At 73.8% G+C, this 57,671-nt stretch carries 44 protein-coding genes and 1 pseudogene (2 of these 45 running past the window's edge); 14 read left to right on the top strand and 31 right to left on the bottom strand.

Features of this window, described 5'->3' with window-relative positions:
• Positions 1 to 10,751: the 5' portion of a non-ribosomal peptide synthetase gene (locus HUT16_RS27960; RefSeq protein WP_303392107.1), read on the bottom strand. The gene continues 6,385 nt to the left of window position 1, outside the view; 10,751 of the gene's 17,136 nt are visible here — the first part of the coding sequence; it begins with the start codon at positions 10,749 to 10,751; its stop codon lies off the left edge, out of view.
• Positions 10,752 to 10,925: 174 nt separating this feature from the next.
• On the bottom strand, positions 10,926 to 11,444 hold the full coding sequence (locus HUT16_RS27955; RefSeq protein WP_176190818.1) for a hypothetical protein: 519 nt from the start codon (positions 11,442 to 11,444) through the stop codon (positions 10,926 to 10,928).
• A gap of 213 nt (positions 11,445 to 11,657) precedes the next feature.
• Here HUT16_RS27955 and HUT16_RS27950 point away from each other — a divergent pair, with 213 nt between their 5' ends.
• The 3 genes from HUT16_RS27950 to HUT16_RS27940 are packed head-to-tail and all read left to right on the top strand — an operon-like array spanning position 11,658 to position 12,800.
• Positions 11,658 to 11,996 (top strand): DsrE family protein, encoded by a 339-nt coding sequence (locus HUT16_RS27950; protein ID WP_176190817.1) that lies wholly within the window; start codon positions 11,658 to 11,660, stop codon positions 11,994 to 11,996.
• Entirely contained in the window at positions 11,996 to 12,403 is a 408-nt protein-coding gene (locus HUT16_RS27945) for a hypothetical protein (RefSeq protein ID WP_176190816.1), read from the top strand. Before HUT16_RS27950 ends, HUT16_RS27945 begins: the two co-directional genes overlap by 1 nt.
• A 1-nt stretch (position 12,404) precedes the next feature.
• The gene (locus HUT16_RS27940) at positions 12,405 to 12,800 is read left to right on the top strand and encodes a hypothetical protein (protein WP_176190815.1); all 396 of its coding nucleotides are present in this window, start codon (positions 12,405 to 12,407) and stop codon (positions 12,798 to 12,800) included.
• Positions 12,801 to 12,879: 79 nt separating this feature from the next.
• Here the strand turns inward: HUT16_RS27940 and HUT16_RS27935 are convergent, their stop codons facing one another.
• The 16 genes from HUT16_RS27935 to HUT16_RS27860 all read right to left on the bottom strand — a co-directional run bounded on the left by HUT16_RS27935 (position 12,880) and on the right by HUT16_RS27860 (position 29,054).
• Positions 12,880 to 14,952: an AarF/ABC1/UbiB kinase family protein gene (locus HUT16_RS27935; RefSeq protein WP_254898016.1), complete on the bottom strand. Its 2,073-nt coding sequence runs from the start codon at positions 14,950 to 14,952 to the stop codon at positions 12,880 to 12,882.
• 224 nt (positions 14,953 to 15,176) lie between these two features.
• Positions 15,177 to 15,803 carry a 2-hydroxychromene-2-carboxylate isomerase gene (locus HUT16_RS27930; protein ID WP_176190814.1) on the bottom strand — a complete coding sequence of 209 codons (627 nt, stop codon included), beginning with the start codon at positions 15,801 to 15,803 and terminating at the stop codon, positions 15,177 to 15,179.
• 17 nt (positions 15,804 to 15,820) lie between these two features.
• Positions 15,821 to 16,567, bottom strand: a complete 747-nt coding sequence (gene fabG, locus HUT16_RS27925; protein ID WP_176190813.1) for a 3-oxoacyl-[acyl-carrier-protein] reductase — start codon at positions 16,565 to 16,567, stop codon at positions 15,821 to 15,823.
• Positions 16,560 to 17,075 carry a 3-hydroxyacyl-ACP dehydratase FabZ family protein gene (locus HUT16_RS27920; protein ID WP_176190812.1) on the bottom strand — a complete coding sequence of 172 codons (516 nt, stop codon included), beginning with the start codon at positions 17,073 to 17,075 and terminating at the stop codon, positions 16,560 to 16,562. Before HUT16_RS27920 ends, fabG begins: the two co-directional genes overlap by 8 nt.
• Complete coding sequence (locus HUT16_RS27915; RefSeq protein WP_176190811.1) at positions 17,075 to 17,515, bottom strand: 3-hydroxyacyl-ACP dehydratase FabZ family protein; 441 nt, start codon at positions 17,513 to 17,515, stop codon at positions 17,075 to 17,077. Before HUT16_RS27915 ends, HUT16_RS27920 begins: the two co-directional genes overlap by 1 nt.
• Positions 17,512 to 17,790, bottom strand: a complete 279-nt coding sequence (locus HUT16_RS27910; RefSeq protein ID WP_176190810.1) for an acyl carrier protein — start codon at positions 17,788 to 17,790, stop codon at positions 17,512 to 17,514. The genes HUT16_RS27915 and HUT16_RS27910 overlap by 4 nt, the downstream gene beginning before the upstream one ends.
• Positions 17,791 to 17,845: 55 nt before the next feature.
• Positions 17,846 to 18,955, bottom strand: coding sequence for a beta-ketoacyl synthase N-terminal-like domain-containing protein (locus HUT16_RS27905; RefSeq protein ID WP_176190809.1), 1,110 nt, complete (start codon positions 18,953 to 18,955; stop codon positions 17,846 to 17,848).
• A gap of 50 nt (positions 18,956 to 19,005) precedes the next feature.
• Positions 19,006 to 20,025 carry a thioesterase family protein gene (locus HUT16_RS27900; RefSeq protein WP_176190808.1) on the bottom strand — a complete coding sequence of 340 codons (1,020 nt, stop codon included), beginning with the start codon at positions 20,023 to 20,025 and terminating at the stop codon, positions 19,006 to 19,008.
• Positions 20,026 to 20,068: 43 nt separating this feature from the next.
• Positions 20,069 to 20,941 (bottom strand): alpha/beta fold hydrolase, encoded by an 873-nt coding sequence (locus HUT16_RS27895; RefSeq protein WP_176190807.1) that lies wholly within the window; start codon positions 20,939 to 20,941, stop codon positions 20,069 to 20,071.
• Positions 20,942 to 20,970: 29 nt separating this feature from the next.
• Positions 20,971 to 21,912, bottom strand: a complete 942-nt coding sequence (locus HUT16_RS27890) for a beta-ketoacyl synthase N-terminal-like domain-containing protein (RefSeq protein ID WP_176190806.1) — start codon at positions 21,910 to 21,912, stop codon at positions 20,971 to 20,973.
• Positions 21,909 to 23,048 carry a beta-ketoacyl synthase gene (locus tag HUT16_RS27885; protein ID WP_176190805.1) on the bottom strand — a complete coding sequence of 380 codons (1,140 nt, stop codon included), beginning with the start codon at positions 23,046 to 23,048 and terminating at the stop codon, positions 21,909 to 21,911. Before HUT16_RS27885 ends, HUT16_RS27890 begins: the two co-directional genes overlap by 4 nt.
• Positions 23,045 to 24,286 (bottom strand): beta-ketoacyl synthase, encoded by a 1,242-nt coding sequence (locus HUT16_RS27880; RefSeq protein ID WP_176190804.1) that lies wholly within the window; start codon positions 24,284 to 24,286, stop codon positions 23,045 to 23,047. Before HUT16_RS27880 ends, HUT16_RS27885 begins: the two co-directional genes overlap by 4 nt.
• A 52-nt stretch (positions 24,287 to 24,338) precedes the next feature.
• On the bottom strand, positions 24,339 to 24,587 hold the full coding sequence (locus tag HUT16_RS27875) for an acyl carrier protein (protein WP_176190803.1): 249 nt from the start codon (positions 24,585 to 24,587) through the stop codon (positions 24,339 to 24,341).
• A gap of 205 nt (positions 24,588 to 24,792) precedes the next feature.
• A complete protein-coding gene (locus HUT16_RS27870; RefSeq protein ID WP_176190802.1) occupies positions 24,793 to 25,464 on the bottom strand; it encodes a response regulator transcription factor in 672 nt (223 codons plus the stop codon).
• 70 nt (positions 25,465 to 25,534) lie between these two features.
• Positions 25,535 to 26,770 (bottom strand): sensor histidine kinase, encoded by a 1,236-nt coding sequence (locus tag HUT16_RS27865; RefSeq protein WP_176190801.1) that lies wholly within the window; start codon positions 26,768 to 26,770, stop codon positions 25,535 to 25,537.
• A 67-nt stretch (positions 26,771 to 26,837) separates the two neighbouring features.
• Positions 26,838 to 29,054: an MMPL family transporter gene (locus HUT16_RS27860; protein ID WP_176190800.1), complete on the bottom strand. Its 2,217-nt coding sequence runs from the start codon at positions 29,052 to 29,054 to the stop codon at positions 26,838 to 26,840.
• Between the two features lie 474 nt (positions 29,055 to 29,528).
• On the opposite strand from HUT16_RS27860, the gene HUT16_RS27855 reads away from it, so the two are divergent.
• Together HUT16_RS27855 and HUT16_RS27850 are read left to right on the top strand one after the other, a co-directional pair.
• Positions 29,529 to 30,548 (top strand): hypothetical protein, encoded by a 1,020-nt coding sequence (locus tag HUT16_RS27855; RefSeq protein WP_254898015.1) that lies wholly within the window; start codon positions 29,529 to 29,531, stop codon positions 30,546 to 30,548.
• A gap of 277 nt (positions 30,549 to 30,825) precedes the next feature.
• The gene (locus HUT16_RS27850; RefSeq protein WP_176190799.1) at positions 30,826 to 31,977 is read left to right on the top strand and encodes an endo-1,4-beta-xylanase; all 1,152 of its coding nucleotides are present in this window, start codon (positions 30,826 to 30,828) and stop codon (positions 31,975 to 31,977) included.
• A gap of 138 nt (positions 31,978 to 32,115) precedes the next feature.
• Here HUT16_RS27850 and HUT16_RS27845 read toward each other — a convergent pair whose 3' ends face one another.
• The 4 genes from HUT16_RS27845 to HUT16_RS27830 form a co-directional block, all read right to left on the bottom strand.
• Positions 32,116 to 34,383, bottom strand: coding sequence for a glycoside hydrolase family 3 N-terminal domain-containing protein (locus tag HUT16_RS27845; RefSeq protein WP_254898379.1), 2,268 nt, complete (start codon positions 34,381 to 34,383; stop codon positions 32,116 to 32,118).
• 167 nt (positions 34,384 to 34,550) lie between these two features.
• Positions 34,551 to 35,369, bottom strand: coding sequence for a carbohydrate ABC transporter permease (locus HUT16_RS27840; RefSeq protein WP_176190798.1), 819 nt, complete (start codon positions 35,367 to 35,369; stop codon positions 34,551 to 34,553).
• Entirely contained in the window at positions 35,369 to 36,304 is a 936-nt protein-coding gene (locus HUT16_RS27835) for a carbohydrate ABC transporter permease (protein ID WP_254898014.1), read from the bottom strand. The genes HUT16_RS27840 and HUT16_RS27835 overlap by 1 nt, the downstream gene beginning before the upstream one ends.
• 17 nt (positions 36,305 to 36,321) lie before the next feature.
• Complete coding sequence (locus HUT16_RS27830; RefSeq protein WP_176190797.1) at positions 36,322 to 37,611, bottom strand: ABC transporter substrate-binding protein; 1,290 nt, start codon at positions 37,609 to 37,611, stop codon at positions 36,322 to 36,324.
• Between the two features lie 165 nt (positions 37,612 to 37,776).
• Between HUT16_RS27830 and HUT16_RS27825 the strand changes: the two genes are divergently transcribed.
• From HUT16_RS27825 to HUT16_RS27805, 5 genes are all read left to right on the top strand, one after another.
• Entirely contained in the window at positions 37,777 to 38,802 is a 1,026-nt protein-coding gene (locus HUT16_RS27825; protein ID WP_176190796.1) for a LacI family DNA-binding transcriptional regulator, read from the top strand.
• Positions 38,803 to 38,934: 132 nt separating this feature from the next.
• Complete coding sequence (locus HUT16_RS27820) at positions 38,935 to 40,188, top strand: FAD-binding protein (RefSeq protein ID WP_303392106.1); 1,254 nt, start codon at positions 38,935 to 38,937, stop codon at positions 40,186 to 40,188.
• Between the two features lie 482 nt (positions 40,189 to 40,670).
• On the top strand, positions 40,671 to 41,711 hold the full coding sequence (locus tag HUT16_RS27815; RefSeq protein WP_176190795.1) for a polysaccharide deacetylase family protein: 1,041 nt from the start codon (positions 40,671 to 40,673) through the stop codon (positions 41,709 to 41,711).
• Positions 41,712 to 42,168: 457 nt separating this feature from the next.
• A complete protein-coding gene (locus HUT16_RS27810) occupies positions 42,169 to 43,116 on the top strand; it encodes a glycoside hydrolase family 11 protein (RefSeq protein ID WP_176190794.1) in 948 nt (315 codons plus the stop codon).
• A gap of 89 nt (positions 43,117 to 43,205) precedes the next feature.
• Complete coding sequence (locus HUT16_RS27805; protein WP_176190793.1) at positions 43,206 to 43,664, top strand: hypothetical protein; 459 nt, start codon at positions 43,206 to 43,208, stop codon at positions 43,662 to 43,664.
• A gap of 113 nt (positions 43,665 to 43,777) precedes the next feature.
• Here HUT16_RS27805 and HUT16_RS27800 read toward each other — a convergent pair whose 3' ends face one another.
• Both HUT16_RS27800 and HUT16_RS27795 read right to left on the bottom strand, forming a co-directional pair.
• Positions 43,778 to 45,022: a cellulose-binding domain-containing protein gene (locus HUT16_RS27800; RefSeq protein WP_176190792.1), complete on the bottom strand. Its 1,245-nt coding sequence runs from the start codon at positions 45,020 to 45,022 to the stop codon at positions 43,778 to 43,780.
• Between the two features lie 101 nt (positions 45,023 to 45,123).
• Positions 45,124 to 46,296, bottom strand: coding sequence for a lytic polysaccharide monooxygenase (locus tag HUT16_RS27795; RefSeq protein WP_176190791.1), 1,173 nt, complete (start codon positions 46,294 to 46,296; stop codon positions 45,124 to 45,126).
• Positions 46,297 to 46,578: 282 nt separating this feature from the next.
• On the opposite strand from HUT16_RS27795, the gene HUT16_RS27790 reads away from it, so the two are divergent.
• On the top strand, positions 46,579 to 47,259 hold the full coding sequence (locus HUT16_RS27790) for an HD family hydrolase (RefSeq protein ID WP_176190790.1): 681 nt from the start codon (positions 46,579 to 46,581) through the stop codon (positions 47,257 to 47,259).
• 40 nt (positions 47,260 to 47,299) lie between these two features.
• Here HUT16_RS27790 and HUT16_RS27785 read toward each other — a convergent pair whose 3' ends face one another.
• The 5 genes from HUT16_RS27785 to HUT16_RS27765 form a co-directional block, all read right to left on the bottom strand.
• The gene (locus tag HUT16_RS27785; protein WP_176190789.1) at positions 47,300 to 47,992 is read right to left on the bottom strand and encodes a response regulator transcription factor; all 693 of its coding nucleotides are present in this window, start codon (positions 47,990 to 47,992) and stop codon (positions 47,300 to 47,302) included.
• A gap of 4 nt (positions 47,993 to 47,996) precedes the next feature.
• Positions 47,997 to 49,319, bottom strand: a complete 1,323-nt coding sequence (locus HUT16_RS27780; protein ID WP_368662715.1) for a sensor histidine kinase — start codon at positions 49,317 to 49,319, stop codon at positions 47,997 to 47,999.
• Positions 49,320 to 49,342: 23 nt separating this feature from the next.
• A complete protein-coding gene (locus HUT16_RS27775; RefSeq protein ID WP_176190787.1) occupies positions 49,343 to 50,341 on the bottom strand; it encodes a CPBP family intramembrane glutamic endopeptidase in 999 nt (332 codons plus the stop codon).
• A gap of 212 nt (positions 50,342 to 50,553) precedes the next feature.
• Entirely contained in the window at positions 50,554 to 51,183 is a 630-nt protein-coding gene (locus tag HUT16_RS27770; RefSeq protein ID WP_176190786.1) for a hypothetical protein, read from the bottom strand.
• Positions 51,180 to 52,346 (bottom strand): sigma factor-like helix-turn-helix DNA-binding protein, encoded by a 1,167-nt coding sequence (locus HUT16_RS27765; RefSeq protein ID WP_176190785.1) that lies wholly within the window; start codon positions 52,344 to 52,346, stop codon positions 51,180 to 51,182. The genes HUT16_RS27770 and HUT16_RS27765 overlap by 4 nt, the downstream gene beginning before the upstream one ends.
• 418 nt (positions 52,347 to 52,764) lie before the next feature.
• Between HUT16_RS27765 and HUT16_RS27760 the strand changes: the two genes are divergently transcribed.
• Positions 52,765 to 53,589 carry an SAM-dependent methyltransferase gene (locus tag HUT16_RS27760; protein ID WP_176190784.1) on the top strand — a complete coding sequence of 275 codons (825 nt, stop codon included), beginning with the start codon at positions 52,765 to 52,767 and terminating at the stop codon, positions 53,587 to 53,589.
• A gap of 721 nt (positions 53,590 to 54,310) precedes the next feature.
• The gene (locus HUT16_RS27755) at positions 54,311 to 54,589 is read left to right on the top strand and encodes a MerR family transcriptional regulator (RefSeq protein WP_254898378.1); all 279 of its coding nucleotides are present in this window, start codon (positions 54,311 to 54,313) and stop codon (positions 54,587 to 54,589) included.
• Between the two features lie 794 nt (positions 54,590 to 55,383).
• Here HUT16_RS27755 and HUT16_RS27750 read toward each other — a convergent pair.
• Positions 55,384 to 55,803 (bottom strand): annotated as a pseudogene (locus HUT16_RS27750) (HNH endonuclease); the annotation flags it as partial.
• Between the two features lie 17 nt (positions 55,804 to 55,820).
• Here HUT16_RS27750 and HUT16_RS27745 point away from each other — a divergent pair.
• Complete coding sequence (locus HUT16_RS27745) at positions 55,821 to 56,018, top strand: hypothetical protein (protein ID WP_254898436.1); 198 nt, start codon at positions 55,821 to 55,823, stop codon at positions 56,016 to 56,018.
• A gap of 331 nt (positions 56,019 to 56,349) precedes the next feature.
• On the opposite strand, the gene HUT16_RS27740 is transcribed toward HUT16_RS27745, so the two are convergent.
• Positions 56,350 to 57,671: the final stretch of a ricin-type beta-trefoil lectin domain protein gene (locus tag HUT16_RS27740; RefSeq protein WP_176190782.1), read on the bottom strand. 1,873 nt of this gene lie beyond the right edge of the window; only the last 1,322 of its 3,195 coding nucleotides appear in the window; its start codon lies beyond the right edge, outside the window; its stop codon occupies positions 56,350 to 56,352.

Genomic DNA, 57,671 nt, shown 5'->3' with positions numbered 1-57,671 from the left:
ACACCCACCCGACCCACCAACACCCCAGGCCCCTCCACCAAAGCCCCCAACACCACCCGCAAACGCTCGGCCATCAGTTCGGCGGCCGGCCTGGCGAGGAGGTCGGGGCGGAAGTCGAGGTACAGCTTCAGCCGGGCGCCGGGAAGCACGATCAGCGACGCCGTGTAGTGCGTGCCGTCCACCACCGCGACGTCGGTCACCCGCAGGTCCGTCCCGGGCAGCCGGAGGACCTCGGGGTCGAGCGGGTAGTTCTCGAAGACGAGGAGGGTGTCGAACAGCTCGCCCTGCCCGGCCGCCCGCTGGATGTCGGTCAGGCCGACGTGCTGGTGGTCCATCACCAGCAGCTGGCGGCCCTGCAGCTCCGCCATGACCTGCGACAGCGGCTTCTCCGGGCTCAGGTCCACCCGGACCGGAACGGTGTTGATGAAGAGCCCGATCATCTCCTCGACACCGGCGACCTCCGGCGGACGGCCGGAGACGGTCGTGCCGAAGACCACGTCGTCCCGCCCGGTCAGCCCGCCGAGCAGGATGCCCCAGGCGGTCTGGAGCACGGTGTTCAGCGTCAGCCCGCGCTCACGGGCGGTCCGGGTCAGCCGGTCGGTGAGGTCCTCCGGCAGCTCCAGGACGATCCGGTCGGGGCTCTGCGCCCGCCGGTCGGCGCCGCCGGGTGCCAGCAGGGTCGGCTCCTCCAGCCCGGCCAGCACCTCGCGCCAGGCGGTCTCGGAGGCGGACCGGTCCTGGCGTCCCAGCCAGGCCAGATAGTCCTTGTACTCGGCGGCGGGGGCGAGGTCGCCCTCGGCGCCCCGCGCGGCGTACAGCGCGAAGAGCTCGCGCACCAGGAGCGGCATCGACCAGCCGTCCAGCAGGATGTGGTGGTTCGTCAGCAGGAACCGGTACCGGTCGGCGCCGAGCTTCACGAGCGTGAAGCGGAGCAGGAGCGGGACGGAGACGTCGAAGCGCCGTGCCCGTGCCCCGGCCGTGATGCGGGCCAGTTCGGCCTCCCGGGCCGCCGGGTCGAGCCCGGAGAGGTCGTGCTCCTCCCACTCCGGTTCCGACGCCGCGGGGATCACCTGGACCGGGTGCTCCAGGCCCTCGTGCCGGAAGGCCGCCCGGAGGTTGGGCCGGCGGGCCAGCAGCGCCCGCGCCGCCTCCCTGAGCCCGGCCGACGAGACCTGCCCGGTGAGGTCGAGCCGCAGCTGCACGTTGTAGACGTCGTCGCCCTCGTCGTCGTACAGGGCGTGGAAGAGCAGCCCCTCCTGCAGCGGGGCCAGCGGCAGCACGTCGGCGAGGTCCGGCAGGTCGGCCCGGAGCCGGTCGACCTCGGCCTGGCCGAGGTCGACCAGCGGCAGGGCGGCCGGGGTCAGCGCGGAGGGGTCGGCGTCGGCCGCGAAGGCGATCAGTGCCCGCAGCGCCGAGAACCAGCCCTCGGCGAGCTCGCGGACGTCCGCCTCGGTGAACAGGGCGTCGGGCCACGTCCAGGTGGCGGTGAGCAGCGGCCCCCGGGCGCCGTCCTCGGCGAGCGCGGTGAGCTCCAGCGGGTGGTCGAACGGCATCGCCGGGTCGCCGCTGCCGCCGAGCGCGCCGTCCTGCGCGTCCGCCGCCCAGCCGGAGGGGCCGAAGACCTCGTTCGCGGAGAAGCGGCCCAGGTAGTTGAAGCCGATCTGGGGCTTGCCGAGGCCGGCGAGCACCGGTGCGGTCTGCGGGTTCAGGTGCCGCAGCAGCCCGTAGCCGAGGCCGTTCTGCGGCACCGCCCGCAGCTGGTCCCGCACCTGTGCGAGCGCCCGGCCGAGCGCCGCACCGCCGCCCGACAGCGCGGTGCCGTCGATCGCCCCCGGGTCCACCCGGACCGGGAACCTGCTGGTGAACCAGCCCACCGTGCGCGACAGGTCGGCGCCGGCGACGGCCTCCTCCTCGCGCCCGTGGCCTTCCAGGTCGACCAGGACGCCGCTGTCCTCGCCCAGGCCGCGGCGGCGGCGCCAGGTGCCCACCGCGAGCGCCAGACCGGTCAGCAGGACGTCGTTGATCCGCCCGTGGCACGCCGCCGGCACCTTGGTCAGCAGGGCCGCCGTCTCGTCGGCGTCCAGGCTCAGGCGCAGGCTGCGGGCGGTCGCGGCGGTGTCGCGCGCCGGCTGGAGCGGCCGGCCGGCGAGCGGCACGTCGGCACCCCCGAGCATCCCGGTCCAGACCGGGATCTCCTCGTAGCGGGCCGGGTCCTGGGCCAGCCGGGCCAGCTCCGTCGCCCAGGTGCGGAACGAGGTTCCCACCGGGTCGAGTTCGGGCGTGCGCTCCTGCGCGACCGCGTGCCAGGCCGCGGCGAGGTCGGGCAGCAGGATGCGCCAGGACACGCCGTCGACCACCAGGTGGTGCAGCACGAGCAGCAGTCGGCCGGGCTCGTCCCCGGCGTCGAACCAGACGGCCTGGACGGTGGTCCCGGCCTCGGGCGACAGCCGGCCGCGGGCCGCCCCGGTGTGCTCCGCGATCGTGGTGCGCAGCCGGTCCTCCGGGAGGCCGGCCACGTCCACCCGCCGGATCAACCCGTCGGCCCGCAGCGTGCCCCGGGGCGTGACCTCGAGGCCCCACACGAAGCCCCCCACCCGTGACAGCCGCATGCGCAGCGCGTCGTGGTGGTCCAGGACGGCCTGCAGCGCGTCCGCCAGCCGCTCGGCGCCGAGCCGGGCCGGCACGACCAGCAGCGCGGACTGGCTGTAGCCGTCGATCGGGGCGCCCTGGTCGCGCAGCGCGTGCACCACCGGGGGAAGGGGGACGGTGCCGGTCCCGTCGTCGGCCGCGCCGCTCTCCTGCGAGTCCCGCACGTCGTCCCCCATCGCCGCCAGCGCCTCCACCGTCTTGTGTTCGAATACGTTCCGCGGGGTGAGTGCCAGGCCCGCCCGGCGGGCCCGGGAGACCACCTGGATCGAGACGATGCTGTCCCCGCCCAGGGCGAAGAAGTCGTCGTCGAGGCCCACCCGCGGCAGGCCCAGCACCTCGGCGAAGATCCCGGCGAGGAGCTGCTCGCGCGGTGTCCGCGCCTCCCGGCCGTCCCGGGCCGCCGCTCCCGCGGCGGGGGCCGGCAGGGCACGGCGGTCCAGCTTGCCGTTCCCGGTCAGCGGGAGGGCGTCCAGCAGGACCACGGCCGACGGCACCATGTACGCGGGGAGCGTCCGTCCGGCGTGCTCCCGCAGCTCCGCCGGGTCGGGCCGCCGGTGGGCGGCCGGGACGACGTAGCCGACCAGGCGCTTGCCGCCCGGACCGTCCTCCCGGTCGATCACCGCGACGTGGGCCACGTCCGGGTGGGCGGCCAGCACCGCCTCGATCTCGCCCAGCTCGATCCGGTAGCCGCGCACCTTGACCTGTTCGTCGACCCGGCCCAGGTACTCGAGCCGGCCGTCGCCGCTCCACCGGGCGACGTCACCGGTGCGGTACATCCGGGTGCCCGGGTCGCCGAACGGGTCGGCGACGAACCGCTGCGCCGACAGGTCCGGCCGGTTGAGGTAGCCGCGGGCCAGCTGGGACCCGGCGATGTAGAGCTCGCCGGGCGCTCCGGCCGGCACCGGGTGCAGGCCGCGGTCGAGGACGTAGATCCGGGTGTTCCAGACCGGCCGGCCGATCGGCACCGGTCCGGCGGGGACGTCGTCGGCCGGGCCCACCACGTGGACGACGCAGCCGACGGCGGCCTCGGTCGGGCCGTACTCGTTGACGACGGTGGCCCCGGGGCGGCTGTCGCGCCACTCGGCCAGCACCTCTCCGCGCAGCTGTTCGCCGCCGACGACCAGTTCCCCGGTGGGCGAGAACCGCTCCGGCAGCGTGCTCAGCAGCGCGAGGTGGCTCGGCGTCACCTTGAGGAAGCCGGTGCGCTCCGCGCCCGTCTCCGGCCCGGCCGCCCGGCCGTCCTCCTCCTCCAGCGACGCGATCTCGACGCAGCCGCCGAGCGTGAGCGGCCCGTGGAGCGCGGTCACCGTGAGGTCGAAGGACACCGGCGAGTGCAGCAGCGACCGGTCGGCCAGGCTCGGGTACGCCTCCCGCGCCCACTGCACGTACGCGCTCATGGCCCGGTGGTGGACCACGACGCCCTTGGGGCGGCCGGTCGAACCCGAGGTGTGGATCACGTACGCGGGGTGGAGCGTGGAGAACGGGCTCAGCCGCTCGTCGTCCTCCAGGCCGTGCTCCGCGGCCGCGGCCAGTGCGGCCCGGACACCGGGCTGGTCGAGCAGCAGCCGCGGGGTGGCGTCGTCCGCCGGGAGCCCGGAGGCGGACGCCGTGTCGCTGACCACGAGCACCGGGCGCGCGTCGGAGAGCAGGTAGGAGATCCGGTCGGCGGGGTGGCTCAGCTCGATCGGCACGTAGGCCGCACCGGTCTTGAGCACGGCCAGCGCCGCGACCACCAGGTCCGCACCGCGCGGCAGCGCCAGGGCGACGAACCGTTCGGCACCGGCACCGCGGTCGACCAGTGCGCGGGCGAGCCGGTTGGCCCGCCGGTCCAGTTCGGCGTAGGTCAGCTCGTCCGCGCCGTCCTTGACCGCGACGGCGCCCGGGGTCCGGGCCGCCTGCGCCTCGACGAGGTGGAAGACGGCGACGTCGGGGACCTCGCGCCGGGTGTCGTTCCACTCGGTCAGCAGCCGGTGGCGCTCCTCCGGCAGCAGCGCGTCCAGGTCCGCGACCCGGCGGTCCGGGTCGGCCACCACGGCCTCGACGAGTCGGCGCAGGCGCGCGGCCAGCCGGTCGGTCTCCGCGGGGGACAGCAGCTCGGGGCGGTAGCCGAACCGGAGCCTGAGCCGGGTGCCCGGGATCACCGTCAGGGTGAGCGGGTAGTGCGTGGCGTCCCGCCCGTCCACGTCGGTGACCCGGATCCGGCCGGAGGGCGAGCGCAGCGCGTCGTAGCCCTCGGGGTAGTTCTCGAAGACCGCGAGCGTGTCGAAGAGCTCGCCGGTACCCGCGGCCTTGAATATCTCGGCGAGCCCGAGGTGGTGGTGGTCCATCAGGTCGGACTGCTCGTCCTGCACGCGGGTGAGCAGTTCGAGGACGGTCTCGTGCTCCGCCAGGCGCACCCGCACCGGCACGGTGTTGATGAACAGGCCGGGAGTCGACCAGATGCCGGGCAGCTGTGCCGGGCGGCCGGAGACGGTCGCGCCGAAGACCACGTCGTCGCGGCCGGTGAGCCGGCCGAGCAGGACGGCCCAGAGTCCCTGGACGACGGTGTTGAGGGTGAGCCCGGTCCGCCGGGCGGTGGCGGTCAGGTCCGCGCTCAGCTGCTCCGGGAGCTCGACCATCAGGTGCTCGGGGTCGACCGGGTCGCCGGTGGCCTCCGCGGTGACCAGCAGCGTGGGCTCCTCGACACCCGCCAGGCTCGCCCGCCACGCCTCCTCGGCGGCCGCGCGGTCCTGCTCGCCGAGCCAGGCGAGGTAGTCCCGGTACGGGGTGACGGCGCGCAGGCCGGCGGTGTCGCCGTCCTGGTCGTGGAGGGCCAGCAGGTCCTGCACGAGGGCCGGCATGGACCAGCCGTCCAGGATCAGGTGGTGGTTGGTCAGCAGCAGCAGGTGGCGGTCGGCGGCGAGGCGGACGACCGTGCCGCGCAGGAGCGGTGCCTGCGCCGGGTCGAAGCGCCGCGTCCGGTCGGCGGCCACGATCCGGTCGACCTCGGCCTTCGCCGCGGTCGGGGCGAGGCCGCTGAGGTCGATCTCCTCCCAGGGGAGTTCGACGTCCCCGTGGACGACCTGCACGGGCCGGTCCAGTCCGAGGTGCCGGAAGGAGGCCCGGAGGTTGGGGTGGCGCCGCAGCAGGGCCCGGGCCGCGTTCCGCAGCGCGGCGCGGTCCAGGTCCCCGGACAGCTCGAAGAAGAACTGGACCAGGTAGACGTCGGGGCCCTGCTCGTCGAACAGCGTGTGGAACAGCAGCCCGTCCTGGAGCGGGGAGAGCGGCAGGACGTCCACCAGGTCGGGGCAGTCCTCCTCCAGGAGGTCGACCTCGGCCTGGGTCAGCGGCACCAGCGGCAGGTCGGAGGGGGTGCGGCCGCCGGTGCCGGGCTCGTCGGCGTGGGCGACCAGCGCGCCCAGCAGGGAGAACCAGGCGTCGGCCAGTTCCCGGACCTCGGCTTCGGACAGCAGCCCGGCCGGCCACGACCAGTGGGCCACCAGGTGCGGCCCGTCCGGGCGGTCCTCGGTCAGGGCGTTGAGTTCGAGCGCGTGCGCGCTGGCGAGACCGGCGTCGCCGCCGGCGCCGAGCGCGGCGCTGCCGGCCGCCACGCCCCAGTCCGCCGCCTCGGCCGCGCCCGGGACGGCGAACCGCCCGAGGTAGTTGAATCCCAGCTGGGGCCGGGCCGCAGCGGCCAGTTCGGGGCCGGCCTGCGGGTCGAGGTGGCGGAGCAGGCCGTGGCCGAGGCCGCCCTCCGGTACCGCGCGCAGCTGCTCCTTGACCCGCTTCAGGGCGGCGCCGAGGTCGGCGTCCTCCAGGGGCGCGCCGGGGTCGAGCCGGACGGGGTACAGCGAGGTGAACCAGCCGACGGTGCGCGAGAGGTCCATGCCGTCGGGGGTCCGGTCGCGTCCGTGGCCTTCGAGGTCCAGCAGCACGCCCGAGCCGTCGCCGAGCCCGCGCTCGCCGCGCCACCGGGCGACGGCGACCGCGAAGGCGGTCAGGAGCACGTCGTTGACCTGGGCGTGGAACGCCGCCGGCACCCGGGTGAGCAGGGCCTCGGTCGGCCCGGCCGGCAGGGTCAGGGCGAGCGACGCGACCGTGTCCGCGGTGTCCCGCCGCGGGTCCAGCCGGCGTGCGGTCAGGAGCGGGTCCGGGCCGGCGAGCGTCTCCCGCCAGTAGGCGAGTTGGTCGGCCTTCAGCCGCGGGTCCCCGGCCGTCGCGTGCAGGTGCCGGGCCCAGCTGCGCAGCGAGGTGACCACCGGCGGGAGCTCGGGAGCGCGTCCGGCGGTGACGGCCGTCCACGCGGCCTTCAGGTCCGGCAGGATGATCCGCCAGGAGACGCCGTCGACCACCAGGTGGTGCAGGACGAGCAGCAGACGGCCGGGCTCGTCCCCGGCCTCGAACCAGACGGCGCGCACCATGGCGCCCCGACCGGGAGCGAGCGCCGCCCGGGCCTGCCGGGTCTGCTCGGCGACGGCGTCCGCCAGGGCCCGGTCGTCGAGTCCGGTGGCGTCGACGCGCCGCAGGGCGTCCTCGGCGCGGACGGTGCCGCGCTGCGGGACGGACTGCTCCCACTGCCCGTCCTCGGTGCGGACCAGCCGCGAGCGGAGCCCGTCGTGGTGGTCGAGCACGGCCTGCAGCGCGCCCAGCAGGTCCGTCTCCCGCAGCGCGGCCGGTACCCGCAGCAGCACGGACTGGTGGAAGGCGTCGATCGGTCCGCCGCGTTCCAGGAGCCAGTGGGTGATCGGGAGCAGCGGGACCACGCCGGTACCGGCCTCGGCGTCCTCCGTCGGCCGGTTCTGCACGGCCACCGCGGCCTCGGCCAGCGCTTCGACCGTCTTGCACCGGAAGACGTCCCGGGGCGTGATCAGCAGACCCGCCGCCCGGGCTTGGCCGACCAGTTGGATCGAGACGATGCTGTCCCCGCCGAGGTCGAAGAAGCTCTGGTCGGCGGCGACCGCCTCCAGGCCCAGGACGGCGGCGAAGAGGCCGCACAGCAGGTGCTCGCGCTCGGTGCGCGGGGCCCGCCCGGAGCCGGCGGGGGCGAACTCGGGTTCCGGCAGGGCCTTGCGGTCGAGCTTGCCGTTGGCGGTCAGCGGTATGGCGGGGAGCACCACGACGGTGCTGGGCACCATGTGGTCGGGCAGCGAGTCGGCGAGCGTGCTCCGGACCGCCGCGGGGTCGAGCGCCGCGTCCGGGGCCGGTGCGGCGTACCCGACGAGCCGCTTCTCGCCCCGGCGGTCCTCCCGTACGACGACGGCGGCCTGGGCCACGCCCGGGACGGCGGCGAGGGCCGCCTCGATCTCGCCGAGCTCGATGCGGAAGCCGCGGATCTTGACCTGGTCGTCCGCGCGTCCGAGGTACTCCAGCCGGCCGTCGGCGGCGCGCCGGGCGAGGTCGCCGGTGCGGTACATGCGCTCCCCGGGCGCCCCGAAGGGGTCCGCGACGAAGCGGGTCGAGCTCAGGTCGGGGCGGCCGAGGTAGCCGTGGGCGAGGCCCGCGCCGGAGACGTACATCTCGCCCGGGACCCCCGGCGGCATCGGGCGCAGCGCGTCGTCGAGCACGTGGACCCGGAGGTCCGGGATGGCGACGCCGATGTGGCTGCCGGCCGCGGCGGCGGCGCTGCGGCGGTCCAGGGCGAGGTGGCTGACGTGCACGGTGGTCTCGGTGATGCCGTACATGTTCACCAGCACCGGCGCGTCGTCCGGGTGGCGCTCGTACCAGCCTTCGAGGCGCCCGAGGTCGAGCGCCTCGCCGCCGAACACGACGGTGCGCAGGGCGAGTTCGCGGCCGACCTCGGGATCGTCCCGGTCGGCCTGGACCAGCTGGTAGAAGGCGGAGGGCGTCTGGTTGAGGACGGTCACGCGCTCGGCGCGGAGCAGTTCGAGGAAGTCCCGGGGGGACCGGCTGACGGCGTGCGGGACCACGACGAGGCGGCCCCCGTGGAGCAGCGGGCCCCATATCTCCCAGACCGAGAAGTCGAAGGCGTAGGAGTGGAACATGGTCCACACGTCGTCCGGCCCGAACTCGAACCAGTGGCGGGTCGATTCGAACAGCCGGACCACGTTGCCGTGCGGGACGAGGACGCCCTTCGGGGTCCCGGTGGATCCCGACGTGTAGATCACGTAGGCGGGGGCGTCGGCCCGCAGCGCGGTCGCGGCCCGGGCGCCGGCGAGGTCACGGCCGTCCAGCCGGTCGAGCGCCTCGCGGGTCGCCGGGTCGTCGAGCTCCAGCCGGCGGACCTCGTCGTCGTGCGCGAAGGGCAGGCGTTCGGCGGTCCCGGAGCGGGTGACCACGACCACCGGGCGCGCGTCGGAGACCATGAAGGCGAGCCGGTCGGCCGGGTAGTCCGGGTCGAGCGGGAGGTAGGCGGCGCCGGTCTTGAGCACGGCCAGGACCGCGACGATCATCTCCGCGGACCGGGGCAGTGCCAGGGCGACCAGGCGGCCGGGCCCCGCTCCCCGGTCGAGCAGGTGCAGGGCGAGCCGGTTCGCGCGCTCGTCGAGCTCGGCGTAGGTGAGCCGGGCGTCCTCGGCAACGACGGCCACGGCCTCCGGCGTCCTGGCGGCCTGTGCCTCGACCAGCTCGACGACGGTGCGCCGCTCGGGGACCGCCGGGGCGGCGGTCCGGTGCTCGGGCGCGGTGTCGTGCTCGCGCTCGGTGAGCAGGGCGATCCGGCCGAGCGGCCGGTCCCCGCCGCCGTCGGCCAGCGCGGTGAGGAGGGCGAGGAACCGCTCCTGGTGGAGTTCGAGCTCCTCCGCGGTGTAGACGTCCGGGTTGGCGTCGAAGTCGATCTGCAGGCCGGCGCCGTCGGCCCGGTCGTACACGACCACGGACAGGTCCTCGGTGGGCCCGATCGAGAGGTTGTGCACCGTCGCGGGATGTCCGCCGAAATCCAGATCGTAGTCGAACATCATGACGTTGACCTGGGGGCCGACGAGGCGCTCGTCGGCGTCCTGCAGGTTGAGGTCGTGCCGCATGTCCTCGTAGCGGTAGCGCTGGTGGCGCAGGACGGAGCGCAATTCCGCGGCGACCGATTCCAGCAGGCCGGAAACCGTCATCTGCGGACGTACCGCGATCCGGAGCGGCAGGACGTTCGAGACCATTCCGGGGACGGCCATCCTGGTCCGGCCGAGGCGGGTCGTGACGGGGAGGCCGAGCACCACTTCCGGTACCCCGGTCAGCCGCTGGAGGTAGGCGGCGGTCGCCGCGATCGGGAGGACCGGCCACGCGGTGCCGGCCTCGCGGGCGAGTTCGTGCAGGGCGGCCGTCTCGTCCCGGGGCAGCATCGAGGTGCGCCGGACCAGGCCGCGGGCGGGCCGGGGCGGCCGGGGCGAGAGGGCGACCGGCTCGGGGCGGTCCGCCAGCCGCCGCGCCCAGAAGTCCGCGTCCCGGGCGTACCGCTCGGAGGCCCGGTAGGCCGCCTCGTCCTCGATCAGTTCCGGCAGGCGGCCGAACGTGCCGGCGCCGGGTTCGGCCCCGGCGACCAGCGCCGTGTAGACCTCGGCGACCCGGCGGGCGATGCGCGCCACCGTGTACCCGTCGACCACGACGTGGTGGTAGCGGTGGAACCAGAGGTGGCGCTCGTCGCCGACCCGGAACAGCGCGAAGCGGAAGAGCGGTCCGCGCATCGGGTCGACCGGTTCGGCGAGGTCCGCACGCATCCACTCCTCGGCGGCGCGGTCGGGGTCCGGCTCGTCCCGCAGGTCCGCCGTGTGCACCGACCACGCCGGGTCCGGATCGACGACCTGCCAGAGCCGACCGTCCTCCTCCACCAGGCGGACCCGCAGCGCGTCCGTCTCCGCGACCGTCCGGCCCAGCGCCGCCTCGAACAGCGCGGCATCGACGGCACCGTGGATTTCCAGGTATTCACCGGCGCTGTACACGGGATTGTCCGGCATCAGATTCTGGGCGAACCAGATGCCGGACTGCGCGGTGGTCAGCGGAAGACGAACGAGCCTGTGGTCATGCACAGTTGTTAACCCTCTGTCGAATGGAGGTCGGCACTCACCCGGAACGGCAACCGGAATCCTCGGCGATTGCGGCGGCCACCGGCGCGCGGGGTCCTGGAAACCTCCGGCCACCCTTCCACCGGGGTCCGCGCGGGCCAAGGGCGACTGCATGAAACTGCCACCGGCCCGGGCCGCCGGTCGGCGCGGGCAGCACGGGGCACACGCGGGGCAGCACGGGGCCAGTGCAGGGCAGCACAGGACAGCACGGCCGGGAGGGTCGTGGTGACCCTCCCGGCCGTGCGGTCAAAGGAGATGTTCCGTGGTCGTCGTCCGCGCCGGCGGCGGTCAGCCGCGGCGCCTGCGGTAGTAGGCGACGGTGACGACGGCGAGCAGTGGGCCCCACAGCAGCAGCGGGGCGTAGCAGGCGTCCATGACGACGAGCGGGAGGCCGCTGGGGGCCCCTTCCGCCGCTCCGAACCCGCCCGCCCGCGGGATCGTCAGCCACATCAGGGCCGCGGCGCCGAGCAGGGCCGGGACGACGGCCGCCAGCGGCGCGACGCGCTTGCCGCCGATCAGCGGGATCCAGGCCGGAACCACCTCGCCCCAGGGCTGCACCAGGCCCAGGGTCAGCAGCGCGAGCCCCTCCGTGGCCAGGCTCATGGCGATGCAGAGGACCGAGAACCAGCCGGGCACCGCCAGGTTCGAGGTGTCGAACCCGACCGGGATGCCGATGCCCATGACGATGCGCCAGATCCCCGACGGCAGTGCGGTGAGCGCCGCGGCCTTGGCCGCCAGCACCGCCCATCGACCCGGCGGCGGTGCTAAGGGGGCGGGGACGGTCGGGGAGAGCTGATTGGCAACCATGGTCCCATGATGGGCCGTTCGATCCGCTCCGGCATCCTTCACAGGTCCCACCTTCCGTCCCCCTCCAGGAGGACGGGGCGACCCGGGCCGTTCCCGGCTGGCAGGTTGATGCCGGGGGGCTGCCGCGCCCCCGCGCGCCCGCGTTCAATCGGGACGGCCGGCTCCAGCCCGTGAGCCCCCTTCTCCTGCCGACACCAGCAAGGGAGCACCCCGATGAGCACGAACGCAGCGGCCCTGCGCTATCTCCTGGTCGAGAGCCGATCGGCCTCGCACGGAGCCGCCCTGGCGTTCCTGCGGGACGCCGCCGTCCAGTCGGGCGAGGGGCACGACGTCACGCTCTTCCTCGTCCAGGACGCCGTCTCGCTCGCCCTGGGCGGGACGCCGGAGATCGACGGGTTCCTCGCCGCCGGCGGACGGCTCACCGTGGACCGCTTCTCCCTCGACCAGCGCGGGATCCGCCCGGACGCGGTCCTCGCCGCCGCCGCGCCCGTGGGCATGGAGGACGTGGCCGAGCTGGTGCTCGACCGGGACGTCCGCGTGGTGTGGCACTGATGGCCCGTCGTCAGGTGCCGCCCACGGACGTGCTGATCACCCTCATGGGCGCGCCCCACCAGTCGGACCTGGCCACCAGCGTGCTCAGGCTGGTCCAGGCGCTGCTGGAACGCGGCGGCCGGGTCCAGGTCTGGGCCTGCGGCTACGCCACGATGCTGACCGAGGAGGCCCTCGGCGAGTACAAGCCCCGCGACCTGTCCGACCTGTCGGCGCGGCACCCGACGACCGCCGCGCTGGTCCGGGCGATGCTCGACGAGTTCCCCGACCGGCTCTTCTGGTACGGCTGCCGGTTCTGCAGCGACGACCGCGGCGCGACCCACGTGCCGGAGGTCGTCATGCGCGCCCCGCACGCGTTCGCGGCGAACCTCGCGGCGGCCGGCAAGACCGTGATGATCGGAGTGATCTGAGATGACCGAACGGGCGAAGGTGCTGGGCATCGTCGACCGCGGCTACCGCGGCGCGGTCGAGAAGCAGTTCGTCGACAGCCTCTACCTGGTCCGGGAACTGCACCGGCAGATGGGCGGCGTGGACATCCTGCTGCGGGGCGAGGCGGCGAGCTACGCGGCGCGCGGGGCGCGGGTGGCGCCGCTGCGGTTCGGGAGCCGGGTCGTCGAGCAGCCGGCCGATCCGCGGCGGGACGTCCTGGCGCTGCTCGCGGCGGGCATCCGGGTCCGGGTGGAGGAGCCGGGTCTCCTCGCCTGCGGGCTGACCGGGGCCGACCGGCTGGTCGACGGGGTCGAGCGGATCTCCGCCGAGGAGTCCGCCCGGGCGTGGTCGGACTACGAGATGGTCTGCTTCCTCTGACCGGGCGTCAGTGCGCGCGCCACCGCCGGGGGCGGGCCCGGTCGTGGCCCGCCCCCGGCGTTCCGGTCGGCGCGGGGCGTCAGCGGCGCATGGCGGTGTACAGGGCCCGCAGCATGAGGATTCCGCTCACCGCGAGCGTCTGGTAGCCGATCAGCGGGAACAGTTCGAGGCCCCTGGTGACGTGCGGGCCGTGTCCGGTGCCGAACACGAGCAGGAGCACCCCCATCAGGCCGGTGCAGGCGGCGAGCAGCGTGACCGTCATCTGGTGGATCAGGCCCGACACGAAGCGCCGTTCGCGCTCGTCGGCGAACACCCTGACCCGCACCGCGAGCCGGCCCTCCTCCAGGGAGGCGCTGATCCGCTCGGCACGCCGGGGCAGCCGCCGCAGGATGGGCAGGACGGACATCGCCTCCTGCAGCACGTCCTGGGCGGCCGCGGTGACCTCGGACCTGATGCCCGCCGCGCCGCCACCGGTGCGGGACCGGCCGCGGAACCTCAGCTGGTCCGCCATCTGCCCGACCACGATGGCCCGCCCCTCGTCCAACAGGTTGAAGTCGTCCGCGAGCAGGCTCAGCGTCCCCTCCAGGGTGGCCATCGCCCGGAAGACCGCGGCGACCTGCGGCGGCACCACCAGCCCGAAGCGGGCGAAGATCTGGAAGAGCGCGCCGAACATGTCCCCGTCGGGCCTGGCGCCGACACCGAGGTGCTGGGCCATGAACTGGCCGAGTTCGCGTTCGAGCAGCAGCGTGTCGACGACCAGGTCCCCGCCCCCGGTCGCGCGCACGCCCAGCAGGTCGATCAGGGCGTCGTGCAGACCGGACGGGTCGCCCCGGTCGACGGACCACAGCATCTCCCGGATGGCCCGCTGGACCGACTGGTCGATGCGCCCCACCGAGCCGAAGTCGAGCAGTCCGATCTGCCCGCTCTCCAGCAGCAGGATGTTGCCGGGGTGCGGGTCCGCGTGGAAGACGCCGCCGCGCAGGATCTGCTGGATCACGGCGCCGCAGACCCGGCGGGCGAGCTCCCGCCGGTCCAGCCCCCGGTGGTCGGCGACCGCGCCCGCCCGGTCCAGGGTGACGCCCTTCAGGTACTCCTGGACCAGGACGTGGGCCGTGGTGTACTCGAGGTACACGCGGGGGATGCGCACCGGCGCGTCGGCGTCGTGCCCGCCGCTGGCCGTCGCGACGGCCACCGCGTTGCGCGCCTCGATGCGGAAGTCGAGCTCCTCCCGGACCGACTTGGCGAACCCCGTCCCCAGGTCGCGCAGCCCGAGCGCGGACGTGCCCCGGGCCCGCTCCTGGAGGCTGCGGGTCATCGCGACGACGATGTCGAGGTCCCGCTCGACCACCTCGCGGATGCCGGGGCGCTGCACCTTCACGGCGACCACCGGCCCGTCGCGCAGCTTGGCGCGGTGGACCTGGGCGATCGACGCGGCCGCCAGCGGAACCTGTTCGACCCACTCGAAGACGGCCTCCACCGGCTTGCCCAGCTCGCGCCGGAGCACCCCCTCCACCTCCGGCCAGGGTGCCGGTGTCACGGCGCTCTGGAGTCGGCTGAGCTCCTCGACGAAGTGCGGGGGCAGCAGGTCGCGCCGGGTGGAGAGCATCTGGCCGAGCTTGATGAACGCCCCTCCGCACTCCTCCAGTGCCAGCCGGGCCGAACGCGCCGACCGCTCGCCGAACTCGCCCGGCTGCAAAGCCTGTTCGAGCCTGCTGCGGCCGCCCAGCAGCCGTCCCAGCCCGTGCCGGAAGAAGATCCGGCTGAGCTGCGCGTACCTGCCGGCGCGGCTGAGCCGGCGCGCCGTGGCACGCCACAGCTGCACCGGCCACGCCCAGGCGCCGTACGGGACGAAGACCTCGAGGAACACCAGGGCGACCATCGCGGCCAGCACCGCCAGGGCGACTTTCAGCACGGTCAGGAAGCCGGGCCGCCCCTGGTCCTCGAACACTGGGTCCAGGGCGATCGACGCGGCGACCGCGACCAGGCCGGCCGACAGCGCCCGCAGGGGGCCCACCCGGATTCCCAGCAGCCGGCGGGACACCGCCGATATCCCGACGATGATGGCGACGAACGAGGCGGCCGCGACCAGGACGGCGAACAGCCTGAACGGCACGGCCTGGGCGCTGAGGGCCGCCGTCACGGCGACGGTCACGGGCGGTGATTCTGCGGCGCTCACAGTGCTGCTCCTCGGGTAGCGCGCGTCCCCTTCCGGGCGATCACGGCCCGGGTGCGGGCGTCGGAGAGGAGCACGCCCTCCGCACCGGCCGGCCTCGGGCCCCCGGTACCGTGGCGACCACGCTAGCCCCGGCGGCCCGGCCCGGTGGCGGTCCGTGTCAGCTTGATGCCACCGACGCGGTACCCCGGCGCCCCGGTCGGCTACCCCTCCGACCCCTCCGCGCGGACGCTCGCGACGAACCCGGCCAGCCGGTCGGAGCCCCAGTAGCGGTTGGGCCCGTGGAGGAAGAACGGCACCCCGAACACCCCGTCGCGGCCGAGCGCGCGCAGGGCCTCGACCCCGCGGGCCAGGATCGCCGGGTCGTCGGCGGCGTTGCCGACGGCGTCCGGGTCGAGGCCCGCCGCCGCGCCGGCCTCGGCGATCACGGCCCGGTCGGAGATGTCCAGGCCGCGTTCGAAGCGCGCCCGGTAGACCTGGCCGAGGTACTCGCGGCCCAGTCCGGCGTCCGAGGCGACCAGCCAGCCGAGGTGGGCGGTGTCCCAGTCCGGCGCGGTGTCGACCGGCCAGGCGACCGTCAGGCCCCGCTCGGCGGCGAGGCGTTTGACGTCCTGCAGGATGTAGAGGTGCTTCTCCTTCGACATCGGGACGTAGGGCAGCCGGACGTCCGTCCCGGCCAGCAGCCGGGCGGTCGCCCCGCCCGGCTCCCAGTACGGGCGCCATTCGATCCGCTCCGCGACGTCGTGCGCGTTCTCGGTCAGCTCCCGGAAGGCCAGCCACGAGTACGGGCTGCGCAGGGAGAAGTACCAGCGTGCCGGTTCGGCCGCCAACTCGGGCTCCTGGGGCTCTAGATGGTGATGCCGCCGTCGATCTGCAGGACGGCGCCGGTGATGTAGGCCGCGCGCGGCGAGACCAGGTAGGCGACCAGGTCGGCGACCTCGTCCGCGGTGCCCAGGCGGCCCAGCGGCACCGCCTCCAGCGCCTTGTCCTTCGTCCGGTCGGTGAGCACCGAGGTCATGTCGGTGTCGATGAAGCCGGGGGCGACCGTGTTGGCGCGGATGCCGTAGCGGCCGACCTCCTTGGCCAGGGCCCGGGAGAAGCCGATGATCCCGGCCTTGGAGGCGGAGTAGTTGCTCTGGGTGGCGTTGCCGTGGACGCCGGCGACCGACGAGATGTTGACGATCGCGCCGCCCTTGCGCTTCATCATGCCGAAGACGACGGCGCGGCAGGCGTGGTAGACCCCGTCCAGGTTGGTGTCGACCACCTGGTGCCACTCCTCGTCCTTCATCAGGACGAGCGGGTTGTCGCGGGTGATGCCGGCGGCGGTCACGGCCGCGTCGACCGGTCCGAGCTCGTTCTCGGTCTCGGCCACGAACCCGCGCACCGCCTCGGCGTCGCGCACGTCGACCTTGCGGCTCAGCACCCGCACGCCGAGGTCCGCCACCTCCTTCTCCAGGCCGCGGGCGGCCTCCTCGTTGGACTGGTAGCAGAACGCGACGTCGAAGCCGTCCTGCGCCAGGCGCAGCACGGTGGCGCGGCCGATGCCGCGCGAGCCGCCGGTGACCAGGGCCACCCGGGTTTCGTTCTCAGGCACGGCTTCCTCCAAGGGGTGCGGGGGCGGGGCGGAGTTCCCCGGCCGGGCGGAAGGCCAGCACGGCGCTCGCGACGGTCAGCACGGGGGTGCCGTCGACGAGGCTCTCGCCGGCGATGATCAGGGTGTCGCCGAGCGTCCTGGTGATGGCCGCCCGGTGTTCCAGGACGTCCCCGGGCAGCACCGGCCGGTGGTACTCGAGGCCGGTCACGGCGCCGAACAGCATGACCCGCCCGGTGAGCACGTCCGGGTTGGGCGCCTCCCAGGTGGCCAGCAGACCGGCCGCCTGGCACCAGGACTCCATCAGCAGCACCTGCGGGTAGGCGAAGTCCGCGGCGCCCTCGGGCACGTCCCGGTACCAGGGCTCGTTGCAGGTGACCGCCTTGACCGCGGTGATGCGCTCGCCCGGGACGACGTCGAGCACCCGGTCGACCAGCAGCATCGGGAAGCGGTGCGGCAGGGCCCGCCGGATCTCCGGCTGCCCGGCGGCACCGGGCCGGTCCGTCCGCATCAGGACTCCTCCCCCGTGGTGAAGCGGGCCCGGACCCGGGCCGCGACCGCGCGGGCCCCGGTCACCTCGGCCGTGCAGGTCCAGCCCGCGGCGCCGTCGCGCCAGGTCAGCTCGACGCTCAGCTCGTCGCCCGGGAAGACCGGGCTGAGGAACCGGGTCGACTCCACCTCGGCCAGCGTCAGCGGCCCGGCGCCCGGCGGGGGCGCGGCCAGCGCGCTGAGCCGCACGCACTCGATCACGCAGACGCCGGGGAAGATCGGGAAGCCCGGGTAGTGCCCGGGGAGGACCGGCTCGTCCGCCCCGACGACGACGGTGGTGGCCGCGGCCGTCCGGCCCCCGGCGTCGGGCGCCGGGGGCCGGACCACTCGCACCGGCGCGGCGACGGGGCTGACCGCCCGCACCGGCGCGTCGGCGGGGCCGGCCGCTCGCACCCGGCTCACGCCGACCGGAGCTTCTCGGCGAGCACCGCGTGGGCGCCGGCCAGCGAGGTGATCCGGGGGAAGGCGCTCTCCTCCAGCCGCAGGCCGTACTTCTTCTCCAGCGCGACCACCACCTCGAGCGCCAGCAGGGAGTCGACCTCCAGGTCCTCGACGAACCGCACGTCGTCGCCGAGCTCCTCGACGTCCACGTCGAGGATCCGGGCGATCGTCGCGCGCAGGTCCTCCTTGTCCGGCTTGTCCGGCGGGGCCGCGACCGGGGCCTCCTGGGTCGTCATGGCGGTGTCCTTCCTACGGGTCGTCGGGGGTGGGTCGTCGAGGGCGGGGCGGGGGTCAGCGCAGGCGCAGCAGCGCGCAGCCGACCGCGCCGTCGCGGTCGACCGAGGTGACCAGGGCGACCCGGCCGGAGGCCGCGGGGTCGTCCTCGGCGTGCACGAGCACGCCGGCCACCTGGAAGGCCGCCGAGGCGGCCACGGTGTCGCCGAGCAGGGCGGCCTGGGTGAGGTGGCGCGGGTCCGCCCCGGCGGTGGCCTCCCGGACCACGGCCTGCTCCTGCTCGCCCAGCGGGCCGGGCAGTTCGCTGGTGGAGACCGCCCACAGCTCCTCCGGGCGCACCTGCGCGCGGCGCAGCGCGCGCTCCACGCAGGAGGCCAGGGCCGTCCGGGCGTCGCCGTCGAGGGCGATGCCCATCTGGACGGCGAGGAGTTCGGCCAGCACCGTCTGGTCCGGGTCGTCCGGGTCCGCGCGCTCGATCAGCAGCAGGCCGCAGCCCTCGCCGGCCGGCTGCGGCGCGCCGTCGGCCCGCGGGTCGTGGGAGTGCGCGTCCAGCCAGGAGCGGGCGTGCGAGAACTCCTCGACGGCGCCGCACAGCACGGTCCGCGCGCGGCCGAAGCCGAGCAGCCGGCGGGAGTAGTTGAGGGCGTACAGCCCGGCGGCGTGGCCGCCGGCGATGGTGGTGTTGGGCCCCTTGAGCCGGTGCCAGATCGCGCTCTGGCCGGCGGCGCAGTTCATCACGGCGTTCGGGAACCGGGCCGGGTCGACGAAGTAGGGCTTGTCGCCGGTGAAGGAGTCCCGGGTGAAGTCCATCTGGCTCTGCACGCTGCCGGTGGTCGTGCCGAGCACGAGGGCGGAGTCCTCGCCGGTGGCGACCTGCCGGTTGCGCGGCGCGTCGTCGAGCAGCCGGCCGACCGTGGTGACGGCGAGTCCGGTGGCCCGGTCCATCGAGCGGGTGCCCTTCTTGCCGAGCACCGCGCGGATGTCGAAGTCCGGTACCAGGCAGGCCGTTGCGGCCGGTGCCTGCCAGGGCTCGCGGGCCAGCGGCGCCTCGGCCGCCCGGCGTTCCCGCAGCCCCTCGGCGAACGCCTCCCGGCCGATGCCGAACGGCGACACCGCCGACCAGGCCGTGATGACCGTGCGGTGCGCGGGGGTCGAGGTCGTACTCATGTCAGCTCCGTTGTTCTCCGCGGTTTCGCCTGCCGGATCCGGCACGGCTGTCAGGCCTCGCCCCGGAGCGCCTTGGCGACGCGCTCGTCGAAGGTGACCAGGTTCCACTCGCGCCGGTTGTCGACCACGGCGTAGCCGTGGGTGACCTTGCCGGTGGCGGTCCGGACGAGCTCGCCGTCGCGGATCACGTAGCAGTCCATCCGCGAGGTGTAGGTGAAGTCCTTGAAGACGTCCTCCACCGTGTAGACGGTGTAGAGCTCCTCCTCCATGAGGGCCTCGTCGAGGATCCGGATCTTCGAGTGCGGGCAGGCCGGGATCCAGCGGCGCTCGTCCATCAGCGTCCGCACCGAGATGCCCCGGTCGGCCAGGAACAGGTCGACGACCTCCTCCATCACCCGCAGGTAGCTGGACATCTGCAGGCGCTCGGAGAAGTGGCAGTACGGGTAGGGGATGCGCCACTTCCAGCCGAAGGAGTTGGTGCCGGCGGTGAGCAGGTCGAGCACCGGGTCGGGGCCGGTGGTGCCGCGGCCGGCGGAGAGCGCGGTGGTGGCCGCGGCGAGGTCGAGCCCGGAGACGTCGGGCAGCGGCTGCGGGTCGGGCAGCGGCGTGCCGAGGCGGTCCGTGACGAAGCGGGCGATCGGGGCCGGCGGCTCGTCGGTCTCCTCGATGTAGTTCTCGCGGCGCAGCACCGCCTTGGCCCGGGCGGCCACCAGCTTGGTCGGCGCGCCGTCGCGCTCGCCGGTCAGGGTGACGGTGAAGGAGACCGCGGTGTCCTCGTCCCCGGCCTTGGGCACGACGTGCGCCTCGACCGTCTCGTCCATGAAGAGGGCGCTCAGGATGCGGGTGTCGAGGTCGACGAGGTCCAGGCCGAGGCCGTGCTCCGTGTAGAGCCCGCGGGCGTCGAGGCCGGACTCGGCGAAGTGGAGCAGGACGGCTTCCTCGACGAGGTAGTTGATGTGCTTGAAGCCGATCCAGGTGCAGATGTTGGCGCCCTCGAAGCGGGTGCGCAGCGGCACCGTCGTCTCGCTGGTGAGGAGCGCCTTGACTGCGCTCTCGGTCACGGTGGTCATCGGAGGTGCTCCCCTGGAGGTGTGGGTCCGGGCCGCCTGTCGGTCACGCGGCCGGCAAGGTGCTGACGAAGCGATCGACGACGGCGGCGAGGTCGCCCGCCTGCTCGATCATCAGGAAGTGCCCGCTGCCGGGCAGCAGGTGGAACCGCCCCTGCGGCAGGTCGGCCGCCAGCAGGCGGCCCTCCTCCGGGAGCGCGATGGAGTCGTGTTCGCCCGCGATCACCAGGCAGGGCACGGGGAACCGTTCGGTGCGCAGCCGCGGCGTGGCCAGGTAGGTCTCGAAGAACCGGATCCAGCCGTAGGCGCCGACCCGCTCGCGGACCCGCCCGCCGAGTTCCTCGACCAGGTCGTCCGGGACCCGGCCGCCGGCGTGCACCCGCACGCCCTCGGTCATGGTCCGGACGAAGTTCCGGACGGCGGTCTCCACCGACTCCCAGCCGAAGTCCTCGGCCGCGCGGCGGTAGAACGGGGACACCAGGACGAGGGCGCGGATGCCGTACTCGGTGAAGGGGTCGGCGCCGTGCTCCAGCCTGCGGTGGAGGAACTCCAGCAGGCTGTTGGCCCCCATCGAGTGGCCGACCACCACGCCGGCGCCGCCGGGCACCCCGCGCAGCGCGTCGGCCACGTGGGGCACGACGTCGCCCTGCGCGCTCCAGTGGGCCACGCAGTCGCCGCGCCAGGGGAGGTCGGCGGCCCAGACCTCGGGGCCGCCGTCCGGCCCGTGGTGGGCCAGGAAGGCGTCCCAGACGCCGGCGCTGTTGGCCAGGCCGTGCAGCAGCAGCATCCGGCCCCGGCCGGGGCCGCCGGCCGCCCGGCGGTGCACGAGCACCGGCGGCGGCGGGTCGGGCCGGGCCGGCTGCGCCGCGTCCTCGACGAGCGCGGTGCCGGGGTCGGACATCACGCCGTCGGCGGACATCACGCCACCGGACATCACGCCGCCGGACATCACGCCGCCGGCCGGAGCAGGACGAGTCCGGCGCTGGCGTCGTCGGCGTCGCCGCCCGCGCTGGCGTACACCGGTCCGGCGCCGCCGCGGGCGAACCAGCCGGCCGCCGCGGCGCACTGGAGGACGCCGAGCGCGCCGGAGGCGAGTCCGAAGCGGGCGCCGAGGTCCTGGCGCGGCACACCGTCCAGCAGCCCCTCCGGCAGCGCGTCCGTCTCCGGCACCTGCCACAGGGCGGGGCGTTCGCCGGCCGCGTCGGCGAGCCGCGCCAGGGAGGCCGCCAGGCCGGCGCCGCGCACGGTGCCGCCCAGCGCCGCCAGCGCGGGCACGCCCCGTTCGGCCGCCGCCGCCGCGCTCTCCAGCACGACCGCCGCCGCGCCGTCCACCGTGCGGGCGCCGCCGACGAAGGCGCGCACCGCCGCGTTGTCCGGCTCGACGCCCAGGACGAGCGCCCGGGTGACGCGGCCGGCCCGGATCAGCTCCGCGCCCCAGCGCAGGGCGTCCAGCCCGGAGGTGGCGCCGTTGCACAGCATCAGGTTCGGGCCGCGCAGGCCGAAGCGGATGGCGACGGAGGAGGCGACGACGTTGCTGGAGGCGTTCGGCAGGTCCATCGGGCTGCCGGCGGCCGCGGTCTCGCGGGTGATGGTGTCCATCGCCCGGGTGACGGTGTCGAGGTTGCCGTAGTTGGAGCTGACCACCACCGCGACGCTGCCCGCGGCGACCGTCGGCTTCCCGTCGTCGTCCAGCAGGGCGGCGTCGCGCAGTGCCGCGCGGGCCGCGCAGTAGGCCAGCTGGGTCGCCCGGTCCTTGTAGCGCAGGCCCTTCCTGCCGAGGAGGTCCCGCGGTTCGACCGGCGGGGCGTCGGCGGGCCCCGGCTCGATCAGTTCCCCGGCCGAGGCCGCGCGCGGCAGCACCACGCCGGTCCCGCTCACCACGACGTTCATCGGGCCGCCTCCACGATCGCCACGGCGTTCACGCCGCCGAAGCCGAATGCGTTCAACTGGGCCACCGACAGGGGGGCCCGGGCCGCCTCGCCGGTGACGATGCGGAAGCCGGCGGCCTCGTCCACCGGGTCGTCCAGGCCGATGGTCGGCGGCACCCGGCCCTCGGCCAGCGCGGTCAGCGTCACGACCAGGTTGAGCAGCCCGGACGCTCCCGAGGTGTGGCCGGTCATCGACTTGACGGCCGTCATCAGCGGCTTGTCCGCGTCCGGGCCGAACGCCTCGGCGAGGGCGACGGCCTCGGCCTCGTCGTTGAGCAGGGTGCCCGTGCCGTGCACCATGACCAGGTCGATGTCCGCGGGCTTCACGCCGGCCCGGGACCACGCCTCCCGGACGGCCTCCGCGATGCCGACCGGGTCGGGCGCGGTCACGTGGTACGCGTCGCAGTTGACGGCGACGCCGCGCACCACGCCGTGCACCCTGCGGTCCGCGGCGGGGGTGCGGGTGAGCACGACGGCCGCCGCGCCCTCGCCCATCAGGACGCCCGCGCGGTTGCGGTCGAACGGCCGCACCCGCTCCGGCGGCACCGGCTGGACGCGCTCCAGCAGGCCGTACATGGTCTCGGTGAGCACGTCCACGCCCGCGACGATCACCGTCTCGGCGGTGCCCGCCGCCAGCAGGTCGGTGGCGAGGCCGAGCGCGTACAGCCCGGCGGAGCAGGCGTTGGAGAAGGTGTGGGTGTCGTCGGCGTTGAAGGCCGCGCGCAGCGCGGTGCCGAAGTGCAGTTCCTGCGGGGGGAATGCGATGCCGTCGCGCTGCCACAGCTCGACCGAGCGCAGCTCCCGCAGGCCGGTGCCGATCAGCACCGGTATCCCGCTCAGGTCCCGCTCGTCGAGGCCCGCGTCGCGGACGGCCTGGCCGATCGCGTCGACCAGCAGTGCGGTCGCCCGGCGCGGGACGTCGGCACCGGGTTCGGGGCGGTCGTCCACCTCGTAGGCGAGGACCGACTCGTGGCGGGTCAGGTCGAACCCCTTCAACGTGCCGACGCCGGAGACGCCGGCGCACAGGTTGGCGAACAGCTCGCCGGGGTCGCGGCCGACGCTGGCGACCGCGCCGGTACCGGTCACGGCCCAGCTCATGCCGGCACCTCGTCGTATTTCCCGAGCAGCACCACCGCGTTGTTGCCGCCGAATGCGAGTCCGTTGTTCTGGACGATTCGCAGATCGGCCCGGACCGCGGTGTTCGGTACGCAGTCGACGTCGCACTCGGGGTCGGTGGTGGTGTGGTTGATGGTCGGCGGAATGAAATCGTTGGTGATGGCCAGCGCGCAGCCGATCGCGGAGAGCGCGCTCGCCGCGCCCATGGTGTGGCCGATCATCGACTTCATCGAGATGACCTTCGGCGGCTGCGTTCCGAAAACCTCGCGGATGGCGCGCGCCTCGGTCACGTCATTGGCCTTGGTGCCGGTGCCGTGGGCGGAAATGAGGTCCACCTGTTCCGGCTTGACCCCGGCGTTCTCCAGGGCGATTTCCATGCACCGGCCGACGCTGTCCTGATTGGGGGCGACCTGGTGGTAGGCGTCGCAGTTCAGGCCGTAGCCGAGCACCTCGGCGTAGATGCGGGCGCCGCGGGCGAGCGCGGAGTCCAGGCTCTCCAGGACCAGGACGCCGGCGCCCTCGCCGGTGAGGATGCCCTTGCGGTCCACGTCGAAGGGCCGGCACCGGTCGGGCGCGATGGTGCCCAGCCGGTAGAACCCGGAGAAGGTCTTGCGGCACATGGCGTCCGCGCCGCCGCACAGGGCGTACTCGGCCTCGCCGGAGCGGACCGCGTCGAAGCCGTAGCCGATCGCGTAGTTGCCCGCGGCGCAGGCGGTCGGGATCGTCACCGCCTCGACGTCGGCCAGCCGGAGCTCCTGGGCGATGGCGGCGGAGAGCCGGCCGGCCGCGACCCGGCGGGCCGACTCCGGGGCCATCCGCTCGGGGCCGTGCAGCACCTCGGCCTCGACCATGAAGTCGAGGTCGCGGGACTCGCCGTCGGTGGTGCCGATGGTGACGACGCCGGGGCGCGAGCGCCAGACCTCCAGGTCCATCCCGGCGTCGTCCACGGCCATCCGGGCGGCGGCGACGGAGTACTGGGTGGCCCGGCCGAGCTTCTCGACGGGCAGCTGCCGGATCCACCGCCCGGGCTCGAACCCGACCACCTCGCAGCCGTTGGCGTGGTCGAAGCCCTCGACGTCGAACACGGTGATCGGCTTGGCGCCGCTGCTCCCGCTCCGCAAGCCCTGCAGGAACTCGGCGGCTCCCGTCCCGATACTGGAGACCACCCCGAGCCCGGTGATCACCACTCTGCGCGGGTCCGTGCGCCCCGACATCGCCATCCCGACTTCTCCGTCCCGTGTTCCGGCTGTTGCTGTCCAGGAATTCCGGCGATTACCAGCCGGCAACCCCGGATACGACCTCGTAAACGCCCTTGAGGTTCACCATCCGGGCCAGCTCGGACTGGTCGATGGTGATGCCGAACTCCTTCTCCAGCTTCGCGAGGATCTCGATCGAGCGCAGCGAGTCGGCGGCGTGGTCCTCCTTGAAGAGACTGGTCTCGGTGACCTCGTCCTCCTCGATCTCGAGAATGTCGCAGACGATCTCCTTGATCTTCTGAACGTTTTCTTCGTACGAAGCCATGAGGGGTACCCTTCCTTTTCGGCGCGGCACCTCTGGGCCACCGCCCGGTTTTCTGCCGGAGTCCTTTCTAGGCCACCCCCGCGCAGCCCGGCAACGGCGGTTGCAGAAACCTGCCAAGTCCTCCGGCCGGGAATGACAGCCACCGCGTCCCCGGGCTAGGCCGTGCGAAAGCCCCCGGGCGTCGGCCCCGGCGAGGGGTGCCGCGTCACGCGCCGCCCGGCCGGACCAGGCCGGTCTCGTAGGCGATGACGACCAGCTGGGCGCGGTCGCGGGCGCCGAGCTTGGTCATGGCCCGGTTGACGTGGGTCTTGGCGGTGAGCGGGGTGACGAACAGCCGCTCGGCGATGTCGTCGTTGGAGAGGCCGGCCGCGACCAGGGCGACCACCTCCTGCTCGCGGGCGGTGAGCACGTCGAGCCGGGGCAGCGCGGCGCGGCTGCCGGGGTCGGGCTGGGCCAGGAAGCGGCCGATCAGGGCCTTGGTGGCGGCCGGGGAGAGCAGGGAGTCGCCGGCCGCGACGACCCGGATGGCGTCCAGCAGCTCCTCCGGGTCGATGCCCTTGCCGAGGAAGCCGCTCGCCCCGGCGCGCAGTGCCTCGGCGACGTACTCGTCGCTCTCGAAGGTGGTGAGGACCAGGACCTTGACGCCGGCCAGGTCCTCGTCGGCGGTGATCAGCTTGGTCGCGGCGAGGCCGTCCAGGTCGGGCATCCGGATGTCCATCAGGACCAGGTCGGCCCGCCGGGAGCGGGCGAGGGCGACGGCCTCCCGGCCGGTGCCGGCCTCGCCGACCACCTCCAGGTCGGGGGCGGAGTCGATCAGCAGCCGGAAGGTGCCGCGCAGCAGGGCCTGGTCGTCGGCGAGCAGGACGCGGACGGTCATGGGCGGGGGCCTTTCTCATCGGCGGGAGGCCCGACCGGGCGTGCGGCCGCGCTCCCGGTCGGGGCCGCGCTCACGGGCAGGAGCTCCGGCGGCCGGTGGCGGCGGGCAGCGGCAGTTCGGCGTGGACGCGGAAGCCCCGGCGGGGGCGGGGTCCGGCGGTGAGGGCGCCGCCGACGGCGCGGGCGCGCTCGTGCATGCCGATCATGCCGTGCCCGGTGCCGTCGCCGGGCCCCGCCCCGCCGTCGCCGGGGTCCGCCGCGGTGCCGCGGCCGTCGTCCTCGACGGTGATCCGCAGCTGTTCGGGGCCGAAGTCGAGGCGGACGTGCGCGGTGGCGGGTCCGGCGTGCTTGTGGGTGTTGGTGAGCGCCTCCTGGATGATCCGGTAGGCGGTCAGGTCGGTGATCGGCGGCAGCGCGACGGGCGGGCCGGAGCGTTCCAGGGCCACCGGCAGGCCGGAGTGCCGGAAGGCGTCGAGCAGGTCGTCGAGCCCGGCCAGGCCGGGGGCGGGTTCGCGCGGCGCGGCCCGGTCGCCGCTGTGGCGCAGCAGGCCGACGGTGGCGCGCAGTTCGTCGAGCGCGGTGCGGCTGGTGTCGCGGATGCGCTCCAGGGCCTGGTAGGCGTGTTCGGGGTCGGTGCGCATCAGGTGGTGGGCGACGCCGGCCTGGGCGTTGACCAGGGTGATGTGGTGGGCGACCACGTCGTGGAGTTCGCGGGCGATGCGCATCCGCTCCTCGGTGACCCGGCGGCGGGCCTCCTCCTCGCGGGTGCGTTCGGCGCGTTCGGCGCGTTCGACGGCGGAGGCGAGCAGTTCGCGGCGGCTGCGGACGGCGTCGCCGATCGCCACCGACAGGCAGGGCCAGGCGATCAGGCCGAGGTTCTGCGGGAGTTCCTCCAGGCCGGGGCGGACGATCAGCGCGGTGAGGGTGAGCACGGCGGCCGAGCAGCAGCCGGTGCGCCAGGCGGTGCGCCGGTCGGTGCGGGTGCCGACGGCGTAGAGCGCGACGCCGACGGCGAACATGGTGATCCCGAGCGTCTCCCGCCGGGGGCCGGGCGTGAACGGGATCAGCACCAGTTCGAGCACGCCGACCACGACGGTGGCGGCGGCCACCGGCACCGGCCACCGGCTGCGGGCCAGCAACGGCAGGCAGGAGAGCAGCAGGAGCAGCAGGTAGCCGGCGATCGAGCCGTCGCGGTGGTAGGCGGTGGCGGCCGTGACGGGCGCGGCGATCAGGAAGCAGGCCAGCGCCACCGCCACGTCGACGCGCTGCGGGCGCCCGCCGCACCAGCGCCTGAGCATCTCCGTCATTCGCACTCCTCCACCGTACGCAGCGGGGCCCGGCCGGGGTCGGTGACCGGCCGGGCCCCGCGGGGGGTCAACGCCGGGCGTCCAGGGCGCCCACCGGCTCGCGGGCGTCGAGGACGGTCGCGGTCGCGGCGGGCGCCGGGTCGGGCTCGCCCTCGACGGAGACGTGCGGCAGCAGGCGGTCGAGCCAGCCGGGCAGCCACCAGTTGGCGGCGCCGAAGCGGTGCATCAGCGCGGGGACGAGCACCATCCGCAGCACCAGCACGTCGAGCAGGACGGCCAGGGCCAGGCCGAGCCCGAACTCGGCGATCATGCGCTGGCCGCCGAACAGGAAGGCGGCGAACACGCAGGCCATGATGACGGCGGCGGCGGTGATGACCTGGCCGGTCTCGCCGTGGCCGACCCGGACGGCGCGGTGGTTGTCCCGGGTGTGGGTCCACTCCTCGTGCATCCGGCTGATCAGGAAGACCTGGTAGTCCATCGAGAGGCCGAACAGGATCGCGATGATCATCACGGGGGCGAAGGCCTCGACCGGCCCGGCCGCGCCGACGCCCAGCGCCTCCGAGCCCCAGCCCCACTGGAACACCGCGACGATCGCGCCGAACGCCACGCCCATGGTGAGCAGGTTCATCGCGACGCCGATCAGCGGCACCAGCAGGCTGCGGAAGGCCACCATCATCAGCAGGCAGCCCAGGCCGACGATGATGCCGATGAACAGCGGCAGCTTGGAGATCAGCACGTCGGCGAAGTCCGCGGCGGTGGCGGTGGCGCCGCCGACGTGCACCCGCAGGCCGGTGCCGGCCTCGGCGGCGGGGACGGTGCGCTCGCGCAGTTCGGTGATCAGCTCGGAGGTCTTCGCGGACTGCGGGGAGGTGGTGGGCACCACCTGGACGATGCCGACCCGCTGCCCGTCCTGCATCGGCGCGGCCGCGACCCGGGCGACGCCGTCCATGCCCTCCAGTTCGGTGACCAGGCCGGTGAGCGCGGCCTGGTCGGCGGCGCCGGGGGCTTCGGCGACCAGCAGCAGCGGGCCGTTGGAGCCGGGGCCGAAGCCGTCGGCCATCAGGTCGTAGGCCTGCCGGGAGGTGCTGGACTTCGGGTTGTTGCCCGCGTCCGAGCTGCCCAGGCGCAGCGACAGCACCGGCAGCGACACGGCGAGCATCAGCACCAGGGCGACCAGGGCCTTGCCGGTGGGCCGGGCCTGGACCTCGGCGGCCCAGCGCGGCCAGAACCCGGCGGCGTGCTCCTCGCCGGGGCCGTGCTCGGCCAGGCGGCGGCGCTGGGCGCGGCTGAGCACCCGCGGGCCCAGCAGGCCGAGCAGGGCGGGCAGCAGGGTGATCGCGGCCAGCACGGTCAGGGCGACGGTGAGCGCGGCGGAGACCGCCATGCCGTTGAGGAAGCCCATGCCGAGGATCAGCATGCCGAGCAGGGCGATCACCACGGTCAGGCCGGCGAACAGCACGGCCCGGCCGGAGGTGTTCAGCGCCTTCGCGGAGGCGTCCTGGACGCTCAGGCCCGCCATCAGGCCCTTGCGGTGCCGGTTGACGATGAACAGCGCGTAGTCGATGCCGACGCCGAGGCCGACCAGGACGCCCAGGGTGGGCGCGACCGAGGCGATGCTCATGCCGTGGCTGAGCAGCCCGGTGCCGATCACGCCGGTGCCGACCCCGGCCACGGCGGTGAGGATGGGCAGCGCGGCGGCCCAGGCGGAGCGGAACACCAGGGTCATCACGACCAGCGCGGCGACGATGCCGATGATCTCGCTGGTGCCGCCCACCTCGGTCTCGGTGTTCTGCACGGCCTGCCCGCCGAGCTGGACGTCGAGGCCGTCGGCGCGGGCCTGCTCCGCCAGGTCGATGACGTGCTCGACGTCGGCCTTGGGGACGGCGTGCGCGTCGCCGGTGAAGACCACCTGGGCGTACGCGGTGGTGCCGTCGGCGCTGATCTGCTGGGCGCCGCGCTCGGTGTACGGGCCGGACACCGAGGCCACGGACGGGCTGTGCGCGATGCTCTCCAGCGCCGCGGTCATCCGGTCCTTGACGGCGGGGTCGTTCACCGTGCCGCTCGCGGTGTGCCACACCACGGTGTCGGTGTCGCCGGCCGCGGCGGGCATCTGCTCCTTCAGCAGGTCCATCGCCCGGCTGGACTCGGTGGCGGGCATCGCCATGCTGTCGCTGTACTTGGTGCCGACCGCGCCCGAGACCGCGCCGAGGCCGACCAGCAGCCCCAGCCACAACAGCACGGTGACGAGCCGGTGCCGGTGGCACCAGCGTGCGAGGACGGACATGCGCGACTCCCGTTTTCGGCCTTCTCCCGGTCTCCTCCACCCTCCCGGCCCGCCCGCCCGCTGTCGTCCCCCGTCCGCGGACACCCGGCGTACCGCGCCTGCGGTACCCGGCCGCCGCCCGCTACCGCGTCCGCGGACCACCGGGGGCGGGGGCCGCGCAGCTGATCCTCCGTCAGGAGGAGCCGCCCGGACGGCTCTCCGCCCGCGGGGTGAGGGCGGACGGCCCGGGCGGCGGATGCCGTCGGCCCGGCCGGCCGGGAGGCTGGGAGGACGGAGGACGGGCGCGGCCCGGCCGCGTCCGGAGCGTATGACGGAGGTCACGGTGGCAGTCCCCGCGGATCCACGACCGTCCCGGTCGGCACAGTCGGCCCGGCCGACGGCGGGCCCGGACCAGGCGCCCGCGCCCGCGCCCGGGCAGCGGCACCGGAGCAGCGGCCCCGGCGCTGGCCCCGGCGCTGGCCCGACTGGGCGCCGGTGGCGGCGGTCGGCTGGGGCGTGCTGTACGCGGCCGTCCAGGCGGGGTGGGCGGTGACCCGGACCGGCGTGCCGTGGAAGGCGCACTCCGTGTACCCGCCGGCGGCCCAACTCGTCCTCGCCGCGCTCGCCCTGGCGGCCGGCGCCGCCGCGTACGCCGCCCGCGCACCCCGCCGCCCCGGCCCGGCCGCCCGGATCGTGCTGGCCGCGACGCTGCCGGTGTTCGTGCTGGGCGCCGTCGGGCTGCCGGTGCACTTCGTCGCGCTGGTCACGCTCACCGGCGCGGAGAGCGTCACCGGCCTGGCCCAGGTGCTGCTGAACACCGTCGGGGCCGGGCTGCTGCTGCTCGTCCTGCTCGCCTCCCGGCGCCGACGGCGCGGCTGCTGCCCGCGCTGCGGACGGCGGCACCCCGGCGCCTTCGACGGGCCGCTCGCCCACCCCGGCGCCTCCACCGCCCCGCGGCGCACCCGGCTCGCGGTGTACCTGGCGGCGTGCGGGCTGCTGCCGTGGGCCGGGGTCAAGACGATCTGGACGCTGGGCGGCAGCGCGCTCGGCATCACCGCCGAGGAGTGGGACCGGGCGGTCTCCCCCGGCGAGTCGGGCGCGGCGGCGGCCACCGCGGCCGTCGGGGTGGACGTCACCGTGCTGGCCGCGCTGGTCGCGCTCTTCCTCCTGCTCGGGCTGCTGCACCCGTGGGGGCAGGTCTTCCCGCGCTGGACGCTGCCGCTGGCCGGCCGCCGCGTCCCGCGCCTGCTGCCGCTGCTCCCAGCCTGGCTGACCGGCGTCCCGCTGGCCGTCTACGGGGTCGTCCTGAACGCGGTGGCCCTGCTGACCGCCGTCGGCGCGATCGCCCCGGCCGACCCCGCCCCGCCGTTCACCGCCGCCCGGCAGGTGACCTGGATGGTCGAGTTCGGCGGCCTGGCCTTCACCGGCCTGGGCACCGCCCTGGCCCTGGCCGCCCGCTCCTACGCCGCCCGCACCCGCCCGGTCTGCGCCACCGCCCTGGAACCGGCCGGATGAACCCCGCCGGGCCTCGCCGAGCAGGAGGGTAGGCGGGCGCGGACCGACCCGTCAATGAAAGTACCGAACTTCGATCGGAAACTCCGGGCGTCCCGGCCGGTCGGAGTTTCCGCAGTCCACTCGACCTGCGAGCGCGACGACCCGGGCGGATCGTTCAACTTCTGAGGTGTGCAGCGTTATTGACTGTAACGGATTTGCCGCACTAGCTTCATGGAAGTTCGATCGAGATTTCGAAAGTTTCGAAATTCTCCACTCCTCCCCCACCCAGGAGTCCGCTGTGAAGCTACGCCGTCAGCTCGCGGCCGCGGCCGCCACCGCCGCCGTCCTCATGCTCGTCCCGTCCGCGGTCGCCACCGCCTCCCCGGACAAGCACCCCAAGGTGCCGGCCGACTCGCTGCGGGCGCTGGGCGCGCAGCAGAAGCTGGGCATCGGCACCGCCGTGGACGACGCCCGGCTGGGCAGCGACCGGGCGTACACCGACCTCGTCGCGAACCAGTTCTCGGTGGTCACCGCGGAGAACGCCATGAAGTGGGAGTCGGTGGAGCCCGCCCGCGGCAGCTACGACTGGGCCGCCGCCGACCGGCTGGTGTCCTTCGCCGGGCAGCACGGCCAGCAGGTGCGCGGCCACACCCTGCTGTGGCACAACCAGCTGCCGTCCTGGCTCACCACCGGCGTCGACGACGGCACCGTCACCAAGGGCCAACTGCGCGAGATCCTGCGCAAGCACGTCACCGACGAGGTCACCCACTTCCGCGGCCGGATCTGGCAGTGGGACGTCGCCAACGAGGTGTTCGCCAACTCCTGGGACCCGAACCCGCTGCCCGACGGCCTGAACGGCGACGACTTCTGGATCAGGAACCTCGGCGAGGGCGTCGTCGCCGACGTCTTCCGCTGGGCCCACCAGGCCGACCCGAAGGCCCTGCTGTTCTACAACGACTACAACATCTCCGGCCAGGACGGCACCAACGCCAAGTTCCGGGCCGTGCACGACTTCGTGGCGAAGCTGCGGGCCCAGGGCGTGCCGATCGACGGCGTCGGCGAGCAGGGCCACCTGGACACCCAGTACGGCTTCGACGCCCAGCGCTTCCAGGCCGACCTCCAGTCCTACGGCGACCTCGGCCTGAAGGTCGCCGTCACCGAGGCCGACGTGCGCACCTTCGTCAACAACTCCACCGAGCAGGTGCCGACCAGCCAACCGGCCGCGTTCGCCCAGCCGTTCGAGTTCTCCGAGATGCTGAAGGGCTGCCAGCTGGTCGACCAGTGCATCTCGTTCACCGCCTGGGGCGTCTACGACGGCGACTCCTGGATCCCCGGCACCTTCGCCGGCACCGGCTACGGCCTGCTCTACGACGTCGACAAGGCCCCCAAGCCGGCCTACTACGCCCTCCAGCAGGACCTCCGACTGGGCGCCCGCCCCCAGAAGCACTGACCCCCTCCGACCCGGCCCGCCGGAGCACCCTGTGGGGGGCGCCCCGGCGGGCCGACTCCCGTGCCCGCGAAGGTGGTTGAGGAAACTCCACGGCCGCACCCCGGTTGGGGGTGCGGCCGTGGTGGTGGGGCGGCGGGGTCAGGCGGTGCGGAAGTCCGCGTGCAGGCGGCGGGTGTGGTCCAGGGCGCGGACCGGGCCGTCGAGGCGGACGTGGGCGGTGAGGCGGGTGTCGGTGCTGGAGGCGGCGACGCGCAGTTCCAGGGCGCCGGGTTCGACGATCCGGCGGCCGTCGCGGCCGGTGAAGGAGGCCAGGTCGGCGGGGACGGCGATCCGGATCCTGGTCCGCTCGCCCGGCTCCAGGGTGATCCGCCGGTAGCCGATCAGCCGCTGGACGGGCTGCACGACGCTGGCGACGGGGTCGTGCAGGTAGAGCTGCACGGTCTCGCTGCCGGCCCGCTCGCCGGTGTTGCGCAGGGTGAAGGAGAGTTCGAGGGTGCCGTCGGTGCCGGCGGCGCCCCGTTCCACCGCCAGCCCGCTCCAGTCGAAGGCGGTGTAGCCGGTGCCGTGCCCGAACCCGAAGGCCGGGGTGGGGTCGGTGCTGGAGACCTCGCTCGGCCCGGCCAGGCGGGCCGCCAGGTAGGTGGAGGGCTGGACGCCCGGCCGGGCCGGGATGCTGACGGGCAGTCGGCCGGACGGGTTGACCCGGCCGCTGAGCACCCCGGCGACCGCCCCGGTCCCGGCCTCGCCGGGGAAGAAGGTCTGCACGAGCGCGGCGGACTCGGTGACGGCGCGCCCCAGCGCGTAGGGGCGGCCGGCCAGCAGCACCGGCACGACGGGCCTGCCGGTGTCCAGCAGCGCGTCGAGCAGCTGCTGCTGCACGCCCGGCAGGTCGAGCGACTCGACGTCGCAGCCCTCGCCGCTGGTGCCGCGTCCGAACAGGCCGGCCCGGTCGCCGAGGGCGACGATCACCACGTCGGCCCGGCGGGCGGTGTCGAGGGCCTCGGCGAACCCGGAGGTGTCGGTGCCGTCGACGCTCGCCCCGGCCACCGTCCGGATCTCGCTGCCGGGGAACTCGGCGGCCAACGCCTGCCGCAGCGTGGGCAGTTCGATGCCGACGGGCACGTCCGGGTGCTGGCCGCCGACGTGCACGGGGAAGGCGTAGCAGCCGAGCACGGAGGTCGGGGTGTCGGCGTTGGGGCCGATCAGGGCGATCCGGCGGGGGGCGCGCAGCGGGAGGGTGCCGTCGTTGCGGAGCAGCACCACGGCCCGTTCGGCGATCTCCCGGGCGAGTTCGCGGTTCTCGGGGCGGTCCAGGTCGACGCTGCCGCGCAGGGCGGCCGGGTCGTCCAGCGGGCGGCCGGCCAGCGCGGCGGGCACCGCGTCCCAGTCCTCGTCCAGCAGGCCGAGTTGGGCTTTCTGGGCCAGGACGCGGCGCAGCGCCCGGTCGATCAGCGCCTCGGGGACGGTGCCGTCCTCGACCGCGCGCAGCAGCGGTTCGCCGAAGGTCTTGACGGTGGGCAGTTCGACGTCGACGCCGCTGGCCAGGGCGAGGGCGGCGGCCTCGGCCCAGTCGCCGGCGACGCCGTGCAGGAGCTTGAGGAAGGCGATGCCGAAGTAGTCGGCGACCACCGTGCCGTCGAAGCCCCAGGTGTCGCGGAGCAGCCCGGTCAGCAGGTCCTCGTCGGCGGCGGAGGGGACGCCGTCGGTGTCGGTGTAGGCGTGCATGACGGAACGGGGGCGGCCCTCGCGGACGGCCATCTCGAAGGGCGGCAGGATGACGTCGGCGCGTTCGCGGGCGCCCATCCCGACGGGGGCGAGGTTGCGCCCGGCCCGGGAGGCGGAGTACCCGGCGAAGTGCTTGAGGGTGGCGACGATGCCCGCGGACTCCAGGCCCTGCACGTAGGCGGTGGCCACCGTGCCGACCAGGTAGGGGTCCTCGCCGACGGTCTCCTCGACCCGGCCCCAGCGGGCGTCGCGAACCACGTCGAGGACGGGGGCGAGGCCCTGGTGGACGCCGACCGCGCGCATGTCGCGGCCGATCGCCGCCGCCATCCGGCGGATCAGGTCGGGGTCGAAGGTGGCGCCCCAGGACAGCGGCACCGGGTAGGCGGTGGCGCCCCAGGCGGCGAAGCCGGCCAGGCACTCCTCGTGGGCGAGGGCGGGTATCCCGAAGCGGTTGGCAGCGGCGATCCGCTGCTGGCTGCGGGCCAGCGAGAGCGCGCCGAGCGCCGGGTCGACCGGGACGGTGCCGAACGGGCGGGTCAGCTGGCCCAGTCCGCTGGGGAGCAGTTCGTCCAGGTCGGGCGGCTCCTCCATGTCGTGCTGGTGCGGGGCGACGTCGCCGCCCTCGTCGGAGGCGCCGACCCAGACGCCGACCAGTTGGGCCAGCTTCTCGGGGAGGGTCATCTCGGCGATCAGGGCGTCGGCGCGCTCCTCGGGGGCCAGCGCGCGGTCGCGCCAGCGGGGGGCCGCGGCGGGGGCGGAGGTCGGGGCGTCGGCGGGGGCGGAGGTCGGGGCCGCGGCGGGGGCGGGGGTCGGGGCTTCGGCAGGAACGGCCAGGTTCATCTTGTCGGTCACTTTCCTCCGACGCCCATGAGGCCCTGGACCAAGGCACGCCGGGCGAACAGGTAGACGATGAAGATCGGGAGCATCGACAGCACGACGGCGCTGAGCAGGCCGGGCACGTCGACGCCGTGCTCGGTCTGGAAGTTGTACAGGCCGAGCGTGATGACCTTGGTGCTCTCGGACTGGGTGAGGATCAGCGGGAACAGGAAGCCGTTCCAGGCCTGGAGGGCGGAGAACACCACGACGGAGGAGAGGCCGCCCCTGGAGAGCGGCACCACCAGCTGCCAGAACACCCGCCAGGGGCTGGCGCCGTCCATGGCCATCGCCTCGTACAGCTCGTTGGTGATGTCGCGCATCGCGCCGGTGAGCACCAGCGTGCACACCGGCAGGCAGAACGCGGCGGTGGGCAGGATGACGCCGATCAGCCGGTCGTACAGGCCGGCCTTGCTGATGACGTAGAACATCGGGACGATCACGGCCTGCGCGGGGATCGCCAGGCCGAGCAGGAAGACCCGGAAGACCGTGCTGATGGTCCTGCCCCGGGCGCGCACGATGGCGTAGGCCAGCGGGGGCACGACGAGCAGCACGATCGCGACGACGCTGACGGTGACGATCAGGGTGTTGAGGAAGTCCTGGCCGAATCCGTTGGAGAAGTCGTCGAAGTAGTTCTGCAGGGTCAGGTGCTCGGGGAAGCTGAGCGGGCCCTCGGAGGAGTAGCTGGAGCGGGTCCGGAAGGTGGAGATCAGCAGCACGTACAGCGGGAAGCCGACCAGGACCAGCCAGACCAGCGAGCCGAGCCCGGCCAGGTAGTTGGGGCGCCGGCGCATCACAGTCCCTCCGAGGTGCTGCGCATCCTGTCGTAGCCGGAGAGCCGGACGACGGCGAGCGAGATCAGGGTGGCGACCACCACGAGGACCAGGGCGATGGCCGAGCCGGAGCCGAAGTCGAAGCTCTTGAAGGCTTGTTGGTACATGTAGTAGGCGCTGTTGGTGGTGTCGGTGCCGGGGCCGCCCTGGGTGAGGATCAGGACGGTGTCGAAGGTGGTGAGTCCGCCGACCAGCATCAGGATCACCGAGGTGATCATGGTGTTGCGCAGCTGCGGCAGGGTGATGTGCAGGAACTGCCGCACCTTGCCGGCGCCGTCGATCGCCGCGGCCTGGTAGAGCACCTGCGGGATCGCCCGGGCGCCGCCCTGGTAGAGCAGGGCGTGCATGGGCGTCCACTGCCACATGCCGACGAAGGTCAGCACGGCGATGGCACCGCTCCGACTGCCCATCAGGTTGCCGTCGCCGAACAGCCACGGCAGCTGCGAGGGGACGCCGAAGTTGGGGTCGAGGACGGCCCGCCAGACCACCGAGATCGCGGTGGCGGACAGCAGCAGCGGGACGAAGAAGACCGCGGACAGCACGGCCCGGTTGCGCTGGTGCCCGGCCGCCCACACGCCCAGCAGGATGCTGACGGGGGTCTGCACGAGCACGCCGGCCGCGGTGAGCACCAGGGTGAGCCAGATGCTCTGGGTCATCACCGGGTCGTGCAGCAGCTTGGTCCAGTTGTCCAGGCCGTTGAAGGCCGGCGAGCCGACGCCGTCCCAGCTGGTGAAGGAGAGGACCGCCACCAGCACCAGGGGGAGCAGGGCGAAGAGGAGGAAGAAGACGGTCGCGGGTACCGCCCAGACGATGCCCGGGCGGGTCACCCCGACGCCGGTCCGGCGCCCGGCCCGCACGCGGCGGACGGACGCGGACCCGGAGGAGAGTGCACTCATGGGATTCGTCCCGGAGCTCAGGATGCGGGCAGGGCCTGCATGGCCTTGATGAAGCCGTCCACGTCGAGCTTGCCGTTGAAGAACTGCTGGACGGCGGTGTGGATCGGCACGGTGGCGGCCGGCGGGTACGCCTGGTCCCAGGACAGCTGGAACGACGGGGCGGCCTTGACCAGGTCGTACTGGAACTCGGAGTACGCGGGGTCGTCCGCGCTGGTCAGGAACTGCTCGGTGCCGGTGGTGGTCGGCAGGTTGCCGATCGCCAGCTGCGCGTTGACGAACTCGTCGGAGTACATCAGCTTGAGGAACTCCGCGACCTCCTTGGGGTGCTTGGTCTTCTTCAGCACCGAGTAGAAGTTGTTAGTGTTGCCGACCAGGTCGGCCGGGTCGCCCTTGCCGCCGGCCACGGACGGGAAGCTGCTGTAGCCGAGGTCGTTCTTGGCGAAGTCGGGGTTGGCGTCCTGCTGGGTGGCGTACGCCCAGGAGCCCATCAGCTCGAACGCCGCCTTGCCCTTGGCCAGCAGGGCCGGGGAGCCGCCGTCGGTGAACTTCACCGAGTCGTAGTTCGAGCCGAACGCGCCCGCGTCGACCAACTGCTTGAGCATGCCGAGGGCCTTCTTCGACTCCGGGCTCTCCCAGGCCGCCTTGTCGCCGGACAGCGCCTTCTGGAACAGCTCGGGGCCGGCCACCCGGTCGAAGACGTACTCGTACCACATCAGGGTCGGCCACTGGTCGCCGCCGCCGAGGGCGAACGGGGTGACGCCCTTGCCCTTGAGCACCTGGACGGCGTTGAGCAGCTCGTCCCAGGTCTTCGGGGCGCTCAGGCCGGCGTCGGCCAGCACCTTCTTGTTGTCGAACAGCAGCACCGGCTGGGTGCCGCGCATCGGGATGCCGTACGCCTTGCCGTCGATCACCGCGGTGTTGAACACCGAGGGCAGGAAGTTGCTCTTCAGCTGCGGGTCGGCGGCGATCATGTCGTCCAGCGGGAGCAGCAGGTCCGCCTTGACGTAGGGCTGGATGCTGCCGCCGCCCCAGTTGAAGAAGACGTCCGGGGCCTGCGGGGTGTTGATGATGGTGTTCAGCTTGGACTGGTAGTCCGCGCCGGGGATGGTGTCCAGCACGACCTTGACCTTCGAGGTCTTGTTGAAGGTCTCGACGATCTGCTTCTCGACCTTGTTGCTGGCGTCGCCGTAGACCAGCACGTGGATCGTGTCGGAGCCGCCGCCGGCGGAGGAGCCGCTGCCGCAGGCCGTCACGCCCACGGTCGCCAGGGAGAGGCCGAGGGCCACAGCGAAGGTGCGTCTCTTCATCAGGAGTCTCCTAAAGTTTCGAGCCGAGTCTCGAAATAACTGCCTGGCCGGGACGCTAAGTTGCGAACATGTTGCGGGTCAACCCCTCGTACCGAGGGTTACTGAAGCGTGATCCGGGGCCGATCGAGGGGTTGGCCGGGATCGCCCGTGCCCTATGCTGCGTGCATGGAAAAGGGCGATGAACTGGGACGGGTCACCCTCGCGGACATCGCGCGAGAGGCCGAAGTCTCGGTTTCGACGGTTTCGAAGGTCCTCAACGGACGTACCGACGTCTCGGCGTCCACCCGCGGCCGGGTCGAACGGGTGCTGCGCGAGCACGACTACCAGCGCGCCGCCCGCAACGGCGGCGAGGCCCCGCTGATCGAGATCGTCTTCCACGAGCTCGACAGCCTCTGGGCGATGGAACTGCTGCGCGGCGTCGAGACCGTCGCCAACGAGCACGGGGCCGCGGTGGTGGTCGCGCACAGCGGCTCCCGGCACGCGCCCGGGCCCGGCTGGATCGACGCGGTGCTGCGCCGGCGGCCGCTCGGCGTGGTGCTGGTCTTCTCCAGCCTGCCGCCCGAGCTCAAGCGCCAACTGCGGGCCCGCTCCATCCCGTTCGTCATCATCGACCCGGCCGGCAACCCCGACCCGGACATCCCCTCGGTCGGCTCGGCCAACTGGGCCGGCGGCCTGGCCGCCACCCGGCACCTGATCGAGCTGGGCCACCGGCGGATCGGCATCGTCACCGGCCCCGAGGACACCCTCTGCTCGCTGGCCCGGCTCGACGGCTACCGCTCCGCGATGTCGATGGCCGGGCTGGAGGTCGACCCCGAGCTGGTCGCCTTCGGCGACTTCCACGCCGAGGGCGGACTCGCCCGCGCCAAGCGGCTGTTGGAGCTGCCCGACCGGCCCACCGCGATCTTCGCCGGCAGCGACCTGCAGGCCCTCGGCGTGATGGAGGCCGCCCGGCTCCGCGGGCTGCGCGTCCCCGAGGAGCTGTCCGTGGTCGGCTACGACGACCTGGACATCGCCAAGTGGACCAGCCCCGCGCTGACCACCGTCCGCCAGCCGCTGCGCGAGATGGCCGAGCAGGCCACCCGCCTGATCCTCGCCCTGCGCAACGGCGAGGCGAGCGCCGCACCCACCCGGCTGGAGCTCTCCACCACCCTGGTGGTGCGCTCCAGCACGGTGGCGCCCGGGCCGCACTGAGCCGGATTCGAAACTTTCGGCCGCCCGCCCCCCTTGCCCTTCCGGCCTGGGCGGACTAATTTGTAGTCCGCCATGACAAATGGGAACGGCCGATGCTCGGGCGCCCCGCACCGACCACCCCGGGGTGTCCCGATGACGACCGACGACCTGGTGACCGACGGCCCGCTGACCAACTGGGCGGGCAACCTCGCCTACCGCGCCCGCGCCGTGCACCGGCCCCGCTCGGTGGACGAGCTGCGCGAGCTGGTCCGCCGCAGCGACCGCGTCCGGGCCCTGGGCAGCGGGCACTCCTTCAGCCCGGTCGCCGACACCGACGGGGACCTGGTCCTGCTGGACGGCCTGCCCTCCCGGATCGAGATCGCCCCGGACGCCCGCAGCGTCACCGTCTCCGCCGCCACCCGCTACGCGGACCTGGCCGTCGCCCTCCAGGCGGCGGGCCTGGCCCTGGAGAACCTGGCCTCGCTGCCGCACATCTCGGTCGCCGGCGCCACCGCGACCGGCACCCACGGCTCGGGCCCCGGCCGCCGCTCGCTCGCCGCCGCCGTCCGCTCGCTGGAGCTGATCGGCCCCGACGGCGAGAGCCGCACCACCGCGCACCCCGGCGAGGTGGTGCACCTCGGCGCGCTCGGCATCGCCACCGCGCTCACCCTGGACGTCGTCCCCGCCTTCGCCCTGCGGCAGTACGTCCACCTCGGCCTGCCGCTGGCCCGCTACGCCGCGCACCTGGACGAGGTGCACGCCGCCGGGTACAGCGTCAGCCTGTTCACCGACTGGGGCTCGGACACCGGCCGGGTCTGGGTCAAGCAGCTCGACGACGGCAGCCCCGCCGCGACCGTCCCCGGCGCCCGCCCGGCCACCGCCCCCGAACACCCGGTGCCCGGCATGCCCGTCGCCCCCTGCACGCCCCAGCTGGGCGAACCCGGCCCCTGGCACCGGCGGCTGCCGCACTTCCGCCCCGAGTTCACCCCCAGCAGCGGCGCCGAGCTCCAGTCCGAGTACCTGCTGCCGCGCCCGGCCGCCGAGGCCGCGATCGCCGAACTCCGCTCGCTGGGAGCCCGGTTGGCCCCGGTGCTGCACATCTCCGAGGTGCGCACGGTCGCCGCCGACGGCCTGTGGCTGAGCCCCGCGTACGGGCGGGACTCGGTGGCCTTCCACTTCACCTGGAAGCCCGACCCCGTCGCCCTCGCCCCCGTCCTCGCGGACGTGGAGCGCGCGCTGCTGCCCCTGGGCGGCCGCCCGCACTGGGGAAAGGTCACGCACTCCCCGCAGGCCGCGGCCGCCGGGCACGAGCGGTTGGCCGACTTCCTGGCGCTGCGTCAGGAGGCCGACCCGGCGGGCAAGTTCACCAACCGCTTCACCGAACGGCTGGCCGCCGCCCTGGCCTGACCCGGTCTGGCCTGACCCGCTCCGCCCCTCGACCACCCCGCTCCACCCCGACTCCGCCGCCCGGGCGGCACCCCGCTTCGCCCGCCCGGTCCGCGGTACCCCGTCCCCACGCCGCGCCGCCCGCACCCCGCCCGGGGCGCGGGCGGGCGGACCCGCGGGGACGGGCCGACCGGCCGTCGGCCCGCAACGGCGCGGACCCAGCCGACGGCCGGCCCAGGCTTCCGAAACCCGATCGGACCCGGGGCGGCCCGCCCGTCGACCGCCTTCCCGCCCCCCGCCGCACGGTATCGGCGGTGTTTCCGGCCCCATTCCGGCGGAATTCCGAATGTTCCCGGAAAGTTTCAACCTGAACATTGACACCCGAACTGCCCGGGTCAAAACTCTTCGACGTCGGCCGCCGTCCCGCCGACCACCGTCGAGCCGGGCAGCCGGTTCCATCCGCCTCCCGGGCTCCCCAGCGAACCACGAGGAGTCGCACCCCCATGCGCATCACCACGCTCGCGCCGCGCCCGCTGATCGCGGCCCTGGCCGTCGCCGCCACCGCGGCCGCCGCACTGACCGCCACCGCACTCGACCCCGCCCCCGCCCGGGCCGCCGGCTGCACCGGCTACGTCGGACTCACCTTCGACGACGGCCCCTCCAACGACCACACCCCCGCCCTGCTGAGCGCCCTCCAGCACAACGGCCTGCGGGGCACCGTGTTCAACGAGGGCCAGTACGCCGCCGCGTACCCCGCCCAGGTCAGGGCCGAGCTCGCCGCCGGCATGTGGATCGGCAACCACAGCTACACCCACCCGCACCTGGTCCAGCAGAGCCAGGCGCAGATCGACTCCGAGGTCGGCACCACCCAGTCCGCCATCGCCAACGCGGGCGGCGGCACCCCGAAGCTGTTCCGCCCGCCGTACGGCGAGACCAACGCGACGCTGAAGTCCGTCGAGGCCAAGTACGGCCTGACCGAGGTGATCTGGGACGTCGACTCGCAGGACTGGAACGGCGCGAGCACCGCCGCGATCGTCCAGGCCGTCGGCCGCCTGGGCAACGGCCAGGTGATCCTGATGCACGAGTGGCCCGCCAACACCCTCGCCGCCATCCCGCAGATCGCCCAGAACCTGGCCGCCCGCGGCCTGTGCGCCGGCATGATCTCCCCGCAGACCGGCCGCGCCGTCGCCCCGACCGACAACGGCGGCGGCACGGGCGGCGGTACGGGCGGCGGCACCGGTGGCGGCACGGGCGGTGGCACGGGCGGTACGGGTGGCGGGAGTTGCACCGCGGCGCTCTCCGCCGGCAGCTCCTGGAGCGACCGCTACAACCTCAACGTCACGGTCTCCGGCGCCAACAGCTGGAAGGTCACCGTCAAGGTGCCCAGCCCCGAGAAGGTCAGCTCCACCTGGAACGCCACCACCAGCTACCCCGACGCCCAGACCCTCGTCGCCACCCCCAACGGCTCCGGCAACACCTGGGGCATGACCATCATGAAGAACGGCTCCACCACCTGGCCCACCGCCACCTGCACCACCGGCTGAAACGCCGGTCCCACCGAATTCCGGGCAGCCGGAAGAGGCCTTTTCCGGGGCGTGCGGGAAAGGCGGAAAAGTTCAGCCGTGTACGTATCTGTCCGACGCAGGGAGGTGCACATCCCCTCCGCTCGGCAATCCGCTTTCAGCGGCCCCGGCCACCACCCTCCGGCTCAGCCCAGCCCCTCCCGGCTTCGAAATTTTCGAAGCCTTCTTGCCGAAAACTATGCCCCATCGCACCGCCCGCCGCCATCGAACGCGCGGGGCGAGATGTTCGACCATCCCTCCCCCTCCCGACACTACCGGCGCCGACCAGCGGATTTACTGACGTAAGCTCAACTTCCTTACCACCGACGCATTCGGAAACATAGTCGAAAGCGTTGACAGCCCGTCAGCCACCGCTCAACACTGTCGCCGAGCCCCCCACAGCCCCGTTCCTCCACCCACCCACAGAACGGATCGCCTCGTGAAACTCCCCCACAAGCTCCGCGTCCTCCCGCTGGCCCTCGCCGCCGTCGTCCTGCTGCCCGGCACGGCCGACGCCGCGACGGTCACCACCAACCAGACCGGCAGCGACGGCGGGTACTTCTACTCGTTCTGGACCGAGGGCAGCGGCTCGGCCTCGATGTCCCTGAACGGCGGCGGCAACTACAGCACCTCCTGGACCAACGCCGGCAACTTCGTCGCCGGCAAGGGCTGGAGCACCGGTTCGCGCAACCCGGTGACGTACTCGGGCACCTGGAGCACCAGCGGCAACGCCTACCTGTCGCTGTACGGCTGGACCACCAACCCGCTGGTCGAGTACTACGTGGTCGAGAACTACGGCTCCTACAAGCCCACCGGCACCTACAAGGGCACCGTCACCAGCGACGGCGGCACCTACGACATCTACGAGACCACCCGCACCAACGCCCCCTCCATCGAGGGCAACAAGACCTTCAACCAGTACTGGAGCGTCCGCCAGTCCAAGCGCACCGGCGGCACCATCACCGTCGGCAACCACTTCGACGCCTGGGCCAAGTACGGCATGAACCTCGGCAGCATGAACTACGAGATCCTCGCCACCGAGGGCTACCAGAGCAGCGGCAGCTCCAACCTCACCCTGGGCACCTCCACCGGTGGCGGCGGTACGGGCGGCGACGGCAACGGGAGTTGCACTGCGGCGCTCTCCGCCGGCAGCTCCTGGAGCGACCGCTACAACCTCAACGTCAGCGTCACCGGCTCCAGCAACTGGAAGGTCACCGTCAAGGTGCCCAGCCCCGAGAAGGTCAGCTCCACCTGGAACACCAACGCCAGCTACCCCGACGCCCAGACCCTCGTCGCCACCCCCAACGGCTCCGGCAACACCTGGGGCATGACCATCATGAAGAACGGCTCCACCACCTGGCCCACCGCCACCTGCACCACCGGCTGACCCCGCCACCCGGCCACCCCCGGCCGTCGGACGCGTCGGCGGACGCGCCCGGCGGCCTTTCGGCCGGGGCTCACCCGCGCTGGGCGGCCGTGACCGCCCGGGCCATCCCCTGGGTGGGGCTGCCCGGGTACCTGTGGCGGCTGCCGTTCGCCTTCGGCTTCACCATGGGAACGGTGCAGCACGAGTCCTTCGACTGGCGGGTCAGCATGCCGTACGTCCTGACCCTGAGCACCGTGTCGGAGTGTCTGGCCCTGCTCTGTGTCGGTCTGGTCCGCGGCTGGGGCGAGGTGCTGCCCCACCGGCTCCCCCTGATCGGCGGCCGCCGGATACCGCCGCTCGCGGCGGTCGTCCCGGCCGCCCTCTGCGGGCTGGTGCTGACCTGGCTGCTGGTCGGCTGGGTCCTGGCGGTCTTCGGCCTGGGCACCAACCTCCAGTACACCGGCACCGGTTGGCAGGTGCTGGGCGAGAGCTGCCAGGGCGTCATGGTCCTGTGGGGACCGATGCTGCTGGCCGTCACCTACGCCTACTGGGTCCGCCGCCGCCGCTGAGCACCGGCACCCCGAGCCGGCCGGTGGCGGCGGACCGCCGGGCGACGGGCTGCGGTCAGCGGGCGGCGACCGACGCCCGGTGGTCGTCCGGGCGGCGGTCGCCGCGGAACGGGTCAGCAGGCGATCGGTGCCGAGCCCAGGGCCACGTCGTCGTACCAGAGGGTGTCGGCGCCGTTGCCGTACGCCTCCCAGCCGAGGTCCAGGGTGACCGGGCGGGGGGCGGTGGTGCGGGTGAGCCACTGCTGGTCGATGTCGGCGGTGGGGACGCCGTCGTCGTGCAGGCCGGGCACCTGCTGGTCGTTCAGCCAGGTGTCCATGGACTGCTTGGTGGTGTCGACGGCGAACCGGACGCAGACCCACTGGCCCACCGGCAGCGGCAGGCTCTGCGCGACGCCGACCGGGCTCTGCGCGGGCAGCGTGGCGTCGTCGGACTCCCGGTTCCACTGCAGCGCACCGTTCTGTCCGCCCAGCCGCAGGTGCTTGCCGCCGTTGGCGGCGTCGGCCATGGTGACCATCGCGATGTGGTCGGCGGGCAGCGCGGTGGTGTGGCGCACCCAGTACCTGGCGTACACCACCGGACCGACCGCGGAGACGTCCTTGGTGGTCGCCGCGAACACGTGGTTGCAGTAGCCGGCCCGGCCGTCGACCCGCAGCGAACGGCTGCCGCCGTGGGCCACCGAGGTGTCCACGGTCACCGTGCCGGCGCCCGCGCAGTCGGGGGCGGCGACGGTCCAGTCCCCGGTCAGGGTGCTGCCGCTCTGGTCCTCGAAGCCCGAGCAGACCACGGCCCCGAAGCAGCCTCCGGTGGGCGTCGGCGTGGGGGTGGGCGTCGGGGACGGGGACGGACTCGGGCTCGCGGGCGGCGTGGGGGTGGGCGTCGGGGACGGGGTCGGCGTGGGCGTGGGGGTGCCCGAACCCCCTTGGCAGGAGGCGCCGTTGAAGGCGAAGTCGGCGGGGGCCGGGTCGCTGCCCGACCAGGTGCCCTGCAGTCCGAAGGACACCGAACTCCCGCTCGCCACCGTCCCGTTGTAGCTCAGGCTGCTCGCCGTGACGGCGGTGCCGCTCTGGCTGAGCTGCGCGTTCCAGCCCGAGGTCACCTGCTGGCCGGCCGCGAACGTCCAGCTCAGCTTCCAACTGCCGACCGCCGCACCCGTGTTGGTGACGGTCACCTGCGCGGTGAAGCCGCCGGTCCACTCGTTGCCCACCCAGGAGACCCGGCAGGCCGCGCCCCCCGCGCCCCAGGCCGGTGCCGGGCCCTGCCCGAACCCGGCCAGCAGCCCGAGCACCACCGCGAGCACGGCGAGCACCGCTCCCCGTCCGCGCCGACTTCCGTACGTCCTCGCTCCGTCGTGCACCATGTCGAACCTCCTCGTGTCGTCGGTTCCGGTCCGTGGGTCGTGCGGGGCCCCGGGCCCGGGCCCGCCGCGGGCTGCGGCGGGCCCGGACCCGGGACGCGGGGTCACGCGGCGGTGCAGGAGATGGAGCCGGTCGGGAAGTTGTTGCCGGTGGAGTTGGCGAGGAAGCCGAACGTGGTGCTGGAGTTCGCGCCGATGGTGCCGTTGTAGGCCGCGTTCTTCACCGTCACGTCACTGCCCGAGGTGGTCAGCACCCCGCTCCACAGGTTGGTGATCGTGGTGCCGGTGCCCGTCCGCCAGCTCAGCGTCCAGGAGTTGACCGGCGTCGCGTTGTGGTTCATCACCTCGACCGACGCCTGGAACCCGCCGCCCCAGGAGCCGACCACGCTGTACGTCGCCATGCAGCCGCTGCCCGGCATCGTCGTACCGCTGGACGACGGGGACGGGGACGGCGACGTGCTCGCACTTGCACTCGGGCTCGGGCTCGGACTCGGGCTCGCACTCACGCTCGCACTCGGGCTCGGGCTCGGGCTCGGGCTCGGGCTCGGGGAGGACGAGGAGGTCGGCAGGTGGATGCCGGTCACCTCGCCCTTGCCCCCGTCGAAGACCACGTCCGAGCAGGAGAAGAAGTTCTCCTGGCTGTCCGAACGCACCCACTGGATGAACATCAGGGCGTTCCCGCTGCGCCCCGACGGGAGCGTCAGGTTCCAGTAGTAGTGGCCGCCGTCCGCCCCGGGGCTGCCCACCTGCGCCGGGTTGGCGACGGTGGTGAGCAGGCTCAGGTCGGCCCAGGCCAGCGGGGTGGTCGGGGACCACCCCTGCCTGGTCAGGTAGATCCGGAACTCCCCCGGGTGCGCGGCCCAGTTGGAGTAGTCGACCTCGATCGCGGACCCGGAGGTCAGGTGCGTCCTGGGCCAGTCGTCCCGGGCCGCGTTGTAGGCCGAGAAGTCGTACGGGGACTTGTTGCCGGCGCTGCACAGCGTGCCGTCCGGCACGTAGCCCTGGCCGCGCCCGCCCGCGTTGGAGTCGAGCACCGCGAACCAGTTGTAGAGCGGCGTCGTCCCGCCCTGCGCGACGGCCGCCTTGCAGGCCGGGTTGGTCGGCGTCAGCGCGCCGTTCCCGGTGAGCCCGTCCTGGTAGCACAGGTACGTGCGCGAACCCGGCACCATCGCCACGCCGTGCGCGTGCGCCGGGGACAGGCCCAGCAGCAGCGCGCAGATCGTCACGGCCACGGTGGCGAGGGCCGCGACGATCGTCGGGGTCTTGCGTCGTGACATGAAACTTTCACCGCCTCGGTGGAAGGGGCCCGCCCGCACGCCCCGGCCGGGCAGGCCGTCTGACTGGGGAAAAGCCATGCTCATGCCATGAGCGGAAGGATTTCTGGGAGCGCTCCCAAGGCCCAAAGTAACGACCTGTCAAGCCCCTGTAAACGAACGCCCGCCCGACCCGACACCCCGGCCCCGACGAGCCGGCTTCCGGGCGTTCCCGCGGGTAGCCTGTTCGTGCACCCCTGCTCCGTCCCGCCGGCGCCGCACCGGACCGGCACCGGAAGGCTCACCATGACCAGCGACCACCAGCCGCCGGCCTTCGCCGCGTCCGTGCCGCAGCCCGCCGGAACGCCCGAACGGCTGCGCCGCCAGATCGAGTTCATCATCGAGGTGGACCAGCTCAAGGAGGTCCTCCGACGGAGCCCGCTGCTGGCCGCCGACCGGCGCGAGAACGACGCCGAGCACTCCTGGCACCTGGCCCTGATGACGCTGGTCCTCGCCGAGTACGCGGACGAGCCCGTCGACCCGGCCCGGGCGCTCGCCATGGTCGTGCTGCACGACCTGGTGGAGATCTACGCCGGGGACACCTTCCTGTACGACTCCGCGGGCGCCGCCGACCAGGAGGAGCGCGAACGCCGGGCCGCCGACCGGCTGTTCGCGATCCTGCCCGACGACCAGCGCGACCACTTCCGCGCCCTCTGGGACGAGTTCGAGGCGCGCGTCAGCCCCGAGGCCCGGTTCGCCAAGGCGATGGACCGCCTCCAGCCGCTCCTGCTCAACTACGGCAACCGCGGCGGCACTTGGCGCACCCCGGGGGTCACCGACGCGGACGTCCTGGCCCGCAAGTCCGTCATCGGCGACTCCTCCGCCGACCTGTGGGACTACGCCCGCACCCTGATCCGCACCGGCACCGACAACGGCTGGCTCCCCCGCGCCACCCCGCCCGCACCGCCCGTTCACCCCGTCCCCTGAAGCACCGCGGTCGCGGGGCCTCGCCCCGGCCGCGCGGTGCTCACAGCGAGTCGGGGGCGAGTCCGGCCCGGTGGGCGAGGACGACCGCCTGGACGCGGTCGCGCAGGCCGAGCTTCGCCAGGATCCGCGACACGTAGGTCTTGACGGTCTCGGGCGTGATGAACAGCTCCGCCGCGATCTCCGCGTTCGACAGCCCCTCGGCGATCAGCCGGAACACCTCCAGCTCACGGGGGGTCAGCACCCGTACGACGTCCTGTCCGGCCGTCCGGGAGGCGTCGGCCGGCCGCAGGTGACCGGCGAAGTGGCCGATCAGGTGGCGGGTGACGGCGGGGGCCAGCAGGGCCTCGCCCCGGGCGACGGTCCGGATGCCGTTGACCAGCTCCGCCGGGGGCGCGTCCTTGAGCAGGAAGCCGCTCGCCCCGGCGCGCAGCGCGTCGTAGACGTGGGCGTCCACGTTGAAGGTGGTGACGACCAGGACCTTCGGCGCGCCCTCGGCGCCGGGGCCGGCCAGTCGGCGGGTCGCCCGGATGCCGTCGAGCAGCGGCATCCGGATGTCCATCACCACCACGTCGGGGCGCAGCCGCTGCGCGGCCCGCACCGCCTCGTGGCCGTTCTCGGCCTCCCCGACCACCTCCAGGTCGGGCTGCGCCGAGAAGATCGTGACGTAGCCGGTCCGCACCAGCGCCTGGTCGTCGCAGACGAGCACGCGGATCGGTGACGGTGCGTCGCTCACGGGGTCACTCCTGGAGGGGGTCGGACGGGATCACGGCACGGACCTCGAACCCGCCCTCGGGTAGGGGACCGGCCTCAAGTTCACCATCGAGCATCCGCACCCGGGCCCGCAGCCCGGTCAGTCCCCGTCCGCCCCCGGCGACGACCCCGGGCCCGACGGCACCGCCCCCGGCGACGGCCCCGGGCCCGGGCCTGGAGGCCCCGCGTGCGGCCGGGACGGTGGCGGGCCCGTCCGTGACGACCTCGATCCGCACCTGCCCGTCGCCGTACCGGAGCAGGACCCGGGTCGGCTCGCCCGGGGCGTGCTTGAGGGCGTTGGTGAGCGCCTCCTGCACCACCCGGTACGCGGCCAGTTCCACGTCCACGGCGTGCGGGCGCCGCTCGCCCTGCCGGCTGAACTCGACCGGCTGACCCGCCCGGCGGGCCCGCTCGACCAGGTCCCCCACCCGGCCCGGGGCGGGCGCCCGGTCATCGGCCGCGAAACCGTCGGCAGCGGCACCGTCGGCAGCGGCACCGCCCGTCGCGGAACCGCCCGTCGCAGAGCCGACGCTCGCGGAGCCGACGCTCGCGGAGTCGCCAGTCGCCTCCAGGACGCCCAGCAGGTACCGCAGTTCGGTCAGCGCCCGTCGGCCGGTGTCGCTGACGGCCGCCAGCCCCTCCGCGGCGCGTTCCGGTGCGGAGGCGATCAGGAACTGGGCCGCGTCGGCCTGGACCACCATGGCCGTCACGTGGTGGGTGACCACGTCGTGCAGTTCGCGGGCGATCCGCGCCCGCTCGGTGACGGTGGCGGCCTCGGCGTCCGCCCGCCGCCGCCGCGCCTCCGCCGCCCGCCGTGCGCGCACCGTGCTGCCCACCAGCCAGAACCCGGCCAGGATCAGGAAGAACGCCAGGTAGTCCGGCACCGACTGGGGCGAGCCGAGGCGGTGCAGGACGACGGCCAGCGCCGCGCCGCCCGCGCCCGTCGCGACGGCCAGGGCCGGACGGCGGCGGACCTGGTGGGCCCCGGCGGAGTACAGGGCCAGGTACAGCCCGACGCTCGCGAACGTGGTGCCGTAACCCAGCGCCTGGTGCACGGCGAACGCCGCCGCGACGGCGGCCAGGCAGGCCGCGGGCCACCGCCGACGGACCGTCAGCGGCAGGGCGTGGGCCAGGACCAGCCCGGTGCCCAGCGGGTCGGCCGGGCGCGCGGGCAGGTCGCCGATCTGCGCGCCGATGCCGGACAGGGTCGGTACGAAGGCCGCCAGGGCGAGCGCCAGGGCGAGGGCGCCGTCCCTGAGGAGGACGTCCCGCTCCCGCCACCGGTCGAACGGCGCCCGGAACGGTGCCAAGCCCGTGGGGGTCCGACGGAGCGTCACTTCTCTTGTCCTCCCGTGATTCCGGCTCGGCGCCCCGCGCGCCGACGGCCGACCGGCCCGCCCTCCCGACGGCCGACCAGCCCGCCCTCCCGACGGCCGACCAGCCCGCCCTCGCGGCGGGCGAGCACCAGCATCCGGGCGGCGAGGGCCAGCGCGGCCAGGACGGGCACCACCGAGGCCTCCAGGCCGAAGCTGCCGCCGTTCAGCAGCGCCGGGCCGTGGACGCCGACGGTGAACAGGCCGTCAGGGGCGTGTCCGGAGACCGGGATGCCGAGCAGCTGCTCCGCGGTGTTCCAGGTGAAGTGCAGGCCCGCGACGAACCAGATGCTACGCCGCCACAGGAACGCGGCCCCGAGCAGGGCGCCCGCCTCCAGGGCGATCGCCACCCCGCTCCAGGGGTTGGCCCCCGGGGTGCCCAGGTGGGCGACGCCGAAGAACACCGAGGTGATCACGAGGGCGGCCCGGCTCCCCCACAGCCGTTCCAGGGCCTGGAGGGCGAGGGCGCGGAACATCAGTTCCTCGGTGACCGAGGCGCCGATCTGCACCATGACGGCGGACCCGACCAGCGACAGCACGCCGCCGCCCGCCCAGGAGAACGAGTAGCCCCCGCACAGCGTGATCACCAGGGCGGAGGCGAGGACGAAGACCAGGCCGATCCCGCCGCCGAGCAGCGCCGCCCGCCCGGCCCCGGACCGGGCCGCCTCCGGCGTGGGGCGCCCCGCCAGCCGCTGCGTGACCAGCCGGTACACCAGCACCGCGGCGGCCGCCCCCAGCGCCGGAACCGGGCCGGGCCCGGTCGCCGTCAGGGCCGAGACCAGCGCGACGCCCGCCATCCCCGTCAGCATCCAGCCCAGCGGGGAGCGCACGATCCGGCCCACCCGGCCGCCACGCCCGACGTGCTCGACGTGCTCCCCGCCCCGGCCCGCGCCGGTTTCCGCGCCGGTTTCCGTGCCGGTGTCCGTCCCGGCGGCCGTCCCGGTGTCCGTCGTCCCCATGGTGTCCTCCCCTGTCGCGGTCGGCCCCGCGCCGACCCGACCACCACGCTAGGAATCCGCGGGCGCCCGCGGATCACCCGCGCCGGGACGCCCCCGGTAGCTCGCGCGGGGGATGCGCCGCCCGCCGCGGCGTGCTCCTCCGCACCGGAGCTCCTCACCGCCCCGCCCCCGCTCCCCTGAGCCACCCGCTGAACCCGCCGCGCGCGCGGCGTTCAGCAGTTCTCGGCCGCGGCCTTCAGGTGGCACACGACGTCCGGGCTCCAGTGCGGGACCTCCGGCCAGTCGTGGTGGTCGTCCTGCACCGGAAGGGACTTGAGGACCGCCGCCATCCGGGCGGGCAGCCGGGGCGCGAGCCCCTGCTTGCAGCGGGCGAGTATGTCGGCGCGCACCCGGCGCGGCACCAGCGGCCGCTCGGGCGAAGGCATCCGCCACTGCGGCTGCGGCTCGTCGGCGAGCTTCTCCGCCTGGTGCCGCCAGAACTGCGCGTCCCGCGGTTCGCCCCGCGACTGGTGCCAGAACCACAGGCAGGAGGCCGCGAGGTGGCTGCCGCCCCCGGCCGCGAACTCCCACCAGAACCGGGCGCCCTCCTCGTAGTCGGCGAGGTTCAGCAGCACCCCGAGCACCAGCGCGCCCTCGGGCCGCTCCACCTCGCTGTCCACCAGCTTGGCCAGCGTCGCGGCGGACGCCGGGTTCGCCAGGATCAGCGAGCACAGCAGCCCGAGTTCGTGCCGGGCCTGGCGGTGCGCGAGGCGCAGCGGCGCGGGCGCCGCCTCCCGGCTGCGCTCCAGCACCACCTTCGCCGACGCTCCCACCGACCACACCGTGGCGGACACCCCGCTCATGCGCTCCCCCGTCCGAGCTTCTTCTTCAAACAGTTCCTGGCGTGGCGGGCGTTGGAGCGGACCGTCGAGACGCTGGAGCCCAGGTAGGCCGCCACCGTCTTCTCCGGCAGCTCCAGCACGTAGCGCAGGACGAAGACCTCCTGCTGGCACCTGGGCAGCGACAGGATGGCCCCGTAGACCTCGCTCGCGCCCTTCCCGCGTTTCAGCATCGCCCGCGCCTGCTCCCCCGCCGTCCGGATCGCCCGGCGCCGCTGGTCCCCGGGCTCGCCGGTGCCCGCGTCGACGCCCGGGTGCGTGACATCCGGGGACGTGACATCCGGGGACGTGACATCCGGGTGCGTGACGCCGAGCATCCGCTGGAGTCGGCCGCTGGCGCGGCGGTCGTTGGACCGCACCTCCCCGACCGTCGAGCCCAGGTGGTCCGCCACCTCCTGCTCCGGCAGGCCCAGCAGGAAGCGCAGGACCACGACGTCCTGCTGGGGCCCGGGCAACGACAGGATCGCCGCGCAGACCGGGCTCGTCTCCTTCCCGGTCCTCAGGTCCTGCCGCACGGCTTCCACCTCCGCACGGATCTCCCGCCGCTGGTGCCCGGGCTCGCGGCCCCTCCCGTGGAGGTCGGGGGGCGCGGCCGCGAGCTTGGCCTGGAGCCGCTCCCCGGCCCGGCGGGCGTGGGAGCGCACCTTCCCGACCGTCGAGCCCAGGTAGGCCGCGACCGTCTGCTCCGGCAGTTCCAGGACGTACCGCAGGACGACCACGTCCTGGCAGTCCTCGGGCAGCGACAGGATCGCCTCGTAGATCCCGCTCTCGTCCTGCCCGGGCCGCACCGTCAGCCGCAGGCGCTCCGCCGCCGTCCGGATCGCCCGGCGCCACTGCTCCCGGGGCTCGTCCGTGCTCCCCCCGGCCTCCGCCACGGCGAGCGCACGGGCGATCTCGACCTTCAGCACCTTCCACGCCTCGGCGGCCGGCTCCGGCGCGCGCAGCAGCAGCTGCCACTCGCCCCAGAGCAGGTGGCGCACGGCGTCCACCACCGTGCGGGCGCGTTCCTCGGAGAGCCGCCGCACCTGCGCCGTCGCGAACCACGACCGTTCGTACGTCTCGCAGAACGCGTTGAAGGTCAGCTGGTCACGCCGCTGCCCCACCACCAGCCCTAGCTCCGGGTCCACCGTTCTCCCTCTCCGGCGGGGCGCACCCCCGCCGACCGATCACGACCCGCGCCCCCGAACCGCACGCCGATGCCCTGACCGAGGGAACTGATGTCCCCTCAGATTTACATCTCATCGCATCTTGGCCCCTCTGGTGAAAACGGATTTTCCCGAACATCCACCGGTCAAAGTCCGTCCCTCCGAGAACAGTTGAGATCAGTGCACGACCTCTTGCGCCGACCGGGCCCACCGGACCGACCGGACCGACCGCCGAGCCGGGCACGGGCGGGCCGGCGGCCTCCGCGCCCCGTCGGCTGGTTGCCCGTCGCCGCGGTGGGGCATGATCTGATGAGCTCCGCGCCGGGGGGTGCGCCACCGCCCGCTCCACCCCCGGGTCCGGCACGGCCGACGAAGGACTCAGCGACCAGGGGGACGCGCGATGCCCGACGAAACCACCCGGCAGACACCAGAGATCGGGATCAACCTCGACATCCACCGGCCGCACTCGGCCCGGATGTACGACTACTACCTGGGCGGCGTGACGAACTTCCCGGCCGACCGCGAGGCCGCCGGCCGCGCCCTCGACGCCTTCCCCAACGCCCGGCTCGCCGCCCACGCCAACCGCGGCTTCATGCACCGCTCCATCCGCGCGCTCGCCGTGCTCGGCGTCGACCAGTTCCTCGACGTCGGCACCGGCATCCCCACCTCGCCGAACCTGCACGAGATCGCGCAGCGCATCAATCCCGCCGTCCGGGCCGTCTACGCCGACAACGACCCCATCGTCCTGACCCACGCCGAGGCGCTGCTCAACAGCACCCCCGAGGGCCGCACCGCCTACGTCCAGGGCGACGTCCGCACCCCCGACACCATCCTGGACGCGGCCGCCGAGATCCTCGACCTCGCCCGCCCGGTCGCGCTGAGCATGAACGCCCTGCTCCACTTCATCGCCGACCGCCCCGACCGCAGCGCCGCCGACCTCGTCGCCGCCTTCACCGCCCGCCTCGCCCCCGGCAGCTACCTGGCCATCAGCCACTTCACCCCCGACTTCGAACCCGAGGCCACCGCCCGCCTCGTCGAGGTCTACCGCAACTCCGGCACCGAGGCCCAGGCCCGCACCCGCGACGAGATCGCCGCCCTCTTCCACGGCTGGCACGTCCTGGACCCCGGCATCGTCTCCACCCCCCGCTGGCGCCCCGACGCCGACACCGCGGCCGTCACCGACCAGCAGGCCTCCTGCTACGCCGCCATCGCCCGCCTCGACTGAACCGCCCCGCCCCCACCAGTCTGGCGGAGCCGCGGCGCCCCCGTGCAACACAACCGGAAAGCGGCCCGCCCCCCGCGCCCATGCCCTGCGGGGCGCAGACTACCTGCCTCCCGGGCGCCGGAAAATCTATCGTGGCCGAGGTAGACATTGACCCGCCACGGGGTTAGCGTTTCTCTCGTAAGCGCAGTGCAGAGATGGCCCGGCAGACATGAACTGGCGGGAGGCATCGAAGAAGTTCGCAGGTCGGCACGGCAGTGGGGTCCTGAAGCCAGCGTGTGTGCAGTGAGGCGACGGGGTCGACGGCCGGGCCGGGCAGCCCGCGGTCATCAGGGGCTGCCAGCAAGCAGTACCAGCAGTTGGCAGTACCAGTCCACGAAGAGGGAGAACGGAGGGACAGAGCGCCATCAGGATCGCCCGGCCCGTGATGCCTTTCACCCGGGCGGACACCGCAGACCCCCTTTGAGTACGAGGACGGTGGTTTTCGGTCACGCATACGCGATCCCCGCAGCTCCCCCCTTCCGGGGCAGCGCGGAACAAGGAACCCGGCCAAGGCCGGTAGATGGTGTTGTTTCCCCTTCGGGGCCCCGGAGCCGCCACGGCGCCGGGGCCCCTCGACGCGTTCTCCGGAACCAAGAGAGGTGCAGTGACTACGACGACCGACCAGCCCCACACCCCGGACCCCGTCAGCTCGTTCGACGATGACGACTACCCCGCCTACACCATGGGCCGGGCCGCCGCGATGACCGGCACCACCGCCGGCTTCCTACGCACCCTGGGCGACCAGGGCCTCATCACCCCACTGCGCTCCGAGGGCGGCCACCGCCGCTACTCCCGCTACCAGCTGCGGATCGCGATGCGCGCCCGCGACCTCGTCGACCAGGGCACTGCGATCGACGCGGCCTGCCGCATCATCGTCCTGGAGGACCAGCTCGAAGAGGCACTGCGCATCAACGAGCAATTCCGCCGCCAGGCCGGCCCGGACGCCGCGGCCGACACCTGACCCCACCGCAACGAGTGGTGGCCGGGCGGCGGTGATGTCGCACCGCGACGGTGCGGAGCGGCGGCCTCGCCCGGCAGTCGTGGTTCCGCGGGCCGGTCGGCCGAGCGCGGGAGGTCCGCCGGTCACCCGGGGAGGGGCATCGCCGGAACCGTCACGTAAAGGCGTTCGACCGGGAACGGGCGGGCAGCGGAGACGGGGCCGGCGAGAATCCGGGCCCCGGCGGTCCCGGCGACGGCTTCGGCGACGAACCGGGCCTCGGGGCCGGCGGCGGCGGTGAGGTCCGGCCCTTGCGCTGGGCGTGCCACTTGCTGCCGGGAACGCTCCCTCGGGCCCGGCGACCCGGTGGATCTCCGACGGGCCGCGTCCCGCCTTGACGCCCTTCTGGGCGGCCCGGGCCTGGTGGTCGCGGTAGTAGTCCCGCCAGTCCTTGATGTTCTCGTCCACGTTGTCGGGGTGGTACGGGTCGTTCCACGGGCCGCCCGCCCTGCCGCCGAACGCGGGTTGCGAGCCGTATCCCGAGGAACGTTGGTGCGCGGCGATAGACCCAGCGGGTCGTAGTAGCGGTGGACGTTGTGGTGGAGGCGGGTCTCGGGGTCGAAGTACCGGCCGGGGAAGCGCAACGGGGTGTAGGTGGTGCTGGTCCGCGGCCACGCGGTGGCGCCCCACAGGGCAGCGTCCGCTTACCCGGCGCGTGGAGGTGCCGCGCGAGCACCGGCCCCTGGGCCGGACGTCGCACCGACCCTCGGCGTGATCGGCACGTCCGCCCGCTGACTCCACCGACCGGACGGCCGTCGTCAGACGCCGGGCGCGGGGGTCGCGGCCTCCCGGGGCTCGCCGTGGAAGACCTGGGCGGTGTGCCACGTCCGGTGCCGGTCGGCGACCGGCGGGATCCCCGGCTGCGGGCCGGTGACCGGGCGGCCGGCCAGCGCGAGCACCTGCTGCCGGCTGGTCTCGCTGCGGCCGACGAAGCGCCGGGAGACCAGGACGCGGTGCCCCTCCCCCAGGCCCAGGACGCCCTTGTCGAAGAGCTTGTGGTGCAGGGAGCACAGGCACAGGCCGTTGTCGACCTCGTCCGGCCCGTCATGGGCCCACCACCGCACGTGGGCCGCCTCCAGGCCGACCGCGCTCGCGCCGAGCATCCCGTCGTAGCCGCAGAAGGCGCACTGGAACTCGTAGGCGGTCAGCACGAGTTCGCGCATCCGCCGGTCCCGCCTCCACCCGCTTCGCCACCGTGCACGCCGTCTCCGCCAACACCCGCCGTTTCTGGGAGGTACCCGATCCGGCGGTACTGGACTACACCCCCGTCGACAACGCCGAACCCCACGCCGCAGACATCCCCGGAGCCGACCTCCCGGCCGACCCGGCAGCACCCCAGGCCGGCCCCTACGCCCTGCCCGAGTTCACCCTCCCGCACCTCCTCCGGTCCTGACCACACGGCCACCCGTGAGCGACACCCGCGACGCGGCCGGGCCGACACCGCCGATCAGACATGAATGTCGTGCGCCGACGTCGTGGTGCACCGCATGCGGTGCACGTTCGTCTGTACCAGGTTGTGCACTTTCTCACAGGAACGCCGACACGGAGCGGTGCGTGTGGGCCACCCACGCCTGTTCCCAGCCCTCCAGGGTTGATGACGACCGGTCGAGGGCACCGTCCGGCTGACCGCGGTGCCCCCCGCTCGGAGCTTGTCCGAGCGGGGTGCAGCGCCGCAGTACGTCTACTCGCTGTGGGCGCGCTGTGCAGGGTGCGCGGTGCGTCGTTCAGCTCGCGGTGGGGATCTTCCACTGCTGCTGGCCGGCTCCGGTGACGCAGTCCCAGAGCTGGAGCCGGGTGCCGTTGCCGGTTTCGGCGCCGGCCGCGTCGAGGCACTTGCCGTGGGACTTCAGCCGGCTGGTGTCCGGGTCGTAGGTCCACTGCTGGGCCGGTGTGCCGTTGCAGGTGTACAGCTGTACCGGTGTGCCGTTGGCGTCGGAGCCGAAGCGGACGTCGAGGCACTTGCCCATGGCCCGGACGGTGTGGTCGCCCGGCAGCGTCCAGGTCTGCGCCGGGGTGTTGTTGCAGTCGTAGAGCTGGACCTGGGTCCAGTCCGCGTCGGCGGCGTCCGGGAGGTCGACGCAGCGGGCGCTGGCGGCTCCGGTGATCGGCCCCGTCGGGGTCCGGTCCGCACAGCCGGTGGGGCCGGTGGTGGCGGCCGGGTGCCGGGTGGGCAGGTGCAGGGTGCTTCCGGCGGCGACCTGGTGGACGGCCCCGCTGCGGTCGCGCACGGACAGGGCCGGGCCCGAGCGGACGGTGACCGTGGTGTCCTGCTGACCGACGGAGACGTCGAAGGTGCTGCCGTGCCACTTCAGCCCGGTCACGTCGTCGCCGGGCAGTTGGGCGGGCAGGAACGGGTCGACGGTGACGGCGTCGGTGCCCCAGCGCAGGCCGGTGAAGCCGTACAGGAACTGCTGGAGGTAGCCGCCGCTGCCGGTGGTGAAGGTGAACGTTCCGCCGGTGCGGGCTTCGTGGAACTGGTTGAAGGGTGCGCCCAGGAAGGGGTCGACGCTGTCGCGGAGGTGGTTGTAGGCCGTGCAGCCGGGCGAGCCGAGGGCGGCGGCATCGATGGTGGCGATGGCGTCGGTCATCGAGGGGCCGTTGGGGTCGGTGCGCCGGCTGTAGTAGTCGAGGTCGTTCTGGGCGGTGCTGGGCGCCATCGGTACGGCCCAGGGGTACTGGAGCATGGTGACGTCGGCCTGCTTGGTGCCCCGGCCGTCGTAGCCCTGGTACTCGACGTGGCGGTCGTTGGCGGTGTCCACCAGGATCGTCAGGCCGTCGGCGACCGTGTTCCAGGCCGGGTCGGCGGGCTGCTTGACGATGCCGGCGGCCTGGACGGCGATCCGCAGTGCCGCCTGCGCACTGGCATTGGTGTACACGCTGTCGTCGATGTCCCCGTTGTACTCGTCCGGGGGGATCACGTCGTTGATGTGGTAGTTGCCGCTGGAGTCGGGGACGGCCCGGGTGGCCCAGTAGTCGGCGATGCCCTTCAGCACGGGCCAGGCCTTGTCCCGCAGCCAGTCGGTGTCGCCGGTGGCCTGGTAGTACT

It is taken from the genome of Kitasatospora sp. NA04385 (assembly GCF_013364235.1).
Taxonomy (GTDB): Bacteria; Actinomycetota; Actinomycetes; order Streptomycetales; family Streptomycetaceae; genus Kitasatospora.
Note: the sequence above shows the minus strand (reverse complement) of the source record. Positions and strands in the feature narration are given on the sequence as shown.

Excerpts from the sequence above, each read along its gene's own strand:
- HUT16_RS27875 (WP_176190803.1), bottom strand. The coding sequence starts at position 24,587 with ATGGCTTCGTACGAAGAAAACGTTCAGAAGATCAAGGAGATCGTCTGC.
- HUT16_RS27910 (WP_176190810.1), bottom strand. The coding sequence starts at position 17,790 with ATGACGACCCAGGAGGCCCCGGTCGCGGCCCCGCCGGACAAGCCGGAC.
- HUT16_RS27860 (WP_176190800.1), bottom strand. The coding sequence starts at position 29,054 with ATGTCCGTCCTCGCACGCTGGTGCCACCGGCACCGGCTCGTCACCGTG.
- HUT16_RS27755 (WP_254898378.1), top strand. The coding sequence starts at position 54,311 with ATGGGCCGGGCCGCCGCGATGACCGGCACCACCGCCGGCTTCCTACGC.
- HUT16_RS27760 (WP_176190784.1), top strand. The coding sequence starts at position 52,765 with ATGCCCGACGAAACCACCCGGCAGACACCAGAGATCGGGATCAACCTC.
- HUT16_RS27845 (WP_254898379.1), bottom strand. The coding sequence starts at position 34,383 with ATGACCCTCCCCGAGAAGCTGGCCCAACTGGTCGGCGTCTGGGTCGGC.
- HUT16_RS27795 (WP_176190791.1), bottom strand. The coding sequence starts at position 46,296 with ATGTCACGACGCAAGACCCCGACGATCGTCGCGGCCCTCGCCACCGTG.
- HUT16_RS27775 (WP_176190787.1), bottom strand. The coding sequence starts at position 50,341 with ATGGGGACGACGGACACCGGGACGGCCGCCGGGACGGACACCGGCACG.
- HUT16_RS27950 (WP_176190817.1), top strand. The coding sequence starts at position 11,658 with ATGAGCACGAACGCAGCGGCCCTGCGCTATCTCCTGGTCGAGAGCCGA.
- HUT16_RS27870 (WP_176190802.1), bottom strand. The coding sequence starts at position 25,464 with ATGACCGTCCGCGTCCTGCTCGCCGACGACCAGGCCCTGCTGCGCGGC.
- HUT16_RS27840 (WP_176190798.1), bottom strand. The coding sequence starts at position 35,369 with ATGCGCCGGCGCCCCAACTACCTGGCCGGGCTCGGCTCGCTGGTCTGG.
- HUT16_RS27920 (WP_176190812.1), bottom strand. The coding sequence starts at position 17,075 with ATGCGGACGGACCGGCCCGGTGCCGCCGGGCAGCCGGAGATCCGGCGG.
- HUT16_RS27790 (WP_176190790.1), top strand. The coding sequence starts at position 46,579 with ATGACCAGCGACCACCAGCCGCCGGCCTTCGCCGCGTCCGTGCCGCAG.
- HUT16_RS27770 (WP_176190786.1), bottom strand. The coding sequence starts at position 51,183 with ATGAGCGGGGTGTCCGCCACGGTGTGGTCGGTGGGAGCGTCGGCGAAG.
- HUT16_RS27820 (WP_303392106.1), top strand. The coding sequence starts at position 38,935 with ATGACGACCGACGACCTGGTGACCGACGGCCCGCTGACCAACTGGGCG.
- HUT16_RS27945 (WP_176190816.1), top strand. The coding sequence starts at position 11,996 with ATGGCCCGTCGTCAGGTGCCGCCCACGGACGTGCTGATCACCCTCATG.
- HUT16_RS27830 (WP_176190797.1), bottom strand. The coding sequence starts at position 37,611 with ATGAAGAGACGCACCTTCGCTGTGGCCCTCGGCCTCTCCCTGGCGACC.
- HUT16_RS27890 (WP_176190806.1), bottom strand. The coding sequence starts at position 21,912 with ATGAACGTCGTGGTGAGCGGGACCGGCGTGGTGCTGCCGCGCGCGGCC.
- HUT16_RS27885 (WP_176190805.1), bottom strand. The coding sequence starts at position 23,048 with ATGAGCTGGGCCGTGACCGGTACCGGCGCGGTCGCCAGCGTCGGCCGC.
- HUT16_RS27835 (WP_254898014.1), bottom strand. The coding sequence starts at position 36,304 with ATGAGTGCACTCTCCTCCGGGTCCGCGTCCGTCCGCCGCGTGCGGGCC.
- HUT16_RS27865 (WP_176190801.1), bottom strand. The coding sequence starts at position 26,770 with ATGACGGAGATGCTCAGGCGCTGGTGCGGCGGGCGCCCGCAGCGCGTC.
- HUT16_RS27900 (WP_176190808.1), bottom strand. The coding sequence starts at position 20,025 with ATGACCACCGTGACCGAGAGCGCAGTCAAGGCGCTCCTCACCAGCGAG.
- HUT16_RS27800 (WP_176190792.1), bottom strand. The coding sequence starts at position 45,022 with ATGGTGCACGACGGAGCGAGGACGTACGGAAGTCGGCGCGGACGGGGA.
- HUT16_RS27815 (WP_176190795.1), top strand. The coding sequence starts at position 40,671 with ATGCGCATCACCACGCTCGCGCCGCGCCCGCTGATCGCGGCCCTGGCC.
- HUT16_RS27940 (WP_176190815.1), top strand. The coding sequence starts at position 12,405 with ATGACCGAACGGGCGAAGGTGCTGGGCATCGTCGACCGCGGCTACCGC.
- HUT16_RS27880 (WP_176190804.1), bottom strand. The coding sequence starts at position 24,286 with ATGGCGATGTCGGGGCGCACGGACCCGCGCAGAGTGGTGATCACCGGG.
- HUT16_RS27955 (WP_176190818.1), bottom strand. The coding sequence starts at position 11,444 with ATGGTTGCCAATCAGCTCTCCCCGACCGTCCCCGCCCCCTTAGCACCG.
- HUT16_RS27905 (WP_176190809.1), bottom strand. The coding sequence starts at position 18,955 with ATGAGTACGACCTCGACCCCCGCGCACCGCACGGTCATCACGGCCTGG.
- HUT16_RS27825 (WP_176190796.1), top strand. The coding sequence starts at position 37,777 with ATGGAAAAGGGCGATGAACTGGGACGGGTCACCCTCGCGGACATCGCG.
- HUT16_RS27895 (WP_176190807.1), bottom strand. The coding sequence starts at position 20,941 with ATGTCCGCCGACGGCGTGATGTCCGACCCCGGCACCGCGCTCGTCGAG.